The organism is Staphylococcus ureilyticus (genome assembly GCF_025558845.1).
In the GTDB taxonomy this organism is placed as follows: domain Bacteria; phylum Bacillota; class Bacilli; order Staphylococcales; family Staphylococcaceae; genus Staphylococcus; species Staphylococcus ureilyticus.
Map to the genome: position 1 here is coordinate 1,902,511 of NZ_CP094825.1, position 57,671 is coordinate 1,960,181.

Sequence of the window (57,671 nt, forward strand, 5' to 3'; positions counted from 1 at the left end):
GCCCTCTCAGACGTAATATAAAATGATGCTTTACTTTCCATAAATTTGGCCTCCTCATGATTTACTTTCATTGTTAGTATTGGCTTTATATAATGAATAAGCTTTTAAAATATTATATAACACTTTCTTCATTAAATCTATTATTTTAAAAGAAACAGATAAATAAATTTTACTATTGTAAAGTTTTTATATAGCTACAATTGATTATGGTAATCTTTTTCTATTGTTCATTATCTTTAATCGTTAAAAAATTACTTATGTATAATACATTTTCATATAAAAATATCTTTCCTCATTTTTGAAATCATTTCACATAAGATATGAGTTCAAATTATAAAAAAAAGAGTAGGAGATAATTCTATTGAAATTTGAATTATCTCCTACTCTTAATATATTTTAGAATAACTTCATAAATGAATATAATTTTCGTATTATTAGTTATTTGAACTTCTTAAAAATATAATAGCTATGAATGTTGTGATAAAAGTGCAATCTCCATAAACGATTGTATTTGATAAGTCAGCCACCAATATAGTTCATATTGATTTTTTTACGTTTTCTATTAGCTACTGTTTGTGCAGTACGTTCATCTGAATATCTATCATCTCTAATATTCCATAAAGCTTTAAATTGTTCAAACAGAGCTTCATCTGACACGCCTGATCGCATAAATGACTTTACATTAAATCCATCTACCGTACTAAATAGACAACCATAAAACTTACCATCTGATGATAATCTTGCACGTGTACATGTTGAACAGAATGATTCAGATACACTTGTGATAAGACCAAACTTAGCACCATTATCTTTATGTCGATAATATTTAGCTACTTCACCAAAATATTTAGGTTTTACAGGTTCTATATCAAATGATGACTCAATCATTTTTAACATTTCATCTTTTGTTACTACTTTACTGAAGTCCCAACCATTATCATTGCCTACATCCATAAATTCAATAAAGCGTATTTCAATATCTTTATCTTTGAAATATTGAATCATAGGTAAAATTTGATCATCGTTCACACCTTTTTGAACAACTACATTTACTTTGACATGAAAACCAATTGAGACCGCATAATCTATTTGCTGTAAAATTGTGGAAGCTTTGATATTCCGATTGTTTATAGCTTGGAACACTTTATCATCAATCGCATCTAAACTTACATTAATACGTCTTAAACCAGCATCATATAATCTTTGACCATGTTTTTTTAATAATAAACCGTTGGTAGTTAAACCAATATCCTCTATACCATCAAGTTGATTCAACTCGTATATTAATTTATATAAATCTCTTCGGAGTAGAGGCTCTCCACCGGTAATACGTATTTTTTTGACTCCTAATCGCGTATAAACTTTAGCAATACGGACCATTTCATCAAAAGTAAGTAATTCATCTTTGGGTAGGAAAACAAAGTCATCACCAAATATTTCTTTTGGCATACAATAGTCACAACGAAAATTGCAACGATCTGTAACTGACAATCTTAAATCTCGAATTGGACGCCCAAGTTTATCAGTTATTTGCTCTACCATTTGATCAGCCCCCTATCTATTCTTAATGTCGTGATGTAAATCTATTAAGTCTTGTTGATAGTTAATATTTTTGTACCAATAATCAGATGAACCAATTTCGTGCACATCTAACCAATCACTTTTGACTTTTGAATAGACATTCTTAAGGCTGTAATCACCTGATTCCAATGCTGCCTCTATAAAAGAAAGCGTATGTGGACTATAAAAAGCCATCGTTGGAATGGGCATGCCATCTTCTTGGAAACCGGCGATATCTAGTTGATCTTCTATTAAATGTTCAACCATAAATTGATACAATTTACTTATTGCTTTTTGTGTAATCATCGGTGTATCTACAGAAATCACAAAGAAAAGCGTTTCGTCAGTATGTTGTTTCATGACAGAGTAAATTCCAGCCAGCGGGCCTTTACCTTTGTTTTTAGCATGATCGATAACAATATTATCATAATCAAATTCATGTGCTAATATTTCATTTGTGCTAATAATTATTTCATTAAACATATTTGTAGCTTCTAAAACTTCAATGATACGTTTATAAAACATTTGTGAATGAATCTTTGCAAATGCTTTTGGTTTTCCAAATCTTTCTGATTGTCCACCAGCAAGTATGATTGCTTTCATATTTCCATTACCCTCCACTAACTGGTGGTATCAACGCTACTGTATCATTAGGCTTTACGATATCATCACCTTTGACAAATTCTTCATTAATCGCAATTTGAAACTTTTTGCTATTAATACTAGGATAACGCTCAAACAAATCTGATACAAATTCATCGACGGTAATATCATAACTTAAGTCAATATCTTCTGAACTTTTATCCAAAACTTCTTTTATTTCCGCAAAGTATAAAACTTTCATAACTTTTTCCCTCCAACTGCATCCTCATGGTTACCATGTTGATGACCTTGCCATTCAGCACCATCTTCCCAAATTTCTTTTTTCCAAATGGGCACTACCTCTTTAATACGCTCAATTGCATATTCATTAGCACGATAAGCATCTTTTCTATGTGGCGATGATACACTTATCAATACCGCTATATCAGAAATAGCTAACGGTCCAATTCTATGGACAATGGCCGTTTTTGTCCCTGGCCATTTGTTTGAAATCTCATCACCTATTTGTGCCAACTTTTTCTCTGCCATAGGTATATACGCTTCATACTCTAAATACTCTGTTTTAACTCCTTTTGTCCACTCACGAACATGACCAGTGAAAACAACAACAGCACCTTGATGTTCATTGAGCACATATTGGCGATATTGTTCGGTTTCTATTGGCTTATTTGTAATTTCAAATTGTTTCATTTAATCCATTCCCTTTTCGTTAACGAAAGATAATAACCATTGCTCAAATTTTTGAAATGCTAATGGTTGCCCAATATTAATATAATACTGAATATTTGTTAATTTATTTAACTGTTGGTAATCAGCATCATCACGATATATAAGCACTTTATCATAATTTGCCTCTTTAAAACCTTCAACTAAAATGATGTCACTGTCTATTGTAACAGATTTATCAATGATTTCATCCAACCTTTGTTTTTCAGTTCGTGTAACTGTTTGTTGTAGATGATGTCCTTGAACAATACTTTGATCTGCACCTGCATTAAAATGTTTCATGTGATCAACAGTATTTGCCTGCAGTTCAATATCTGACAAGTTTAAGTCATGTTGACCGTGGTGTTTAACCGTTGCTACACAAAAGCCATGTGATTTTAAAAATTTCACTGCGTGCGTCATCAAAGTGGTTTTTCCCGAGTTTTTATAACCTACGATTTGTAATATCATAGCGTCGTATCCATTTCATATGCTTGTGATTCAGTTAAAATGACATCAACTGTGTGGCCTTTTTGATATCCTCTTGTACCACTAGGTAACACAATCATTGCATTACTATGCGCAATCGCTACTACTGCACCGGACTTATTAAATCCTGATGGCACAACCGTCATCTCTTTACCATTAAAAGTCACTGTTGCTCGAATAAATCTAGTAAATGGATTTGGCTTTTTAAAATCTTCCATGAGTGTGGCCTGCACAATTTGTGGATATATCGCTTTAGCGCCCATCATATGCTGTATTGCAGGTTTGACATAGAGTTCAAACCCGGTGAAACAAGCAGAGGGGTTACCTGATAATCCAAATAAATATTTGTTATTTGCAACAGCTACCGTAGTGACACTTCCGGGACGCATGGCGATTTTATTAAACAAGACTTTAGCGTTGACCGCTTCATAAATTTGAGGTAAATAATCGAAATCGCCTACTGACACACCTCCAGTTGTAATGACAATATCATGCTCAATCATTGCTTCACGCATCACTTGAATACTACTATTTAAATCATCTTGTTGAATTTTATATGCATTGACATCTAACTGATATTTTTTTGCTAATGCAGTTATCATAGGACCATTTGAATTACGAATTTTTCCCGGTTCTAAATCTTCGCTAACATCCAACAATTCACTTCCTGTTGCAATCACAGCCACGCTAGGTTTTTCAAAAACTGGAACTTCTGTATAGCCATATGTTGCCAAAACAGCGATTGCACCTGGATTAACACATTGTCCTTTTTCTAATACAATATCGTCAACTTTGGTTTCTTCACCCTTTAACGAAACATTCTCATTTTCGCTAAAAGTTTTTCTTATTGTAAAATCATGTTCACCTTCGACAGTTTGTTCAAGCATAACTACAGCATCGGCGCCTTCAGGTATTTGTGCACCTGTCATAATTCTTACAGCTTCAAATGCTTCAACTTTTTTAGTTGAAACTGACCCCGCTCCAATGTGGTCAATGACTTTAAATTTAACGCGATTGTCACCGCTCGCCCCTTTTGTATCAATACTTCTTAATGCAAACCCATCATATGGTGATTTATCAAACCTTGGTATCTCATGAGTTGCTACAATGTCTTCAGCTAAAATATAGTTTAAACTTTCTGCTAAAGGTAAAGTGATTCTATTTGTAAAAATATTTTGCTTTACCACACGTTGAATTGCTTCACTCACCGGAATCGGATTTCTTTTCTCTACAGGCATCGTAAATCTACTCCTTATAATTAATAATTTCATGATATACTAGAACACGATTAGGAGGGATACTTTGACTGAATTCACCCATATAAACAAACAAGGAAATGCGAAAATGGTAGACGTCTCTGACAAAAACACAACAAAACGCTCAGCTACTGCGCATTCTAGTATTACGGTAAATCCAGCGATTTATAAACAAATCGTTGATCATACTAACCAAAAAGGGAATGTGCTTAATACTGCTCAAATTGCTGGTATTATGGCTGCAAAAAACACATCTGATATTATACCAATGTGTCATCCATTACCTTTAACTGGTATAGATATTACATTTGATTGGCAAGAAAAAACACAAGCATACACTTTAAATATACAAGCAACGGTCTCTACAACTGGAAAAACTGGTGTGGAGATGGAAGCACTCACTGCCGCTTCAGCTGTAGCACTTACGGTTTATGATATGACAAAAGCGTTAGATAAAGGTATGGTCATTGGAGAAACTTATCTACTCTCTAAAACAGGCGGTAAATCTGGTGATTATCAAAGATAGTTGTCTTAAATATTAATATGTAAGAAATAGAGTCCAACAAACTTACAACGTTGGGCTCTAATTTATTTTGTAATCTCTTGCACTAAATGATTCAATTCTGGTTTAATGAGCTTATTTAATGCTAATTTAACTGCACCAGTAGAGCCTGGTATACTGAAAATCAATTTATTATTTACCGTGCCAGCAATTGCTCGAGATAACAACGCACGAGTCCCAACATCTTCTGTATAACTTAGATATCTAAATAATTCTCCAAATCCTTCAATTTCCTTCGTAATCAAACTGGAAACAGCTTCTATCGTTACATCTCTTTGTGCTATACCAGTACCTCCTGTGGTGATAATGACATCAATATCCTCTGCTAGCCAATGCTTTAATTGCTCAGTAATTACAGTTTGTTCATCTTTAACAATTTTATAATGTGATTCTGTAATCATAACGTTTAATGCTGAAAGTAACTCTTTAACTAATTTACCACCTTTATCGGTTTCATAATCTCTTGTATCAGAAACAGTTAATACTGCACATCTAATATTTCTATCAAGCTTTACATTTGTATGCATATTAAACCTCCTTAGCCGAATAATTGGTTGATCAACGTTATCGCCTGTTGTGGGCGAGTCATCCCATGAATTAATAATCTCCCGCCTTTAAAGCTAACAATTCTATGTTTTTTGTATTCAAAATGTAACATGTAAGGATTACGTTGATATGGTATTTCTTGTTGTTGTAAAAATGTTTCTAACATTTCTTGGGAAATTTCTGGGTTTTCATATTGAACAGTATCTCTGCCACATAAACTTGCAAATTGTCTTTGTGTTGTATTGAGATAAGGATATGTCGGTTGTGTACCACAAGTTGTACAAGCACTATCATGCAATTTACTAAAGCCAAATGTAAAGTGTGTACCTTCCCAAATATCACCGTAAGTAACTTTAGTCGCTATTGTTGCGCCAGTTAATATTTTTAATGCATCTCTTAATTGTAAACTGGTCGTCATAGTGACTGCTGGCTGAATAACACCTACTGTATCACAGGTCATATTAATTGTAGGTAACTGTGGAATTAAACAGTTAAAACACGGTGTTTGTTTAGGTATAAATGTTGCTTCCACATAAGTACTCTGTACGACGCCACCGTAAATCCATGGTATGATATTTTTATAAGCAAAATCATTAATCAATTGTCTTGTTTCAAAATTATCTGTAGCATCTAGTATAAGTTCAACATCTTGCGCATATGTTTCTAAGAATAATCGATCAACATGTGCAATGTGTATGTGCAAGTTCAGATTTTGACGTATTGCCATTAGATTTCGTTCTGCTGCGACTACTTTAGGTAACTTATCTACTGCATCCATTTCTGTATACATCGTCTGGCGCTGCAAGTTACTAAATTCAATATAATCTCTATCGACAATCGTCAACTCACCTACACCAGCTCTCACAAGTCCTTCAGCAAGGTGTGTTCCTAAAGCACCCATACCTATAATTAGCACATGTGCATTCATAATTTTCTCTTGCCCAGATGTGCCTATATGCTTAAATAGCATTTGCCTTGAATAACGTTCTTCATTCACTATGAAATCCCTCACTTTGCGTCATTATTTTCATTATAAATCTTGGCGTTCTCTGTAACAACGGTTTGAATTCATTAATCAAAAATCATGTACACCACTTTTATTCATATTACCTAAAAGACAAAATAAAAGAGTAGGTACAAAATCAAAACTAGATATTGATTTCATAGTCCTACTCTTTATCGCAAAACAGTTTCAAAAGATATAATGATACATTTATGGTGATTACTGATACTTTGATTTTTGGTATTAAAATCACTAATCATTATTTAAATTTGAATTTTCAATCCATCAAATGCAATGGTTGATTTTAAACCATCTTCTTCTAATCGCTCTTCTAATTGTTTAATTTGTGCCTTCGTTAAACTTTCAGTAGCTTCAATATGAGTAAAATATGTATGCTTAGCATTAATAGTTTTAGCAATAGTCACACATTCATCAAATGTAACCTCTCCTAAAGCATTTAACATACCTTCTGGATGAATTCGTTCATTAGTTATAGGATTAACTTCATTGCTACCAAAAGGTAAAATAGCAACATCAACATTTTTCAACTTATCCGTTGGTCGAAAGCCTTTAATTTCATCCGGAATAATAAGTATACGTTGGGTATTTGTAGTTAAATAAAAACCAAACGCGAATTGCTCTGCTAATTGAATCCACTCTACCGTTGTGTCTTCAAAACTAATTTCTGCATCATTGTCAACAATTACTAGGTTAATTACGCCTAATGCTTCTAAATATTGAACATATTCCCAACGCGCAAAATATGCTTTAAAATCTTCCACTTCTTGAGTTGTAATATAAACCATTGACGTTTTGGACTTAGGTACTTTGTGAATAAAATCAAAATTGAGTGTTTCCCATATCCTCATCCCCATCGTGTGATCTGGATGCCAATGAGAATAAATGCCATATTTTATATCATAAATTTTTGATTGTCTTAGTTGTTGAAATATATCTTCTGAAGTGTCGATTAGTAATTGTAAATCATGAATGAAGATACCAGGCCCTGTTCGTTTTTGTGCATCTTTATGCTGTGAAACTGATTGATAAAGTGTTGGTACACCCCCAGAAGTTCCTAAACATTGGATTATCATTGAATCACCCCCTACTTATTTATAAATGTGATCATAATTCTTACGCAACCTCTCATAAATTATAGTTGCATATCATCCGATATTAATAATTTCATGTGCCAGTACTTCTGCTTCATATTGAGAATGAGTAACAAAAATAATAGGTATATTCCATAATTTAAAGATTCGTTTTACTAACAAAATACTTTCTGCTTTTGTTGTATCATCTAAACTAGAAAACGGCTCATCTAGTAACATCAAGTCTGGTTTAGTACTTAATGTTCTAGCTAATGCAACACGTTGGGATTCACCACCAGATAAGCGTATTGGAAATTTATCTTTTAAGTGAACAATGTTTAATTGATTCATCAAATTGTCTATATGCTGTGAATACTGTGTCATAAAAGTGATGTTTTGAAATACAGTCATATTTGGAAATAATTGATAATCTTGAAATAAATAACCGATATTGCGTTTTTGAATTTTTACATCAATATTTGAAGTAGTATCTGTCAATATATGGTCGTTAATCTGTATAAACGCTTGATCTGGTTGCTGTAGACCAGCAAGCATATTTAAAATTGTTGTTTTACCTATGCCTGAAGGTCCTTTAATGGCATAAATTTTAGGTGTAGTATCATCTATTTTTACATGTAATTGTGTACTATTTAAAAGATGATTCAAAGATATATTAAGCATTAACGAACCTCCCGATAACCATCTTTATTCAATAGATTGATTGTACCAATTACAGTGATAGCAAATGCAACTAATACAATCACCCATAACCATGCTTGATTCTCTTTTCCCTGCTCTACTAAAAAATATATTTCTAAAGGTAACGTGTTAGTTTTATTAGGAATATAACCTGCTACCATTAACGTAGCACCAAATTCTCCAATTGCCCGTGCAAAACTCATCATTACACCAGCAAGTATTGAGCGCTTAGATAACGGTAAAACTAATTTCATAAAAATTTTATTTTCACTTGCACCCATCGTTCTTGCAGTATTCAACATTTTAGGATCTATACTCCTAAATCCTTGTACAGTATGCTGATACATTAGCGGAAAGCTGACAATGATGGAGGCTATTATGGCACCAGTTAAAGTAAATACAACTGGCAAATGTAATACATCGCTAAAAAATCTTCCAACCACACTATGTGGTGAAAATACAATCAGTAAAATAAACCCCATCACTGTCGGTGGTAACACAATTGGTAAGACAATGAAACTTTCTAAAAGTCTCGTTATAAAGCCACGACGCTTATACAACCATCTTGATATAAAAACACCTAGTATCGTAACGATAATCGTACTGATAATTGCAACCCTTAATGATATCCAAAACGGCGTGACATCTGGCATTTCTGCTACCCCCTATACTTTAAATTTATATTTTTTTAAAATTTCTTGCGCTTCATCTGTTTTTAAAAATTCAATCCACGCTGTTGCTAATTTTTTATCTGAAACTGTCGCTGACTTATATGTGATTGGCTGTTTTAATTTAGCGGTTTGAATTTCTTTTACGTTACTATCACCATTTTTTTGACTTTGATATAAATCTGTTTTATAAACATAACCTAATTGAGCATTGCCTTTTTCAACATAATTTAATACTTGTCGCACGTCTTTTGCAAAAACTAAATGTGGTTTAACATCATCATATAATTGATGATCTTTTAAGTATTGCTCAGCATATTTCCCTGCAGGCACAGATTTAGTCTCGCCTATAGCCAATTTTTCACCTTGTTTTAAATCAGACATATTCTTATATGTACTATTATCTTCACCTATAAGCACTAAGTCATTTTGTGCGTATTCATATTTATTTTGAGCTTGCTTACCTAAAGCATCTACATCTTTTGTATTTGCAGACATAAATACATCTACAGGTGCGCCTTTTTCTATTTGTTGTCTCAATGCGCCTGAGCCACCATAATTAAAGGTGATTTTAGCATTTTTATGTTTTTTGTTAAATGCTCGTTCTAAATCTTTAGTGACATCTGTTAAACTTGCTGCAGCTGAAATATGTATTTCTTTCTTATGATTATCCTGAGTGCTAGCATCTTTTTCACTCTGATTGTTATCGCTATTAGAGCATCCAGTTATTAATATACATGCCATAATCGTTGCAATCATTAAAAATTTCCAAGTGTTTTTCATTTGATTGTCTCCTTTTTCATATAATTATATGCCTATTTATTTCAAAAAAAAAGAGCGTATACAAAAGTAAAATGTACTTCGTATAGCTCAATTTTCAAAATATTTATTGTAACGATGCTATAAATGTTTTAAATGCACTTTGACCTTGTGATGTGTTTTTAAATACACCTGCGTCTTCAAGTACACGTTTGAATTTGAAACCAAGTTCTTTTTCAATAATTTCATTTACGTTTTTCTCATGAATATCATATCGTTGTGTCATGTCTTCTGCCCATGGTTGATGTATGCTTGGCACTTGTCGTTGTTCACCTAATAAAAATGCTTTAACCTGTTGTAATTCTTGTTTTAATCTACCAGGCAAAATGGCAGTCCCCATTACTTCTATTAATCCAATGTTTTCTTTCTTGATATGTTGAACGTCTTGATGGGGATGAAATATACCATATGGATATTGTTCCGATGTTTGATTGTCTCTTAAAACAATATCAAGTTCATATTGTTGTTCCCTATAACGGGCAATCGGCGTTACAGTATGATGACGCTCACCATTTTTACTGTATGCTCTTATATCTACAGTTTCATCTGAATAACTATTCCATGCTTTTCTAATAAATTCTGCCGCTGCCACCAAATCATTTTTATCTTCGCTTTTCAAACGAATAACACTCATAGGCCAATACAATGTAGAAGCCGTTACTGTTGAAAATTGTTTTAAGTTAAAATTGTTCATTTCCTTAGCATTATCCATCGGAAATGTGTGTCTACCCGATTGATAATGATTGTGTGTCAATATTGAACCGCCAACAAGCGGAATATCTGCATTTGAACCAATAAAATAATGCGGAAATTTATCTACAAAATCCAACAGTTGTACAAATGTTTGCTTATCTATCTTCATAGGAACATGTGATTGAGATAACACAATACTATGTTCTTTGAAATAGGCATATGGAGAATATTGAAATCCCCATTGTTCTTGTCCTAAGTTCAATCTGATGATACGGTGATTTGTTCTCGCTGCTTGTATTACAGACCCTTTAAAACCTTCATTTTCCATGCATAGTGCACATTTAGGATAATCTGTTGCAGCCGCTTCTTTCGCTTTGGCAATTTGTTTAGCATCTTTTTCTGGTTTGGATAAATTGATTGTTATTTCCATATCACCATACTCACTTGCTGTGTTGAAATTTATATTATGCGCAATTGCATCTTCTTTCACATAATGATTGCGTTTGGTTATGTTATAAAAATAGTCTGTCGCTTTCTTTGGACTCTGTTGATATAATTCATAAAACTTATGGTTCAGTACAGATGGTCGTGGTGTGATTAAATCTAAGATTTGTGCTTCAATGATTTCTTTGCTATATAAAGCGTCATCTATACATTTCGCATTGATTGCTTCTTGAATCCAATATTGCGTTATCTCAAGCGCTGTAGTCTCAGAATTAAATTTGGAAGATGTTGTGTCCTCTATGCCTGAAGCATTTAAAATACTCAGCAATCTATTTTGAATATAAATGGCATCTTCCACTTCATAATCTCCATGTGCTATAGCGTGAGATACAAATAGTTGGACAGCGTAGTGATTCAATAACATCCATTATACCTCCTGATACCCGCTAGGGTGCTTTTCATGCCATTGCCAAGCAGAACCAATAATATCGTGTATATCATCATGTTTAGGTTTCCATCCTAATACTTCCTGTGCTTTATTACTTGATGCAATTAATTTACTAGGATCTCCAGCTCTTCTTTCACCCACAACTGCGTTTATTGTATTACCTGTGACTTTTCTTGCTGCTTCTAAAATTTCAAACACTGAATAACCTTGGCTACTACCTAAGTTAAACGCACCTGATTCTCCACCATTTTTTAAATGTTGAAACGCTAAAATATGCGCATCTATTAAATCAACGACATGTAAATAATCTCGTATGCAAGAGCCATCTTCCGTATCATAATCATCACCAAAAACAGTTAGTTCATCTCTTTGCCCTAACGCTACTTGTAATACAATTGGGATTAAATGTGTTTCAGGTCTATGATCTTCCCCTATTATGCCGTTTTCTTTAGCGCCTGCAACATTAAAGTATCGGAGTGCAGCAAAATTCACACCATATGCTTCATGACACCAATGCATCATTTTTTCCATCATTAATTTACTTTCACCATAAGGACTTGTTGGTGTTTTAGAATCATTTTCTGTAATTGGTACAGAGTCAGGTTCACCATATACAGCTGCTGTTGATGAGAAAACAATATGCATGACATCATGGTCATACATCACTTCTAACAATACTTGTAGACCATTAACATTATTATTAAAATATGTTAATGGTTTCTCTACAGATTCACCAACTAATGAGTATGCGCAAAAATGAAATACACCTTCAATATTTTCACTATTAAATACATTTTCTAAAAATGCTTTATCACGAATATCACCTTCGTAAAATTTCGCTTTATTGTGTATTGCTGCTTTATGTCCAGTGCCTAAATTATCTACAACTACAACATCATAGCCTCTATGAATTAATTGGTCTACGGCATGGCTTCCAATATAACCTGCGCCACCTAATACTAATACGCTCATGGAAAAATCCTTTCTTTTTCAAATTTATTTTAAATTGTTTTTACACCATCACTAATGCCCACATGATAAAACGATGGCTCATAGCCGATTTTTTCTATATATTTATTTGAGACTTCATCTTCTAGTGCTTGAATTTGATTTTTGTGCACTAAAGCAATTGCACATCCTGCAAAGCCAGCACCAGTCATTCTTGCACCGAGTACGCCTTCCACTTGTTGCGCAGTTTCCGCCAATGTATCAAGCTCAATACCTGTTACTTCATAATCATCTTTTAATGAGGCGTGCGAATCATTTAATAAATGGCCAAATTTTTCAAAATCATTAACAGATAATGCTTGATAAGCAAGTTTCGTACGTTCATTCTCTGAAACAGCGTGTTTTGCTCTTTTGCGTTTCACATCATCTTTAATAAGCATTTGATGTTTTTCAAATTGTTCCATTGTTAATTCACCTAAAGACTCAATATTTAATTTTTGTTGTAATGATGACAGTGCAGATTCACATTCACTTCTACGCTCATTATATTTACTTTCAGTTAATGAGCGACGTTTATTGGTATTCATGATGGATATGACATAGTCTCCAAACTTAGCAGGTACATATTCATAATCTAACGTTGCAGTATCTAGTAATATGGCATGTTCTGCTTTCCCCATACCTATAATGAATTGATCCATAATCCCTGAGTTGACACCCATAAATTGGTTTTCAGTACGTTGCCCTATCTTAATAAGTTCTAATCTCTCTAAATTCAAGTTAAATAACTGCTTTACCAACCAACCGGTTAATAATTCGATTGATGCAGAAGATGAAAGGCTAGCGCCGTTTGGAATATTACCTTCTACCAAAATATCAAAGCCTTGATTAATTTCTGAAAAAGCTTCTACTAAATATTTAATAACACCTTTCGGATAATTCGCCCAATCATGCTCTTTATGAAAATCTAAATGTTCTAAGTCGAAAGAAATCATACCAACCGTTTCAAAATTATTAGAATATAGGCGAACCAATTTATCTTCTCGTTTAACAGCTAAACCATACGTTCCTAATTCAATTGCTGCTGGAAACACATACCCCCCATTATAATCAGTATGTTCTCCTATTAAGTTAATTCTTCCTGGTGCAAATGCACTCACTTCAGGCTTTACGTCAAATAAACTTTCGAATTTCTCGCGCATAGCTTCTAACATAACATCCCGCTCCTTTAAAAATCGATATACACAATAATAAAAACCCTTAGTAAACTTAAATAAAGTTTACTTGTTTACTAAATGTTTTGTCAATACACTTCACTTATTAACTTTAAAAGTCATCCTTTCTTTCAGTTGTGCTTCTGCAATTACATGAATAGCAATTTTCCTTGTTTTATTTATTCTCTCTTCTGCCATTCTTACTGCTATTTTTCCGAAGTCGTCTATCGGTATATGTACGCTACTTATAGAAGGAACCGCATACTGAATCACTTCCAAATCGTTAAAACTTATCAATTTGATATCATCAGGTAAAGTGTATTTTTTTAGTTGTAGTTGTTGCAATATGCCTAAAGCGATCATATCGTTACCTGCGATAAAAACTTGAGGTAGATGCTGGTTTTGTAATACTTCGTTTACTGCATTTATACCATCTTCTTTATGCCAACCATTCATTAATACTTCACCTTTTCTTTGGTGCTTATTACACCAATCATTGAATGCGATATACCGTTTATCTTCAATATTTTGATTATTTAGTGTTGGCATGCCTGCAAGGTTTTTTATTGTATGAGTACCACCTACGTAAACAATATCGTTTAATTCTGAATGATCTATATCATCTAATAGTTGAGTCATTGCATCGTATAAATCCGAATATACTGCATCAACTGATTTAGGCGTGTTAGGGTTATTAATAACCACAATATTCTGATTGTAACTTTGCAATTCTAGAATAGCTTCTGCAGCAAAATTACCTACAACAATAATTGCGCCAGCTTTGGCTATTTTAGTAAAGTCAATCGCATCATGTTCTCCATCAATGCGAAGTGTTCTTTTTAATGATAGATTTAAACGTTTTACTTCTGCTTCAATAGCTAATCTAATCTCACGATAATACGGATCAGACATTTCTTTAGCTCTTGATGCATAAGTAATAATTTGTATGCTTTTATTTTTTCTTTCAGCTTTTTTATATTGAAAATTTTCTGCTATGTCGTATATTCTTTTTCTCGTTTCTTCCGAGACAGATAAGGTGGGATCATTATTTAATACGCGGGAAACCGTTCCTGGACTCACCCTTGCTTCTTTCGCAATATCTCTTATACTAGCCATTTGTCGAATCACCTCTCACTATTGTGTTTACTATAAGTTTACTTCTAAGTTTGGTATATATCAAACAAATATTGCAGTTAAGCTTTTGGATATAAATGCAATTTATTTTTTTGCAACAAAAAATACGCTAAAATAGATAGTGAATAGGAACTGGGGGATAAATACTATGAACGAAGATGTTTTAACAAACCAACAAATTGTTAGATATGAAGAAGGTAAACTTATTGAAACAACAGATCACTATGTCACAGAATTCCCACTGACGATTATGGTCAATGGTGAAGAATTTGCAACGGTCATTTGCAGTCCAAATCATATGAAAGAATTAGTCCTAGGTTTTTTAGCTTCAGAAGGTGCTATTTTAAAAAGTGATGATTTGAAATCAATTCAAATTGATGATAGTAAAGGCTTTGCACATGTCGAATTAACCAAATCACTTAATGACCGGTTTGAATATTCTACTAAACGGATGATTGCATCTTGCTGTGGTAAGAGTCGTGAATTTTATTTCCACAATGATGCTGCAATAGCTAAAACATCAATGTCTAAAATTAAACTCACCCCTCACCAAGTCCTTAACATGATGACACGTTTACAAAGTGCAAGTAAAATTTTCAAACAAACTGGTGGATTGCATAATGCTGCCATCAGTGATGGAGAGGCATTTTTTGAACATAGACAAGATATAGGTAGACATAATGCCTTAGATAAACTTTATGGTTATTGCATACAACATCATATACCTGTGCGAGATAAAGTATTAATATTTAGTGGGCGTATATCTTCCGAAATCCTTATTAAAGCTGCGAAAATTGGCGTTGGTGTGATTTTATCTAAATCCGCGCCAACCACATTAGCTGTAACACTTGCCAATGATTTAAATATTACAGCAATTGGTTTTATTCGGGATGGTAATTTTAATGTTTATAGCCATCCAGAGCGCATAATATCATAATGTGTTAAACGCCCTTTACATCATAAAAATACCAAATTAAAGACAAATCTTAAGTGATGATTCACCTGAGGTTTGTTTTTTTTATCTATTAAATGATGCACTTTGATAAAAGTATCTACACTCATTCAAAAATAATAATGTTTTTAATGTTGGATGTGGGTTAACGCTAATACTTACAAAAAACATCAGCCAAATATTACACCATAAAACAGTACCTTCAGAAAATATGCATAAAAAAATGTCGACAAAGTTAATGGCTTTGTCGACAGTATAGTACGCTCACGTTGCGAGCATATTTTTTAATTAAAGTAAAAATGAGGCTTTTTCAAATATCTTCTTTTACAATGTGATAACAAAAACTGATAAAAACATAACCTTGCTTCACGTACATATCTTTAGCACTATCTTCTCCATCGGCGATCAAAATCAATGGTTTGGGCATGGCTAATTCTGCAGCAAAACTTTGCATCACACTACCGACGCCTTGTCTTTGATAGCATGTTAAAACACCAAATCCATCAATTTCCACAGTTGTCTCATCTATGATCAAATCTAATATACCAGCTGGAACACCCTGCCTATATGCTATAAGACGTGTTTTAGCATCATTAATATATTGATTTTTAATCATATTTGTACTTTCTTTAACATACCCCTCACCATATGGTGCTGCAAATTGACTATGCACACTAATATAATCATCTATAGTATGCGCATCCACTACTTTAACTTCTACTTCAGAGTCTATATACTTTTTGAATTTTTGAGGTTCAATCGCATATAACTCCATGAGTCCTAATTCAAATTGCTCTTGGCTAATTAATCCTAACCATTGTTGGTCTAATGCTACGTTTTCCGGAAAAGTAAAAGTTAAATGATTAGAGTTTTGTTGCTTATGAAAATCAGTTTGTGTAGCTATATCCGCTTTCCATTGTTGAATTGAAGGCATTTGTTTATACACCCATTTATTTGCATCAAATATTAAAGGCATTTGAGGAGTTAAATAAATAGTTTTATATGCATCTTCAACGTAAACATTCCCAGGTTGGAAAATATTACTCAAAGTTATGTTCACCATCATTTCTCCTCCTCTTTGTCTCAATTGATTCTACTTAAGTAATTGCTTGAATCGACTATGGTTTAACATGATATTGCCTATTAAACTAGCAATTAGCGCTTTAATAACATCTCCTGGCATAAAGACAAAAGATAACATGATTGATTTAGAAATTGGCAAATTTGTAATAAGTCCCATTATAATCGTACCCACAATATCTAACAAAACGACACCTATCAATACAGTTGTTACTAATAATACAATAAAGTTGATCTTTTTCAAATATAAGTCTCTTACAAGACCAATAAGATATGTAATAACAGGGTACATAAATAAAAAACCTGCTGATGGTCCTGCAAAAACACCAATACCAGCACGGCCACCTGATAACAATGGTAATCCAGCAACAACTAAAAGTAATAAAACAACGACACTCAATGTGCCATATTTGCGTCCTAATAAAATGGCAGCTAGAAATATACCGATATTTTGTAACACAATTGGTACAGGCATTATGGGTAATGGTATTGCAGGTACAAAACCTAAAACTGCAATAATAGCAGTCATTAAAGCAGTATAAACTAAATATTTCGTTGACATCATCAAACCTCCTTCGATGAAAAAATTATACCACAAATGTAAACTGTTAAAAATAAAAAGTTTACAATTTAAATTTATAATCTTTTTCTAAACAAAAAAACATGAGCTTGAGACATCTTTGCTTTGTCACACGCTCATGTTTTATTTTGGTGATATTTATTTAAATCTCTAAAATACTACTGTAAATAATAGATTATGAATTCGTTTTTAAAAATTTCTCTTTCAAATCTTTTCTCATATACTCCAATGTATAAGGGTCGTTGTACCAATAAGTTTCTGCTTGCACTTCTATAACATGATTATTTTTAACTGCAGATAAGTTGTTCCATAGATCAGTTTTTTTATAACCTGGTTTTGATTTACCCTCACTCGTGGAAACGATATAATCGCCAGCATAATCCGCTAGTTTTTCTTGTTTAATTTCAGCCCAGCCTTCTTTTTTAACTAACTCATTGAGTTTGTTAGGCATCTTTAATCCAAATGCTTGGTACATAACTTCTCCTCCACGTCCCCAGTTAGGTCCGTAAGTGTAAAGTTTTTTATCAAATTCATCAAAAATTGACACTGTTGTATCTTCACCAATTTTCGCTTTGATTGCTTCACCATCTTTTTCAGTTTGTGATTTCCATTTTTCTTCCCATTTTTTTACTTTATCTTCTTTTCCAAGTAGTTTACCTAATTGTCTTTGTTGATCTAAATATTTATGTTTACCATAATCGTAAACAACAGTCGGTGCAATTTTCTTATACTTTTTAATGTTTTTATCTGTAGAGTAAGCTACAATCAAATCTGGTTTTGTTTTTGCAACTTTTTCAACATCATTTTCTCCAACTTTTTCAACATCTTTAAATTTATCTTTTAAAATATGACTGTTATCGACTTGCTCATTGACAGCTACAATTTTACCTCCTAAATATTTTATTCCGCCTGCGTATGTAGGTGCAACAACTGCAATACGTTCAGGATTTTTAGGTATATCAATTTTCTTTCCGCTATCTAATGTATAAGCTTTTGTGTCTTCTTTGTTACTATCTGAGCCGCTTTCAGATTTTTTGCCGCAAGCTGCTAATATTAGAACCATTATAATTATTGGAAATATTAATTTTTTCATAAGTCTCCTCCATTGAAAATGATTATCATTACCATTGAATTATATAATGATTATAAAATTTGTACAATAGAAAACCTAAAATTTTTATTATTTTAAAAAATAAAAAAAGGAATGAGTTAGAAAATCAACTTTAATCATTGATTTCATATACTCATTCCAATATAAATCGTTTATTCAAAGATTTCATTGACTATAAAGACAAGCCATGTTCTCGGCATTTATTTAAAGTGGCCTAATACACTATGCGCAATATTAGTATAGGCCATGTCTTCCATCGGCGGATTATGCAGACCAGCTCGCATATCTCTATAATAACGTTGCAATGGTCGTTCCATTTCTAAACTCTTAGCGCCCACAATACGCATGGCAATATCTATTACTTCTAAACCTTGATTCATCACCAACACTTTACTTGCTGAAGTTTCATTCCAAATCGGTATCTCTTGTTGTTGGTTGTATAACGCTGCAGTACTCCATAAAAAGTGGCGTGCAGACAATAGTAATGATTCCATTTTACCAACATTTTGCTGTACAGTTGAAATATCGCCAATCGCACCATCAATACTTGCAGGACTATAATTTTTTGCAAAATCTACGGCATAATCTCTCGCCGCTTGTGCAATACCTAGATATGTACTAGGGATATGTAGTATCCAGCCATTAGGTTGCTTGCCACCCGCACCTCTTATTTCTACAAAATTTTCTTCTGGAATGAAAACATCATTTAAAATCAAATCGTGACTTTCAGTTGCACGCATGCCTACCATATTCCAATTGTCTGCAATCTCCACACCAGGCGTATCTTCAGATATCAAGAAAAAAACAACAGTATCAATTTCTTCATAATAGGCACTTACAATAAAATGGCTTAATCTTCTACTCATTGAAGTAAAGGTTTTGACCCCATTAATCACAAAACCGTTATCTTTTTTTATTGCATGTGTAGCAGGTCTTGCGCCGCGTGTAGGACTACCTGTTTCGGCTTCACTGACAGCTCTGTTAACTAATGCACCTTTTTTCACTTCTACTGCAAAGCGCTCTAGCATATCTTGTTCCCAAGCATGTTGTTCATATAATTGCCCAACAACACTAAGGTGCCAGCCAACTGAAAGTGCAGTCGCACCATCTATTGCTCCTAAATATGTCTGTAGTACAACCATATCTTCAACAGTCGCACCCTCACCACCATATGCTTTAGGTAACGTTAATAACGTATAACCTTCTTTTACCAACCAATCAATATTTTCATATGGAAATCTTGAATGTTTATCATTATAATCAGCTTTTTCTTTAAACTGCGCTTTGATTGAATCAAATTTATCTATCCACTTTTTTTGTATCTCTGTATGTATTAATGCAGAATAATTCACAGTGTCCACCTCATTTTAGACTTTTCTCTATTAAACTTAGTGTAACACTCGCTTATAACGAATAAAAGCTATTAGATTACAAAATCTTACTTTACCGATAAGGATTAATATGATACTTTGTACGTATTGATATTCTGGGGGTTTAAAATGATTACAGTTGAACATTTAATACATAAATATAAAAATCATACTGTTCTTAATGGCGTTAGCTTTTCACAAAATAAGGGAACTGTGACTGCTATCATCGGTCCAAGTGGATCAGGTAAAACAACGCTACTTAGAACATTGAACGCGTTAGCGATACCAAAATCAGGTACAATTCAAATTGGTAATCAAAATTTTGTCGCCGATAAACATTCAAAAAAAGATATTTCACAGTTAAGAAAGAAATCTGCGATGGTGTTTCAAAACTATAATTTATTCAAAAACAAAACAATTCTTGAAAACATTACAGTTGGCTTGATACATGGTAAAAAAATGCCTGCTAAACAGGCAAATGAAATAGCCATTTCTTATTTAGAGCGTTTTAATTTATTAAACCAAAAAGATAAATATCCTTCACAACTATCTGGTGGTCAAAGTCAACGCATAGGAATCATACGTGCCTTAGCGCTTAATCCAGAAGTACTGCTATTAGATGAACCTACGTCTGCGTTAGATCCTGAATCAATTCAAGGCGTATTGTCACTTATCAAATCTATTGCACAAGAAGGCATGACCATGGTAATCGTCACTCATGAAATACAATTTGCTAAAGCAATTGCAGATCAAATTCTATTTATAGATGAAGGTAAAATATTGAAACAAGGTACACCACAATCAGTTTTAGAATCTTCTGATTCTAAAAGAATTAATCGTTTTTTAAACACCGTAGAAATGGAGCGTGACTTATTATGAAAAATAATAAGTTACGCATTTTAATCATTTCATTGTTGATTACGGTGTTATTTAGTGGATGTAGTCAAACACAAGAATCCACAAGTCATAATAATAAAAAAGAAATCAAAGTAGCAATTTCTGCAGAAGTTAATCCGCCTTATTTGTATACAAATAAACAAAATGAGTTTGCCGGTTTGGATATAGACTACCTAAAACTATTAGAAAAAAAGTTACCGCAATATCAGTTTAACTATGAAGTTGGCGAGGAAGAATCTAATCTTGTAGGTATTGGTGCTGGAAAGTTTGATATGGGAATTAACTGGTTTTTCAAAACGCCTGAACGCGAAAAACAATTTCTCTATCAAGACGTTCCTTATAGTTACGCATTGCCTTTAATTGTTGTTCATAAAAATAATTCTGATATACATTCACTCAATGACTTACCTGATAAAAAATTAACACCAATGGCACCGAGTGGCGGATTATACTCTATATTATCTCAGTATAATAATTCACATTCTCCAAAAATTGATATCGATACTATTCAAGAACCTTCTAACGGGGACAATTTAAAAATGGTTAGCAATAACAGACGTGATGCCATGATTTTAAACTGGAACACTTACAATGCGATTCAAAAACAAATCAATGCTGATGTTAAAATTGGCGGAATTATAAAAAAAGAATCATTGCATATTGTCTATAATAAAAAGCATCAAAAATTGCATGACGATATTGATCAAGCTACTCAAGAACTGATAGATGAAGGTGAATTACAAAAACTTTCTGAAAAATATTTTGATATCAATGTATTTGATGATTTGGATGAAATAAACAAGCAAAAAGATAAATTGGAGGTACAATCATGACAAATTCTGTTAACTGGGGTGATTTATTCGGCCAAGTTTTACAACAATTACCCCTAACACTATTCATCTTTATATTGTCACTCTTTTTTGCCTTAATACTTGGGTGCTTATTAGCAACCATCCGTATCAAAAAAGTAAAAGTATTATCACCTATCGTCCGTATTTATCTGTCTTTTATTCGAAGTACACCTTTAATTTTACAACTTTTTTTGGCATATTTTGCTTTGCCGCAATTATTATTATTCATCCAAATCGATATCAATCATTTTAGCAGACTGTTTTTTGTAATTTTAGCGTTCACATTGCATGCGGGTGCTTATCTTTCAGAGATTATACGGGCAGGATACCAATCAGTAGACTATAGCCAAATTGAAGCAGGACTATCTGTCGGTTTATCTTACCCACGGATTTTAGTAGATATTATAATTCCACAAGCGTTACGCAACAGTATTCCAAACTTGACGACACAAGTGATTGAACTAATTAAAGACACATCTTTAGCTTTTACAATTGGGATTATTGATATGATGGGACAAGTTAAATTAATTATTGGAAATAACTATGGACTAGGTATGTTAGAAGTTTATGTCGTCATATCTATTATTTACTGGATAATCGCTCTTATCATACAAACTATATTTGCACTCATCAATAAACGAGCCCAAAAACCATTTCGTGTCTAAGGAGGTAATACTTTGTCATTTATACTTTATACTGTTTCAGAAGTGCTTAAGGGTGTACCAAATACAATTATTATTTCAATTGTAGCAATGATCGTAGGTTTAATTATCGGCACACTATTTGCTTTTATTCAAACTAAAAATGTTCCAATTCTCTCTCAAATTATAGTGATATATAATTCTTTTTTTAGAAGCACACCACTTATTGTCCAATTATTTATTATGTATTATGGCATACCAAAATTAGTGATTTGGAGTAATGCACAATTTACATTGACAATTAATCCTGATATTTTCTCACCATTAGTTATTGCATTTATTGTATTTTCCTTACATGCTGTTGCATATTTGTCAGAATCTATTAAAGGAGGATTACTTTCAGTCGATACCGATCAAATTGAAGCTGCTCAAACTGTAGGACTTTCAACAATAAGAACTTACAAAGAAATTATATTACCGCAAGCATTCAGCTATGCGCTTCCCAATATTGAAAATCAATTTATAATGCTTATCAAAGGAACTTCTCTAGCATTCGCAGTACAAGTTACTGAGATTATGGCAGTTAGTCATGTTATTGCAAATGAAGGCTATCGTTTTATAACTGTATATAGTGTAGCAGCAATATTTTATTGGTTACTTGCCATAGTACTAGAATTGTTATTTTCTAAAGTTGAAAACCGTTCAGCACAATATATGACTTCAAAAACCACAGCATAAATCACAATAGAACAAAATCATTTTCATATAGACACTTATTTAAATTTTCTGTTTTATCGATTTCCAATACTCCATATGCTTATCTATAATTTTAACCTTGACACATGTATACAAAACGACTTATTTTTTACAGTTAATATAATAGTTAGTCGTATGTACTGAACATTTATGATGCGTTTTCTTTTCAATCTCACAGTGACAAAAAATCAGCACTCAATATAAAATATGAGTATCAAAAAGGCCCGTAACTACATTATTTCAAAATGTAGTTACGGGCCTTGATATTGATATGGACGTTCCAGTCTTTTTAAGTTTTCATTTATTCCTATAACATTGTCTTTAATAGCTACATTGCTAAACTTTCTGCATACTGTTTTTTTCTTTTATAATAATTCTTAACCTTTTTAGGCATTCTACCATTTTGTAATTCATCTTTAGTTATAATAGGATAATTTTTGAACACAATAGATCCTAAGTAACCACAAACAGCACTTCCTATTGCACATAATAATGCAACGATAATCACAGTCAATGCATTATTAAAGCCAAACATCACCATTAAACCTGCAATTGGCGTTGCAGTGCCTGTTGCTTCATTAACAAGTCCAAACATAGCAATAATAACGCCCGATACAGCACCGCCTACAAAATTTGTAGCATAAACAGGAATTGGATTGGCAGTAACGATATCTGCTTGTGATAACGGCTCAATAGCCACAGAAATCGTTGTTTTACGATCACCGAACTTCATTCGTTTAAACAAAACAAAATTCATAAACGATGATCCAAAAACTGCCAATGCACCAATTGCCATTGGTGTTCCTGTAAGTCCTAATAACGCAGTCAATGCCATTGAGCTTAAAGGTGCAGTTGCTACAACTGTTATAATCCCCCCTAGCACTATCCCCATTAGTACTGGGCTTGAAGTTGTCGAATCTTTAATGATATTACCTATTTGCAATAATGTCGCATCTACAACAGGTGCTACACCAATTGCAATAATTCGTGTGATAGGTGCAATGATAATAATTGAACCTATTAAATCCAAACCATCGGGAAATTTTTGTTCTATCCATTTCATACCAAAACTGGCTATGTAACCTGCGACAAAACCTGGTAGTAAATCCATGTTACCGCATGCAACGGCAATAACAAATGCATATACAGGAGAAACGCCCATTGCTAAAGCAACTAAACCAGCAGCAGCAACCCCGCCTAAGCCACCTGCCGCTTCACCTAACTGGCCTAAAAATGGGATTCCCATTAAATCTCCACCTACATATTTATGAAAGGCTTCGACTAAAAAAGAAGCAATTGCAGCATTTGCTAGCGCTCCCATTGCTTTTCCACCATTTGGTGCCTTACTTGTAAAAAGTGTAAACAAACATAAAACAATACCTAAAAATATAACCCCTAAAAGTAAATTCATAAAAACACCCTTCTAATATTTGTATGCGCTTTCATTTAACAAATATTAGTATATCACATTTAATGTTTTACTCAAATAATATTTTGGTTCAATATATAATTAATAAAATAAAATTACACTTTTCAGAATATTCGTTTTTTTATATATGTAACACGACTCATTTTCAAAAGTGAGTTACTTTAGGTAGTCTTGTAATGTTTTTATCATATGTTCAATTTTCTGACGTTGTGTTTCATTTATATATACAACAACTGTACGTTCGTCAATATCACTTCTCTTTTTACTCAAATAACCCATTTTAATTAATTTTTGCAATGCTTTCGTTAAGTAGTACGGTTTTAACTCTGAATATTGCGCAATTTCTTTTGCGGTAACCTCATAAGATTGACACTCATGTATATAATTCAAAATAAATATTTCTTCATAATTTAATTTGTGATATTTCTTAGTTTCTTTGAAAAACTGTTTCCCTTTTTGATACAAAGTTATTAATTCGTTGAGTTCACTTAATTCTTTTAATTTTTCCATAAAACCACTCCTTATGTTTTTTCATGTTGTTAATATATTTCAATGTGTGCCTGTCTTTATGTAATATAATTTTATCCTATTTATGCTATTGAATTCAATATGGCTTACTATGAAAAATATTAGGTTTTACTACTATTTTTTTAATATCACTTTTTATTATTAAAATTTAGTGCTACATATATCCTTTTTGTTACTAAAAATTCACTAATAGCTTATATAAATTTTTAAAATTATTAGCATTTGCTTTTAATTTAATAAATTGAAGATCACTAAAACCAACTAAAAATACTTCGGCATATCTAATAATAAGCATTGTTATATACGTCAACCAAACAACTATATTAACCAAACAAACTGCCTAATGTCATGGAGCTATGTTGTAGCACTCTCTCATTATAAACACATAAATATCAAATTATCATTTTCAAAGTGTAATGTCGTTTTCAAAACGAAATGTTTCAATTATCACTATTTACAAGTAATTTTCTCATAAAAAATCTGTATAAAAAAACAACTTGAGACATTTATTAAAGTCCCAAGTTGTGTTAATTTTCATTTATTGTTTTTCTTTATTTAAAAAGAAACACTTTATCATATTGATATCTAGACGATACCTTAATGAATAATTATTTCTTTTTACAATCTAACGTATCTAATAAGCTAAGCGCTGCTAATCCTGTTAAATCAAGTGCATGTTTTGCACCTGCTTTACCATGTCCAGCTTCAAAGTGTTTATACGCTGCTACACCTAGCACAGTAATCGTCATTAACGAAGCAATACGTGATAATCTTTTACTTGCAAAGCTTAGCACGAAAAATACTGCACTTAATGATTCTAAAGCACCAGCTAAAGGTACTGCATTTGCAGGTAAATTAAATACTTCAGTAAAAGTATCTTTCATAGATTTGTCACCTTTTAATTTTGGTTTCGCTGCACCATATAATTCTTTTGCTAATTTTAAATTTGTTAAATAACGTAATATCATTTTTACTCTCCTTCTATTTGTTTTCAAAATATTTATCTACAATAGGTTTTACCCGCTCACCCAATAATTTAATGGTGTTTATTGTATGCTCATGTGGCATCGAACCTACAGGTGTATGCAACATAAAGCGAGATAAACCTAGTGTTTCAACAGTTTCAATAATTTTATTAGCCACAGTTTCCGGACTTCCAACATATAATGCACCATTCGGGCCTGCTTCACGAATGAAACTATTTTCATCATATAGTGGCCAGCCACGTTCCTTAGCTAATACATCATGGCTTGCTTTTACTGAAGGGAAAAATTCACGAAAAGCTTGTTCATCCGTTTCAGCAATATACCCCCAAGAATGCGTAGCAATCGGTAATTCTTTCACATCATGACCATATGATTCGGCTATCGATTTATACATATCAATATTTCTGCGGAATCTTTTGGGGTCACCGCCAATTATAGCATAAGTGATGGGTAATCCTAATGCTCCTGCTTTCAATGAAGATTCAGGTGTTCCACCTGTAGCTATAGAAATAGGTAAAATACCATGCTCAACTCTAGGATAGACACCTAAATTTTGTATATTGGGTCTCAGTTGACCGGTCCAATTTACAATTTCATTTTGATTAATTTGCATTAATAATTCAATCTTTTCATTAAATAATTGTTCATAATCATTTAAGTTATACCCAAATAGTGGAAATGATTCTATAAATGAACCTCTTCCTACCATTATTTCGGCACGACCATTTGAAATTGCATTTAATGTTGAGAACCTTTCATAAACTCTTACAGGATCATCTGAGGATAGCACAGTTACAGCACTACTCAATTTAATTTGCTTTGTATTTCTAGACGCTGCAGCTAAGACTGTAACAGGATCAGAAACGGCATAATCAGGTCGATGATGCTCTCCTAACCCATAAACATCAAGACCATAGTCATCTGCAATTTCAATCTCTTCTATGATATTTCTTATTCTCTGAGCATTGCTAATTGCAGATGCTTTACCTTTATCGGTGAAAATTTCACTATTATCAGCAAATGATGTTAAGCCAATCTCAATTTTCATTAATTCACCTCGCTTACCAAGTATATTTTTTATACTCATTATCTTAAAACCTTTCAAATAAACTGTCAATAGCATTGCTCATGAACATTACAGCCATATTTGTATAAATTACTCTCAATTCTTTCAAAAAAATAAATAATCTCTAACTTTAGAAAATAATATATTATTTAAATAACTAAATTTTAGCATTTATTAGCATTTGTAATTTTCTGTTATTTTACAGATTTGTAATAAATTAGAGTGCAAGATTACACATGAAATCATTAAAATGTGATAACAATGGGCGCTGAGAACTATATAAAACTAATGTTATTTGTTACATCTAACGATTAATTATTAGAGTTAAATTACAAAATGATAACATTGCACACAAACCGACCATTATCTGATAAAGTATTGCTTGTCGTTAAAAAACAACGAAAAAAAATATTTTAAACTATTGTCATTTAGAGACTGAGATAATAAATTAAATGCTTTATAATTATTAGGAGGATATTTTACAATGAAAAAAATCGCTACAGCTACAATCGCTACTGCAGGAATCGCTACTTTCGCATTTGCACAAAACGAAGCAGATGCTGCTGAAAATAATAATGGTTATAACCCTAATGACCCAACTTCTTATAGCTATTCATATACAATAGATCAACAAGGTAATTACCACTACACTTGGCAAGGTAATTGGAATCCAAGCCAAGCAGACCAAGCTCATTCAAATAACAATGGCTATGCAAGTAATGGTCAAAGCAGTAATTATGGTTCTACATATGGTAACGCTACTCAATCATATACAGCTAATAATAATACAACTGGTGGCGGTGGAGCTGCTTCAAATTCAACTTCAGACCGTAACATCAAAGTAACTACAACAAGCGCGCCATCAAGTTCATCAAGTTCTATTTCTAGCACTTCAGGTTCTTCTAACAACCTATATACTTCTGGCCAATGTACTTATTATGTATTTGATAAAGTCGGTGGTAAAATCGGTTCAACGTGGGGTAACGCTAACAACTGGGCAAGCGCTGCAGCTGCTTCAGGTTACACAGTAAACAATTCACCTTCACAAGGTTCAATCTTACAATCTTCAACTGGTGCTATGGGACACGTAGCATATGTTGAAAGTGTAAACAGCGACGGTTCAATCCGTGTATCTGAAATGAACTATGGTCAAGGTCCTGGTGTTGTTACTTCACGTACAATTTCAGCTAGCCAAGCTTCAAGCTATAACTACATTCACTAAATGTTAGCACATAAAAATAGTTAGACATAATCAAGCAGCAATTTCTATTGAAACGATATAGAAATTGCTGCTTTTTTATTTCACTTTTAGATTTTAATTGGATAATATCACTTACAATTATTCTAGATATATTTAATTAGTATTGTTTTTTCTAATACATACCAATATTAGCGATTTTGCAAAGTGGTACGGACTTAGAAGTTATATGAAATTTATATAGTGTGAATAATTACTAAGTTGGAAACCTGTATTTTATCACAATCCAGCTACATCAACGATCATCAACACATACGCTTTAAAATATAAAAAAACATACTAAGATTAGTTTTGAAGCAATCTTAGTATGTTTCATATCATCACTAGATGACTGGAACTCAGGTCACCATTTGGTACTTTTATCAATTCTAGTCATCTTTTATGTACACTTTTAAAGTGATAAATCTTCAATGATGCATCAGCTTATATCTAAAAATAGCAATATAATACTTGCTTGTATCATTGTAAAAATAACATGACTACCATCATAGATTAATTTAATTTAGAGAATTAAAACCATTTAAATTATGGTTTATGCAAGTATAACTATACATATATCATTTGTGTATTGTTAACATAAATCGGCTTTATACTGTACCATCGCTACAATATAAAACCGACTATAAAATAGATAATAGAAGGATATTTAAAATCTTTACCTATATTGAAATATTGATGTATTCCTATAACATAAAGTAGTATTGCTACAATAATTACTAAATTCAATACGGAACCACCTCATCCATAGTTTTGTTTAGCCGAATTAGCTATCTCATAAACATATTATTAATAATTCCACTTAAATCTATCTAAAAAAGTAGTAATATAAACAAGTTTGCAACTTGAATACATTACTACTTTTTTCTTAATTTATTATCACAATGATACTATGTTACTTTTATCCTTCGCTAACTTTAGTTTTCTTGATGCCAATACCACTAAATCCATAAAATATTGCAAAGAAGACACATAAATAACAAGGCACAGCCCAAATAAAGAATTGATCGACAGAAACGCCTAATTGTTGGGTATAATAAATACCAGATGTTCCCCAAGGTATCAATGGTATAATCATTGTACCTGAATCTTCCAATGTTCTAGATAGATTTGAACGATCCAAGCCCATTTTATTATACATATCCATCATTAATACACCAACCATGATTATCACTACAGAAGCAACGCCTGCAGCTAACACCATCATTAATCCACCTACAACTGTAGCAAGAATTAAAGTCCCTACAGAATTAATATTACTAGATATTTTCTTCAAGATTACATCTAAACATCCTGCTTTTTCCACAATACCAGCAAAAGCATAGCCACAAAAGATTGTGACTACAATTTCTGTCATACTCATCATACCGCCCTGTTCTATTAAATTAATCGCTTTTTCGGATAATGAGCCATGTAAATTTGGTACCATACTTTTATTAAAACCATCAAATGTTGCTTTAAAGCCATCTGTCACTTTAAAACCATTATTAAATGCACCGATAACAATCGCACTGACACTAGATATTAACATCGATGGCACTGTTGAAATTTTAAACAACAAGCATACAATAATAATGATTAACGGTAACCATACGAAAAAGTTAATGTTATAAATCGTTGATAGTTCCTTAAGCATCGCATTCACTTGTGAAGTATTCGCATTACCTTTAAATTGTAAACCGGCAAAATACCACACAATTAATCCGATGATAGACGCTGGAACCGTTGTCCATATCATCGCTCTTATATGCGAGAAGATATTCACCTTAGTAACTAGTGCTGCTAAATTAGTCGTGTCTGATAGTGGTGACATCTTATCACCAAAAACTGCACCTGCAATAATCGCACCTGCTGCCATACCAGCTGGAATATTTAATTGTGCACTTATCGCCATCAGCGCTATGCCTGCTGTAGATGCAGACCCCCACGCAGTACCAGTAGCAACTGATGTAATTGCACAAATAATAAATGCTGATACTAAAAACAGATTAGGATTTAAAAATTCTAAGCCATAATAAATCAGTGCAGGCACTGTTCCCGAATACATCCAAGTACCCACAATAATACCTACAGATAATATAATATATATCGCTGGCATAGCAGTCGCTAAACGATTAGTAATCCCTTCTTCTAAATCTTTCCATTTTAAACCTACGCGTCTCGCAATAATTGCAGCATAAGCTGAAGAAAGAATAAGTAATGCTTGAATTGGAATATCAAACACGACAAAACCAGTTATTACAATAATAATCATCACTATGATTGTTGAAATAGATTCTAAAAAAGTTGGTTGTCTTTTCATACACATTTCCCCTTATTTATATGAATGAATATTATAATTAGTACAATCCTAACTTATCTTTTCCTAACTCATCTATCGTTAATCCTTCTTCAAAGAAGTCACGTTCTAAAATTGTTGATGCAATAATGATAATCGCATCAATGTTAGGTGTTGGCACATCAATTTCTCTTCCTAAACTTGACCAAAGCACTAAACCATATGCAATATCTTCTGTTAAATAACGATTTTTTACATGATTAGGTCCTTTAATTTGAGAAAATACAGGACTCGTATTAAACAAACGATTGAGTGGTTCATCTTCATCTTGTCTTTCTAGATAACCACGTTCAATTCGAGCTTCTTTTGCAGAAGATAACTCAAATCCTAATTTTCGCCCTAGTGTTAGTCTCTCTAACTCTACTGCATGTAATAAACGCACAGTATGTTTTGTGATTCCCTCTTCATACAACGCAAATTCATCAGCATAATCTATTCTTCCTACATTTAACAATGTTGGTCCTGGATGAACTTCAGGATTACCATTTTCTAAATTTGTTTTCCATAAGCTTTCTTCTTTTACAATATGAGGATATAACTGCTCAATTGTATCAAAGCTATCACTTAACTCTTCTTTATCATATGTTGAAAAATGTACTTTTCTAACATTTAAAGATAAATCGACACGTGCTGTTTCAAAATCGACACGCGTACCATAAGTTAATGTATTTACTTCTGCAAACTTAGGCATTACATCAATATGCATATCTTCTAACACATTCATAAAACGTATTGATCCCATTGCAGCAGCAATATTAAAGAAAATTAACTGATTCGCTTTGATAAATGGCGCCATTGTGTGCGCATAATGTTCAATAAATGATGATGGTATCACAACTTGTATAACATCAGCACCTTCAAGCACGTATTCCATATCATCACTTATGTCAGTAAATTTTACGAAGGTTTCTTCACCTTCATTATTAAATGTAAATCCACCTTGTTCAATGGCTTTGTCAAATTTATCTATAGACTGATTTCTACAATATAACTTGACTTCATGTCCTTTATTAACCATATCAAGTGCTGCAGTAACAGCACCATTACCTGATCCTACAATAGCTATCTTCATAAACACCCTTCTTTCTTTAAACATTGAATTTTTTTCGTATTAAACATTACTCTCATGTATAACCTATTAAGAAAAATGATAAACACTGATATACAACCTATCTAATTTTCTCAATTTAAAGGTACTTAAGTGCATTTCTATATTTTAACAATATCGCCACTTTGTAAACAGGCTTTTTATAAAATTTTTCAAATAATGTACAACTCATTTTGGGTTTTGTTATAGTAATAGTAAATTAAAAGGAGGAATAATAATGACTGAAGATTACGCAAATCGTGAAGTATTAAATCAAGAACCTAATAGTGATGCAAGATTGATGGCTACATTAATTTATGTACTTAGTTTTTTCACTACATTTTTAGCGCCACTAGTCATTTGGCTTATTAAACGTGAAGATTCTGCATTTGTTGATAGAGCTGGTAAAAACTATTTTAATTTTCTAATTTCATATGTTATCTGGCTAACCGTTTCAACTATTTTGATGTTTATTCTCATAGGCTTTATTTTATTTCCTATTTTCGCAATTTTAAATTTTATTTTTACAATAGTAGCAGCCGTAAAAGCATATAATGGCGAAGATTATTTACCTCCGGTATCTATTAGATTTTTCAAATAATTTATATCAAAATTTTGTGATTCTTTACACCTTCTGTAATATACAAATTTAGTATATGTGTTGATAATCGTGTTAAACCTTATACTTGTGCAATTTATACTATATTACAACAATATTTGCTTTTGTAACCTCACGTGTTGTTTATTACAACAATATGTGAGGTCTTTTTAATTGTTTTACAAATACGTAACATTCCACACAAAGTGATAATCTTCTGTTATTGTATAAATTGTCGTTGAAACTAACGCAGTAATTATAAAAATAAATTTTATTAAAATAATAGATGAATTAAATTTTGGGAGGACTTTTTTATTATGAAAAAAATAGTAACAGCAACAACATTAACAGCAGGTATCGGCGCAGCAATTGTAGGTTTAGATCACGGAAATGAAGCAAACGCAGCTGAACAATCTACTCAAGCTAACCAAAACACTACTCAAGCTACATCAGGATCAAGTGCAAACTTGTACACTGCTGGACAATGTACATGGTATGTATTTGATAAAACAGGTGGTCAAATCGGCTCTACATGGGGAAATGCAAATAATTGGGCATCTGCAGCATCTTCAGCAGGATATACAGTTAATAATTCTCCAGAAGCAGGTTCTATCTTACAATCTAGTGAAGGTAGCATGGGCCATGTAGCATATGTTGAAAATGTAAACAGTGATGGTTCGGTTAATGTTTCTGAAATGAACTATAATGGTGGACCATTCTCAGTAAGTGAACGTACAATTTCGGCTGGTGAAGCTAGTTCATATAACTATATTCACTTAAACTAATATTGTCATTAAGTCATCACGATTGGGAGTCATACAAAACATAAGATCTTATACTTATTTCATGATTTTATGCGTATGATAAATACAGTTATTTATATTAAAAATGTCAATAACAATCTGTTTTTAATAACAAGTAGTAACTTATATAAGCGTCTGGGACATAAATCCCCATTCTTAAAATAAGAGGACCAATCCTTAATATGGATTGGTCCTCTTTATATTTAAAATTTTACGATTTTGACTGTGCGTAGTTGACTAGGGGATTGTGCGAGCCTCTCGTCTCTCACTCATACGGATTCCCACGGGCGTTAGTACATAACAAAATCGATACAACTTATATTTTGTCATTCAAAAAATAAGATTTATACGTATCATTTAATAGCCACTATTAAATTAACGTGCGATATATGTATAAGATTATAACTTGACTCTACAAACACTACCAATGGAAACTTCAGTTCATTTTCTCACAAATGATATGCCACGACATATTAATGAATGAAACCGATAAAACAATCCCTGAAAATGTATTCGATGCATTTAAACATCTTGTGGTGCAATATCATACTAACAAGAGGTTAAAAATCACTATATATATGTACACATAATATCATTCTCTAGTCGTAAAATAGAAAAATTGCTTAATGATCGTAGCTGAATGATGTGACTCTCACAAAATCAACCGCCTTTTTATAAACCAATAAATCATTTTAGAGTAAATCCTAAAACAATTGTCCTATTATAATCATTATTTCTTTATATTAATGGTATTTAATAAAAGAAAAGTAGCGACTCAATGAGCTAATTATAACTAAAACCATATTTAAAAAGGCAATTTCTATATGATTTCAATAAAAATTGACTTTTCACTTGTCAAAGTACTGTATATACCAGACCCTTTTATATTGAATTAACGCTTACATATTGCAGGCTAATTAAAAGTTTGAGAAAATAGTAGCGTTTCATGTAAAAAGGAGGTTAAAGCAAATGCAGTGGTTTAAAGTTATCTTGGCAGGGATTATAGAAATATTATGGGTTACTGGGTTAAACTCTGCTGACTCATTTTTGAGTTGGACCGGTACGATTATTATCTTAATTTTGAGTTTCTATTTAGTCATTTCAGCTTGTAAGTCATTACCTGTTGGTACTGTTTATGCTGTATTTGTAGGTATTGGTGCTATTGGAACAGTACTGGTTGATATGATAATTTTCGGTGATCATTTTAACATTATGAAAATAGCATTAGTTATCTTACTTGTCATAGGAATTATCGGTCTTAAATTAACTACAGAGGAGGCTGAACAATAATGGCATGGATGATACTATTTATGGCAGGTTTATTAGAAGTTGTTGGTGTCATTATTCTAAATGAAATTGCTCGTACTAAAAAGAAACTGTTCGTAGTGCTTTTAGCAGTTGCCTTTATTTGTAGTTTTAGCACACTTAAACTAGCAATGACAATGGGCATACCTATGGGAACGGCTTATGCAGTATGGAGCGGTATAGGTACAGGTGGAGGCACGCTAGCTGGCATGCTTATCTATAATGAATCTAAAAATATCAAGCGTATTTTCTTTATCGTTGTCATTGTTTTAGCAATTGTTGGTTTAAAAATCGTTGGTTAACGTAACTTTTAAATTTAGTACAGTATCTACTAAAATAAAATGCTTATATAACGCTACAATGATAATCACAAGTGATATTTACTTTGTTTGAATTGAGAGCAATGTAAAAGTTTGTTTACTTATATGAAATTTACTATACTTTAAGTAAAGGAAGTGATTATATATGGTAAAAGTATTTATTGCAGGCCCAATACCAGAAGTAGGGTATAACTTGCTAAAAGAACAAGGTTATGAAGTTGATATGTATGAAGGTAAAGGAATTATTGATAAAGAAACATTGATTCAAGGTGTTAAAGATGCCGACGCTTTAATCAGTCTTCTATCTACTAATGTTGATAAAGATGTGATTGATGCAGGCTCAAACTTAAAAATCATCACAAACTATGGTGCTGGTTTCAATAATGTAGATATTAAACATGCACGTCAAAAGCAAATTGATGTAACCAATACACCAAAAGCATCAACAAACTCTACTGCCGAATTAACTTTCGCACTTGTATTGGCAGTTGCAAGACGCATCCCTGAAGGCGATAAATTATGTCGTACAACTGGATTTGACGGATGGGCACCATTATTCTTCCGTGGTAGAGAAGTTTCTGGTAAAACAATAGGTATTATTGGTTTAGGAGAAATTGGAAGTGCAGTGGCAAAACGTGCCAAAGCATTTGATATGAATGTACTATACACAGGTCCTCATCAAAAAGTTGATAAAGAACGTGAAATTGGTGCTAAATATGTTGATTTTGACACACTCATACAGCACTCAGATTTCATTACAATTAATGCTGCATATAATCCAGATTTACACCATCTCTTTGACACAGAACAATTCAAGTCAATGAAACCAACAAGTTATCTTATTAATGCAGCTCGAGGCCCTATCGTAAATGAAGCCTCTCTAGTAGAAGCATTAAAAAATAAAGACATCGAAGGTGCAGCATTAGATGTGTTTGAATTTGAACCTGAAATTAATGATGAACTGAAATCATTAGAGAATGTTGTCATTACGCCACACATTGGTAATGCTACGTTTGAATCACGTGATATGATGTCAAAAATTGTAGCAAATGACACAATAAGTAAACTTAATGGTGATGAACCTAAATTTGTCGTTAATTAATCATTGATAATTTAACAAAATAACAATGCAGCGACATCACTTATTTTTAACTCATGTTTAAACATCAATTTTTATTAAATCAAATATAAATTGCCCTATATCAATGGGATTAAAATAAAAACACTTTCGTAGAATTCATTTAAAATGAACAGTACGAAAGTGTTTTTTCTATTAGCAAAGTTGATGATTCAATAAAAATTTAAAATATTTTTATGTTAGCGGATCGTTCTAGCTGACATAATTGAATCACTGAAAATAACAAAATAGATTATTACCTTAGAAAAGTTATCTAATAATAGTACATTTTGATATTAAAAAGCGTGTAAATATAATTTTTCCGAATTACATTTACACGTTTTGTGATGTTGAGGCTTTGGCCAATGTATATGTTTTACTTTGCTTTCGACTTATAAATAAATTTTGTCTGATTTGAAAGTAATCGATCAGGTAAAATTTTAGCAATTTTATTTCTCGCTTTCACGACGAATTTATTTGTTCTTTGAGCAGTTTTTCCTATTTTTCTAGAACGTTTCACTATTTTTTTTGTATGTTTTACACGCAATTTATTATAGCGTTCTAAGGCTAAATCAAAATCATATGATTGCATACAATTCGCTAAAACAATAGCATCTTCCATCGCTTGGCCAGCACCTTGCCCCATGTTTGGCGTCATTGCATGTGCAGCATCACCTAGAAGTACAACACGTTGATAAACAAACGATTTCAATGGGTTTAAATCATACATATCATGTAACAATATATCTGTTTCACTTTGCTTATCTAATATTTGTCTGACTTCATTAGGAAAATGATTAAATCTTGCCTGTAAATGTGGCTTCGCAAAAGCATGAACCTTAGAATCATGGGCTTTGGCAGAAATTGAAATAAACCAATAAGCTTGGTTATTTAATAATGGTACAATGCCCACTCTACCTTTTGTAGACCAAAACTCTTTAGCAACATTGTTATCTTTTAAATCAATATCATCAACTAAACCTCTGAATACTGCGTATCCTTGATAAATTGGCTTACTATTTGGCACTATTGCTTGCCTTATGTTTGAATGGATACCATCAGCGCTGATACATAAATCAAATGATTGTGAAGTTTGCTCGGAAAATTGTAAGGTTACTTTCAAATCCCCATTTTCAATTCCTGTCACATTATGATTGGTGAAAATTGCGCTATCCGATACATAAGATTTAATCACTTCTAATAAACTTTGACGTGACATCGTTAAATTAACTGTATTTTTTTTCAACTTAAGTTTTGATAATAGTTTGTCTTTATCATCTCGAACTTCCATCATATCGATGACTTGTCCAATGTTTTTAAGTCCTTTTGCCAAATCATGACCATTCAATTTCTCAATGACATTACCACCAATGCCAATACCAGCACCTAATTCAGATACTGTATCCTCTTTTTCAAATACACTTACATCATGACCTTGCTCTATTAATAAAGCTGCTGCAGTTAAACCACCTATACCTGCACCAACGATGGCTATTTTCATTTTTATTCACTCCAACTTTCCCTAATCTTTTAATATTATATTCACATTTGTATCATAACATAACAAAACTTAAATAAAGCTTGTAAAAATTGCGATTGCAATACTCTATAATCCAACTACAAGTAATAATCTTTGTTAATGTCATCTTTTTTAATCCCTAAATTTTTATAAAAATGTTTCATAAACCAAGCGATATTATCATCCCAATCCACATCGCTTGCATATTGATGTTCACCTGGTGTCTTAGGATTCCATCTCATTTGATAAAGTGAGATTTGTTTATTATCAAAGTAATTTTTTCTTACAAATTGGGCACCACCCATAATTGCTTTTTCAGGTGATGTCCACGATTGTTTCTTTGCAAAACTACTACCAGTATGTACAGCATTTTCATCAAATGCACCTATACCAAAAAAATTATAATACCTTTCACCTTTATCTTTAATGCCTTTAGCTAATTCCGATTTACCATTACCTGTTTCAACTAAGGCATGACTCACTAAATATAAAACATTAACCTCATACTTATCTTGTGCTTCTAGAAAAGTTTTACCTTTCCCTTTTAATACACCTTTATTTTTTAAAATTTTATTTATTTCAGCTTCAGACATAGATACCTTTTCAGAAATATCCATATGGTTTAAATCATCTTGATCACTATTAACCTCCATTGCTTTTTTCACATCTGTAGTAGTAGCTTTAATGAATTTACCTTCCTGTTCTTTCATATTTAATGCGTCTGAACTTACTTGCTTATCTACCGCTTCATTAAAGGTATGTGTTCTTTGTTTTTCAAATAAAGATGTTTCATTTATTATTAATAAAATAGCAAATATAACAATAATTAATATTAATAATATCAACGGTATACGTTGCTTAACACGCTCGTTCATATTTTAAAATCTACCTGCATTGCATTTTATTGAGTCAATGTGAAATAGGCAAAAATAATCGCAATAAGTACAATTATAAAGGAAACATTAATTGCAATACGCATGCCTTTTCGATTTCTAAACAATGTGTTGAAAATCACTAAGCTAATTGCCAATGAAACAACAAACATTGTAATCGCCATCGCAATATTTAAAGTGATTAAAAATATAATACCAATGACTAAAAATACATTTGAAATAATAGCCATGATTTTAATTAATTTCGGATTGATAAGACTCCACTCCTTGTAATCATATTCTAAGTAAATCATTCTGTTTATTGAAATTGTATCATATTTACTTAATTTTCAATATGTCATTTATCATAGCAAAAAAGCCCTCATGTGAATAAAAATTCACAATAAGGGCTTTTTTCATCAATATATACACTTCATTTTATGATCTAGACATGCCTCTGAGCATATTTAACATATAAGTTAAACTACGATTCATTCCGTCATCTCTCAGTACACTCATTAAGCCAGTGATAGATGTTTTTTGGTTTGGACTAGCTTGATTTGCAACACTTAATCCTTTATTTACTTTATTTAACATAATGCTCAAGTCATTGACATTCAAATCACCTAAAAGGAAAACAAGTGATGCCATATTTGTAATCAATCCTGTGTATTGTTCTTTGTTTAATTCAACTGCGAATTTATTAGCGATAACACCTCGACTATTGACCATACCTGATACTGCATCTAGTATCTTAGCATCGTCCAACGTGCTAATAATGTTAATAGCTTTCATGATACTATCTTTATTTGCTGCAATTGCATCTGTTACTTCTGCTAAACTTTCTTGTTTGATTTGTTCTTCAGACTTTTGCATGCGCTTAATTTTCGTTATTCTCTCAGCCATTATTTATTCACCTGACTTCCTGGGAATGTGTAATCATCACGTTTCCATTTGTCTTCAACACGTACGCTATATTGTGGTTGTCTTTGTTTATCTACTCTGAAGTTTGTAGGGTTTAATGGTGATTTTCCTCTACGTGTTTTAACCTCCATACGACAACTTGTACGCTTATAAGAAGGTGTGTCTGTATCTTTATCCACATCACTGTTCGTCAATAAGTTAATCGCACCTTGATCACCATTTATCATTGCATTGTTATTAAGTGGAATATAAATTTCTTTGCCTTTTACTCTATCAGTGACATGTGCAATTAGTTCAGCTTCACCACTATCTGAAATCAACTTAACTTCTGCCCCTTCATGAATATCTCTTTCTTGTGCTAGTTCTGGAGATACTTCTACGAATGGTTGAGGGACTTTATATGCAAGACCTGGTACTTTATAAGTCATGTTTCCTTCATGGAAATGCTCTAATAAACGACCGTTATTTACATGTAAATCATATTTTTCATTCACTTTAAAGAAATTATCGAAAGTTAAAGGATAGAAATTCGCTTTACCATCTTCAAAGTTAAATCCATCTAAATACAATGTTGGTTGATCCGTGCCATCTTCAGCCACAGGCCATTGTAAACTATTGTAACCATCTAATCTGTCATAGTTCACGCCCGAATATGATGGTGTCAGTTTAGCAATTTCGTCCATAATTTGACTTGGGTGCGTGTAATTCCAATCATAACCTAGTGTTCTAGCTACATCTTGAATAATGACCCAATCTGGTTTAGATTCGCCTTTAGGTTCAAGGGCTTGATATAAACGTTGGATACGGCGTTCAGTATTCGTAAATGTACCTGTTTTCTCTAGTGAAGGACATGCTGGTAAAACTACATCTGCATATGAAGCAGTGAAAGTGAAAAACTCATCTTGTACGACTAAAAAACCAACTTTTTCTAGTGCAGCTTGTACATAGTTGATATTTGAATCAACAATACCTGTATCTTCACCATATAAATACAATGCGTCAATTTCACCTGCGTGAATACCTTCCATCATTTGGTGATTATCTTTACCAGGAACACTCGGTAATGTTTCACCATATTCTCTTTCAAATTTTGCACGAATTTCATCGTCTGCTACTTTTTGGTAACCAGGGAATTGATCAGGCATGCTACCCATGTCACTACATCCTTGTACGTTGTTGTGACCACGAAGCGGATATGCACCAGTACCTGGTTTTCTATAATTGCCTGTTGCTAATAATAAGTTAGAAATTGCTGTAGACGTGTCACTACCAATATCTTGTTGTGTGACACCCATAGCCCACGCAATTGACACTGTTTCAGCATTAACCATTTGATGTGCAAAATCTATGAGTGCTTCTTTTGAAATACCTGTTGTATCTTCGGCAAATTCCATTGTAAATGGTGCTAAAGACTTATGATATTCATCGAAGCCATTTACCCATTCATCTACAAATGCTTTATCATGCAAGTCATTATCTATAATATATTTTGTCACCGCTGATAACCAAACTAAGTCAGTACCAGGTTTAGGTTGATAGAAGTTGTCAGCTCTTTCTGCCATTTCATGTTTACGAATATCAAAAACATTTAATGTGTTGTTATATAATTTATGTCCACGCTTAATGCGAGAAGCAATGACTGGATGTGCTTCAGCAGTATTTGTGCCTATTAAAACAACCATATCAGCAATTTCAAGATCGTTGATTGAACCAGAATCACCACCATGACCTACAGTTCTAAATAATCCCTTTGTCGCAGGTGCTTGACAGTAACGAGAACAGTTATCGACATTATTCGTACCAATTACTTGTCTCGCAAGCTTTTGCATTAAATATGATTCTTCATTAGTTGCTTTTGAAGAAGAAATAAATGCTAGACCATCAGATCCGTGAGAAGCTTTTACTTTGTTAAAGTTTTCAGAAATTACTTGTAATGCTTCATCCCACTCTACTTCTTCGAATTGATTATTTTTACGTACTAATGGTTTAGTTAATCTTTCCTCTGAATCAATGTAATCCCAACCAAACTTACCTTTCACACAAGTTGCAATTTTGTTGGCTGGAGATTCGTGTTGAGGTTGAACTTTCAAAACTTCTCTTCCTTTTGTCCATACGTCAAAGGAACAACCAACACCGCAATATGTACATACAGTCTTAGTTTTTTCGATGCGTTCTTCACGCATCGCCGCTTCAGAATCAGATACTGCAAATAGTGGGCCATAGCCTGGTTCTGCTTTTTTAGTTAAGTCAATCATCGCAGCAAGTGAACCTGGCTCTAAATCTGTCATATAGCCTGCGTTTCCTTCCATGTTTACTTCTAACATAGCGTTACAAGGACATACAGTTGCACATTGACCACAACCAACACATGATGAATCGTTAATTGTTGTATCATTATCCCAAATCACGCGTGGTTGTTGACGTTCCCAATCAATCGTTAAAGTTTCATTGACTTGGACGTCTTGACACACTTCCACACATCTTCCACAAAGAATACATTGGTCTGGGTCGTAACGATAGAAAGGTCCATAGTCTTTTTCATATGGTTTTTCCTTATATTCATATGTTTGATGTTCGAGACCCCACTGATCCATTGTATTATGAATCTCACAATCACCATTGTTATAATCACATACTGTACAATAAAGCATGTGTTTTTCTAAAATACGATCTAATGCTTCTTTTTGACTTGTTTGTACATTATCATTTTGTGTATTTACAATCATTGGTCTATCTATCGTCGTACTACAAGCACGTTGCATCACACCGTCTATTTCTACTGTACACGTATCACAAGTTTCAATTGGACCAAGCGATTCGTTATAACATATAGAAGGTACAAACGTATCTTGTGATTTAATAAATTGTAGTAAATTTGTGCCGGGTTCCACAAGATAATCTTTGCCATCTAATATAATAATTAAATGTTCTTGCATATTATTCACCCCTATTAATTTTATAAAGCCCGTGTTTATGAATCAAAGATGTCTGACAACATTCCATCTTAAAAGCCCCACACTTTTTGGTAATGTTATTTATATTGTATATGTAAATCAATAAAATGTTAAGGCTTTCCACTGATTTTTAACTGTTTAATATAAGTTTTAATTTATAGTGTTAAATATTCTCTCTGAAAATTATTATTTTAGTGACAAAAATAAAATACACGCAACCAATACAGTGGTTGCGTGTATTTATTAAATTAGATACCTAAATTATCTTTTATATCGCTTTCTATTTCAGATAATGAACTTTGGCTAGGTACAAAATAATATAGACCATCATCTTGTATGCCACCTTGACCTTCTAATTGATGGCGGTGAACATTATCATTTGCATCTTTATAATTACCTCTAACTTTGTTCAACTCACCTAAAGTCAAATCAGTTTTTACATTATCTTCAACGTGATTCATCAACGAGTTAAAATGCGTAACTGAACTGATACTTGTCAATTTGTTGGCAAGACCTTGTATAACTAATTGTTGACGTTCTTGTCTTCCAAAGTCGCCACCAGCACCTTCTTCTTTACGACTTCTTATAAACGCCATTGCTTCTTTTCCATCCATTCGAGACTTTTGTCCTTCATTAAATTGGAATCCATCATATGAGAAGGTAGCGTTACTAGTGACATCAATACCTCCAACAGTATCTATCATATCTTTCATTCCATCCATGTCTATCGTTGCATAGTGATCTATCGGCACATTCAATAGTTTTTCTACTGATTTCACTGCCATGTCAGGACCACCATACGCGTATGCATGATTTATTTTTTCAGTTGTACCTTTACCTACGATATCTGCTTGAGTATCTCTAGGTATACTCACAATTTCAGTAGATTTCTTCTCTGGGTTGATAGACAACACCATAATCGTATCACTACGCTGTCCTCCGCCATTAGCAGCTCTTTTGGCATCTGAATCTACACCAAATAAAGCAATCGTAAATGGATCTCCATTATTAAGGTTGGCTTCTTTTTCCCTCAAAGATGACTTATCCCTATCTAATGGATTATGTATTGCACCACCGACAGAAAATATTTTAAAACCTAAATACACAACGGCTAAAATTGCTAAAATTAACAATAAACCCAAAAACCACAAAAATACTTTTGCGGGCAACCCCATTTTCTTTTTATTATATTCGTTAGAACGATTCACCTTTTTCATTCTCCATTCTATATTCGATTTTCTATTTCAATTAATTATAGATTATATAGTAAAATTATTTAATGAACATGGTGCTTAAGACCTATTGTTAAATAATTAATATTTTAAAATAATTATTTTTGATACCCAGATCCTGAATTTAGAATCGTCAACATTTCTTTATGACAAGCTTTGTTACTTATAATAAATGGTCCCGCTTTCGCAAAATCTAAAGTTGAATTATTTAACGTCGTCATTGTCAATCCCAATTCTTCAGCGAATAAAAACTGTGCAGCGATATCCCATGGTTTAGGATTTGTATTTACATGTGCGCCAAATTGTCCTAAAATTACGCGCACAGAATCTAAGCCACATGAACCAATGAAACGATATCCAAATGAAGCATCATTTAAATCATGAATCGTATCATCATTCATTACCAAAGTATTAAATGAAATAATCGCGTCTTCTAATTTTAAATCTTCAGGCTGTTGCAATAAATTATCATTCATATATGCGCCTTGGCCCTTGATAGCTTTATAAAGCTTGCCGTGTGGATAATCATAAATGTATGATAACGTAGGTTCACCCTCCACAAAGTAGCCTAATATAATGCAATAATCTTCCTGTTGCTTAACTAAATTTGTAGTACCATCAATCGGATCCATGACCCATACATGACCCTTTTTTGCTTGAATACCTTCATTCGATTTTTCTTCCGCGAAAAGTTGGTGATTTGGAAAATGTTGCTGTAAAAATTGCTCAAAATTTTGTTGAATAGATTTATCTACATTAGTCACTAAATCAAATCGATTTTTTTTCGTTGAAGTAACCATTTGTTTTATTAATTGTGGGATAATATCATCTAATGTTGTTAACCAATCTCTAACTAAATTATCTATATCTAATAATGTTTCTTTATTCATTTGCGACCTCCTCTTTAAGCGAATCACTAAATTTTTTCATTTTAATTATTTCATATGTATAATTTGTTTTATTTTATCATATAAATATAATTACGGTAACAAACTATTCGATTCACTATCGTCCGATAAATGATTTCATTATTCTATACCGATAAGTATGATATTCAATAAAATGATAAGAGGCTGAGACAATTTAATTGCCCCAGCCTCTTATAGAAAGGAAAGTAAGTAATAAATATTGAAGATGTTTGCTTAGTAACTCGTACGAAAAAGATGTTAACAAAACTATATGTAATAGCCTACCCCTTTGTCATCTTTTCGCTACCCCCTTGTTACTAATTATTATACTAACATAAACAACTGAAAAATGTAAGCGTTTTCTATAACTTTTTTTAAAACTTTATAAATGTCGTCATTGTCACTTTTATGCTATAATGAATGTAATATGTAATCATTTGGAAGGTGACTTTCTAATGAATAAACGCGAAAGGCAAAATAAATTGGTACAAGCCATACAACAAAATAAGCAAATTACCGCTTCAGAACTCGCGACAGACTTAAATGTATCGAAACGTACAATTTTAAGAGATATTCAAGATTTAGAAGATCAGGGAGTAAAAATTCTAGCAAAACATGGAAAATTAGGTGGTTATCAACTCCAAGAGACGCCAAATAGTTATGAGCTCGAATTAACTGATAAGCAACTCACCGCTTTATTCTTAGTATTGAATGAAAGTCAATCATATACTACACTTCCATATAAAGAAGAGATAAACACAATTATTAAAAAATGTTTAAATTTACCTTATACGAAAATGAGACGGGCGCTTAAAAAGCTAGACCGATATATTAAATTCAATCAACAAACACATGTTGACTTGCCGCCCATTTTTTCAGAAGTCTTAATCTATTGTACCGAAAGAAATGTGATGGCTATGGAGTATAATAAAAATAATGAGATTATGACTGAAAATGTAATTTTTATAGGCTTATTATGTACAGACGGATTATGGAAAGCAGTTATTTTTGAAATTGGTCTCGGTAAAACTAATGAAATACCTATTGTTGATATCCATGATATTTCATATTCATTTGAGAAAAAAATAAAAACACAAGATATTACTATCAATAACTATCAACAATTTTTAAATCCCACTGAGTCCTAAAAAAGCTCAGTGGGATTTTTTCAACCTTGTCCATTATGTATATAACGTAATTAGCGTAAAAACAAATGAGATTAAATTATTGAGCATATGAATACTTACACTTGCAATGAGTTTAAAACCTGATTTGATGTATGCATAGACCATAGCAATCGCTAAAATTAAATAACTTCCTATTTCTAATGGAGATTCCGCTCCCATCACATGCATTAGTGAAAATAGAATGGCTGAAATAACACCCATTACAATAGCATTAAATTTTTTCCCTAATTCACCTATCAGTAAATGTCTAAAAAATATTTCCTCCACTAATGGTGCACCAATTACAATTAACAAAAATGTAAACGGTAAAAATGACGGCTGATCAAATAAATTCATTAGTTCTAATTCATTTTGAGTTTCATTAAACCCAATACCATTGGGTAGCATTTGCATCACCATGTTATAAATTCCACTACAAACCATCATAACAATCGTCACGATGATAAGAAATAAATAATGCTGCTTTATAAATGCTATATTTCTCTTCAAATTCATTTTAAAGTCCTTGGTATGTAAAAAATAAAAGCTAAACACAGTAACTACGTATGATAGCAGTTGTACAACCACACTTATTTTAATCACTATCTTTTCTGTTAAATGATCTACAAAAACAAAACTAAATAAAATACCAATCACTGTAAAAACAATCATACTTACAATTAAAATCGCAATAAGGAAAAAATCTTTCCATACAATATCTTTAAAACGATATTTTGTTTTTTCCATTTTTTAAAAGCCCCTTTAAATTCATTTTTAATTTTATAGTGTATATCCTACCATGCTTAACAAAATCAGAAAATCATATTCATCATTTTAAATTTTTTATACGAAAGGATGCATTTTATGTATAATCTAGAATTTCATCAACTCGCTCAACGCATTAACCAACTATTAAACTTAATTGAAACTTATAAATTTGCTATCGTTACTCAAAATAAAAAGAAAGCACAGTACAAACAAGATATCCAACAGTTTATTAAAGACGAACTTATCGTGTTTTCAGACATCAGCTTACAACGATTTTCTTTACCCCATTATAATTATTACCAATTCCTTTTAATCCATGACACCAACCCCATTGAAGAACTCACTATTGGAAATACAATTAAGTACCTCGATACCTTACAAAATCAATTATTGGAAACACAAAGGTTATTACAAGGGTTTTTGTAATAATATTTCAAAATGAGATTTTTTAAAAATTAAAATTGTAATACTTTTTCATGTGTTGTAAAATGAAATCGATTACAGCAATATAGGAGTGATAACAATGCATGGCTTTTCTATTTATTTAGGACAACCCATTGATAAATCATATATTAGACGAATGATTGCTTTGGGATATACGACCATTTTCACATCTGTACAAATTCCAGAGGAAGACGAAACATCTAAATATCGCTATTTGGGAGAACTTTTAAATTATTTATCAGACGAACAACTTACGTATATGATTGATATCAATCCTTCATTGCTGGATCAATCTTTTTATGAATTCTTGCAATCATATCATCATGCGCAATTTATGATTCGTATTGATCACAGTACTTCTATAGAAATTATTAATGACATTATCCAACATGGTTTTCACTGTTGCTTAAATGCCAGTATACTTTCTGAATCACTACTTCAACAGCTTTATGAAAAACTAGATGATTTTACACACTTATGCTATTGCCATAACTATTATCCACGGCCAGATACAGGTCTAACAACTGAATTTGTTCATATTCAAAACTCACTAATTTTAAAGTATAATCCAAACGCAACGATCTTCGGTTTTATTCCAGGCACTACAAAACGCGGCCCCCTTTTTAAAGGTTTACCAACCATAGAATCAACGAGAGCACAACACCCTATCGAAAGTGCACAGCTATTATTAGATCATCTGACAACACAAATTTTGATTGGTGATACTAAAATTAGCGCACCACTAGACGAACAATTAATGAACGTATTATGTCATAGAACTTTCACACTCACAATTGATTTATTAGATATTCAAGCAACTAAGATATTACAGCAACCTCACACTGTACGACCAGACAACCCACAAGATGTAATTCGCTCACAAGAAGCTAGACACTATTGTACAAGTGAAATTAATACTTATAATACAACAGTTCGAAACACTGGTACAGTTACCATCGATAATAAACTGAACGGACGTTATCAAGGAGAATTACAACTTTTGAAAACTGACTTACCAGCGCATCCTCACATTAATGTTATAGGTGAAATTTGTGAAGCTGAGCGCAGTTTGATTCGTTGTATGAAGCCCAATGATACATTTAAATTTATTATAAAAACAAGGGAGTAGAAATTTATGAGTGATTTAACTACTGAATCTAGAAATAAAGCGACAATGCATTTAGATGAGATGTCTATAACAGAAATTCTTAAAACAATGAATGATGAAGATCAAAAAGTCCCACAACAAATTAGAAAAGTCATACCAGACTTGACTAAAGTCATAGAAATCACTACAAAACAATTTAGAGCTGGTGGTCGAATTATTTATATCGGTGCTGGAACAAGTGGAAGGTTGGGGGTGCTTGATGCTGCTGAATGTGTGCCCACATTCAATACGTCTCCAGATGAAGTCATTGGATTAATTGCAGGTGGACAAAGAGCCATGACTGTTGCTGTTGAAGGTGCTGAAGATAGTACCTCCTTGGCTGAAGAAGATTTACATCATATTCACCTTAATGAAAAAGACGTTTTAATCGGTATTGCTGCTAGTGGTAATACACCTTATGTTATCGGCGGATTAAAGTATGCGAATCACATTGGTGCACATACTGTTTCAATTTCATGCAATTCAAACACTAAAATAAGTAGCATAGCTAAAAATGCAATTGAAGTTAATGTAGGTCCTGAAGTCTTAACAGGTTCTACAAGATTAAAATCTGGAACAGCTCAGAAATTAATACTTAATATGATTTCAACAATCACAATGGTTGGCGCCGGTAAAGTTTATGATAACCTCATGGTTGATGTAAAAGCTACAAATCAAAAATTAATTGACCGTTCCATACGCATTATACAAGATATCTGCGACATTTCTTATCAACAATCTGAAAAACTATATCATGCTGCAGATCATAACCTTAAAGTTGCTATCGTTATGCATATGTGTGATACATCAAAAGCAGATGCACAACAGCGTTTAGAAAAAAATAATCACATCGTTAAGCTAGCAATCAGAAATTAAACCAAATACTTAAAATAATTTATGTATATAGGAGGGTTTTATGATGTCTAAAGAACAAAAACTTGCAGAAAGTATTGTAAATGCAGTTGGTGGTTTAGAGAACATGGAAAATGTTATAAATTGCATGACGCGTGTAAGAATTAAGGTGCACGATGAAAATAAAGTTAACTATGATAAATTAAAATCGACGGAAGGTGTAATGGGCGTGGTCAAAGACGACCGTGTACAAGTAGTCGTTGGACCTGGCACAGTTAATAAGGTAGCTGCTCATATATCTGAAATGAGTGGTGTGCGTTTAGGTGAAACCATCCCTCACCAAACTAAAGATTATAAAGCAGAAACTGAAGCAAGAGCCAAAGAAAACAAAGCCGCTTTTCAAAGTAAACAAAAACGTGGCAAATTCAATAAATTATTAAAAACAATCGCTAATATATTCATCCCATTGATTCCAGCATTTATTGGTGCAGGTTTAATCGGTGGTATTGCTGCAGTTTTAAGCAACTTACTAGCTGCAGAGGTCATATCTGGCTCATGGATTACGCAACTTGTTACTGTTTTTAACGTAATTAAAGATGGTATGTTAGCATATTTAGCCATTTTCACTGGTATCAATGCTGCTAAAGAATTTGGTGCAACACCAGGTTTAGGTGGTGTTATTGGAGGAACGACATTACTAACAGGATTAACAGAAGAAAATATGATCACTAATATTTTTACAGGCGAACCTTTACAAGCAGGGCAAGGTGGTATTATCGGTGTTATCTTTGCTGTTTGGTTATTGAGTCTCGTAGAAAAGAGATTACATAAGATTGTACCAAATGCCATTGATATTATCGTAACACCTACGATTACTTTGTTTGTTATCGGATTATCAACAATCTTTATCATTATGCCTTTAGCTGGTTTTGTTTCTGACGGTTTAGTATCCGTAGTGAATGGTGTTATTAATATTGGTGGCGTCTTTAGTGGCTTTATTATTGGTGCTTTCTTCCTACCATTAGTTATGTTAGGATTACATCATATATTTACGCCTATTCATATTGAGATGATCAATCAATCTGGTGCTACTTACTTACTACCAATTGCTGCTATGGCAGGTGCAGGACAAGTTGGTGCCGCATTAGCGCTTTGGGTAAGATGTAAGAAAAATACTACTTTGAGAAATGCAATTAAAGGTGCACTGCCTGTCGGTTTCCTTGGTATTGGCGAGCCCTTGATTTATGGGGTCACGTTACCTCTTGGTAGACCATTCTTTACCGCATGTATTGGTGGCGGTATTGGCGGTGCAGTGGTTGGTGGTATTGGACACATCGGTGCTACCGCTATTGGACCGAGTGGTATTTCATTGTTACCTTTGATTTCAGATCATATGTACTTAGGATACATTGCAGGATTAATCGCTGCTTACACCGGTGGTTTCCTCTTCACCTTCTTTTTAGGTACAACAAAATCAATGAGAGAATCTGATAACTTAGGTGGTTAAACTATGACCAACGTACTTTATAAAATTGATAATATATATGAAACTTTTACAAAAAGTGAAAAAAAAATTGCTGATTTTATTTTAAACGAACCTCATCGTATCATTAATATGTCTGTCCAAGACCTTTCAAATGAAATTAATACAAGTACAGCATCCATTGTACGTTTTAGCAAGAAAATAACAGAAAAAGGGTTTCAAGAACTTAAAATTACAATTTCACGTTATTTGCCTATAGATGCAATCAACAATAATCATATGGAATTAATTGATAATGAATCCGTCGATATTATCAAGTCTAAAATGTTAGCCCGAGCAACAGATACAATGAGTTGTGTTGCTTCACAAATTGAACAACATCACATCGATGACATCTGTGACACATTAAAACATGCGCGTACCATATTTTTATTTGGTTACGGGGCATCACTCGTTATTGTTACAGATTTATATCAAAAATTATCTCGGATTGGTTTAAATGTGCGCTTAATACAAGAAACGCATTTATTAATGACTACCATGGCTACTCATGATGAACAAGATTGTATTATTTTTGTAACCAACCAAGGTAGTCATAGTGAAATGCAATCTATGGCAAAAGTTGCAACTGACTATAATATACCTATCATCACGATTTCAAGCTCGAACAATAATCCTGTAGCTAAAATTTCTGATTATACTTTAATTTATGGTCAAACTGATGAGAATGAACTACGCATGGCCGCAACAACATCATTATTTGCACAACTTTTTACGGTAGATATTCTTTATTATCGATTTATTGCTTTAAATTATCAACGTTCGTTAGACTCAATCACACAGTCTAAAATGGCACTTGATAATTATCGTAAACATTTGTCTAAAATCCAGTTTAAACACTAAATCATTGCTGACATCACTTTTTAAATAACATCATAAACGAGAACGACATAGAAATCGCATTTTGATAAAGGATTTCTATGTCGTTCTCGTTTTTAATCTATCGCTAACACTATTTATTTGTTAGTTGTTTACTTTACATCATTTTGAAAAAAGTCGAAAATATTTTTGGCATTATCAGTATTATCAATATTTCCTTTGAATTTATCACTACCAGGGCCATATGCATAAGTATTTACATCTTCTCCTGTATGACCATTAGTAGTCCAACCAGTATTTGATTTGTCATTAATTGGTTTTTGTACAGCATCTTGAACCTTTTGTAATTGACTTTCATATGCTTTTTCATCTTTTTTAAGATCTTTAAGTTTTTTAGCTTCATCTTTTATTTTATTCATTTGATCTTCTGAAACTTCAAAACCGTAACCATCTTTAATGACTTTCTCCACATTTTTGCCTTTGCTAATTTCTTCAGTCATATATTTACCTGAATGTTTCATTTGGTGAATGGCGTCTGGGTTCCAAACGTAATCTTTACCTTTCGCAATAGACATACCACCTGTAGAATGATCTGCAGTAGCTACCACAAGTGTATCTGGATTTTCTTTTGCATAATTCATAGCATATTCAAATGATTTTTCAAATCCAGACATTTCTGACATTACCCCAGTTACATCATTTGGATGCCCTGATTTATCTATAGAAGCGCCCTCAACCATTAAAAAGAATCCTTTGTCGTTTTGTTTTAATTTATTTACGGCACTATCAGTCATATCCACTAATTTTGGATTTTTGTCTGGTGCGTCTATCTGTAATGGCATATCATTATCTGCAAATAATCCTAATACTTGTTTACTTTTGGAATTTTGTAGTTCATTTTTATTTGTAACCACATCGTAACCATCTTTTTTAAATTTGTTTTTTAAATTGCCATTGTCTTTGCCAAAATACTCAGCACCACCACCTAGTAGTACATCAACTTTATGCTTGCCATTAATTTTATCATTGTAAAATTGTTTAGCAATTTCATCCTTTTTATCACGATCATCAACGTGTGATGCGTATGCAGCAGGCGTAGCATCTGTAATTTCAGCCGTAGATACGAGACCAGTTGATTTACCATTTTCTTTAGCTTGTTCTAATACTGTTTTAACATTATTTTTATTAGCATCGACGCCTATAGCTCCATTATACGTTTTTTGTCCTGAACTAAATGCGGTTGCACCAGCTGCTGAATCAGTAACATTTTCTTTTGGATCATTAGGGTTTGTACGTTGACTCCCTATTAGATATTTATCAAAAGCGGTCTGATCCATTTCTTTAGTATCTGGATTATCTGCAAAATAACGATAAGCAGAATTATACGAAGGTCCCATACCGTCACCGACTAAAAAGATAACGTTTTTAGGATTTTTTGTATTACCCATATAAGCTACATTAGCATTCTGATTTGAATCTTTAGACTCATCTTTTTTCCCTGCAGCATAAGTCCCTTGTACACTCCCTAATGATGAACCGGCAATGATTGTCCCTGCAATCGTAGCAGTAGCTAGTTTATTAAGTATTTTCATATAATAACTCCTTTAGATATGTATTATGACCTCAACTTTATTCTAAAGCACGAGTTTTGAGTGAGTATTTTTCTATTGTTAAATTTTTGTAAAAGCATTTATGTAAGTGTACCAACGTAATGACGGATATACAAAAAAGTCATAAATGATACAAAAAAATGTATCATTTATGACTACTTAATATTGCTGACAAATTGATGTGTTATTATATTTTTTAAAGTTGCTGATCATCACTTAATTTATGATAGCCTTTTAGATAATAGAACAATGTCATAAAACCTAAGAACACGATACCAATAACAACTGAAACAACTGTTTCTTTATTAAATAGCATGCCGATTAACACCATGATAAAGAACGCCATTGTAATATAATTTGTTATTGCGCCGCCTGGCATTTTAAAAGGATGATTTTTGAGTTCTTCGCTGTGATTTTTTCTGAATCTTAAATGACTAATTAATATCATAAACCACGGTACCATACCTGGTAAAATCGAGGCACTGTATACGTAAACAAAAATACTATCTGCTCCTTTAATAAATAAAGGCAAAATAACATTTAATAACGCGCCAACTAAAATACCAATTGCTATTGCAGTAACCGTCCAAATAGGAACACCATTTTTCATAACTTTACGGAAAAATTTAGGTAACATGCCCTTTTGAGATAAGTTCAACGTCATTCGACTAGCGCTAAATATACCAGAATTACATCCTGACATCGCTGCAGTCAAAACTACAAAGTTAATGAGTCCAGCAGCAAATGTAATACCCACTTTTGCAAATGTTGCAACAAATGGACTGCCAATGTTTCCTAATTCATCCCAAGGATAAACAGTTACAATAACGAAAATGGCTCCGATATAGAAAATTAATATACGCCATATAACACCATTAACCGCACTTTTAATATTTTTTTGTGGATCTTTCGTTTCACCAGCAGTAATACCGATTAATTCAACACCTTGATAAGAACCAATTACAATAGAAAGTGCGAAGAAGAAACCAATCCAACCATTAGGCATAAAGCCACCATGTGACCATAAATTAGAAAGACCTATAGCCTCTCCACCATTACCAAGTCCAAAGAAAATCAAACCGAACCCTGCAATAATCATCAAGATAATAGTTACTACTTTTATCATTGCAAACCAAAATTCAAATTCACCAAAAGCTTTAACTGATACTAAGTTAGCACCAGCCAACAATAATACAACTATAATACCTGGTATCCATTGTGGTAAATCAGGAAACCAATAATTCATATATTCTCCAACGGCGATAACCTCACTCATACCTACAACAACCCATTGGAAAATATTACTCCATGCTGTCAGATAACCAGCAACTGGATTTATGTAATCACTTGCAAAGTTTGCAAAAGAACCTGAAGTCGGGTGTAAATATACCATTTCCCCCATAGCTCTCATCACTAAAAATAAAAACAGCCCAGCTATTAAATAGGCAAATATTACTGAAGGCCCTGTCCATTTAATCGTACTTGTCGCCCCCATAAAGAGTCCGACACCAATCGTTCCACCAAGTGCTATCATCCGCATTTGACGTGCACCTAGTCCCCTTTGTAATTCGTTATTCTCATTCATCATTCAAACCCCATCTCATTCAAATATAAGTGAAAATAATTCACTTATTATGACGCTATTATACTATAAATTCTAAAAATTAAAACAATTATTTTTCATTTATGTAAGCCCTTACATATGTTTTTATTTTAGATTACTTTTAGAGAAAACGCAATGTATATTTTCATTTCAATATGATAGAGAACAATTAAATACTATCTTTAGTTAATTGAGTGTCACTATTTAATTATGATTATTTTGTGAATTCTTTCACAAAAACACTGTAACATAGTATACTATTTTTAATTAATAGAAAGTGAGGATAAAGTTTTGAACGAAAAAAATATTAAATGGGATAAAGTTTTTTATGGTAAAGCGTGGGTTCATCATGTCGTAGAGACAATTCGTGCCAAAGATATTTTACAAAGTTTTTATTTAAAACGTTATCTATTACGTGCCATAATGGCTGGTTTTATTTTAGGTGTGATTACAGTTTTTGTATTGCTCATTAAAGCTTCATTAGCCTCTGATATTCCAATGGGCGTTGCAAATATAGTCGGTGCGGTTGCATTTAGTTTTGCTTTAGTGTTAATACTTTTTACAAATTCCGAATTATTAACGAGTAACTTTATGTATTTTACAGTTGGACTGTATTATCGCGTCATTTCGCCAATCCGCGTTTTTAAAATATTTGTACTCTGTTTTATTGGTAATGCTTTAGGTGGATTGGTGTTCTTCTTATTGATTCGTTCCTCAGACATTATGACACCTGAGATGATGCAACAATTAGAAGCTACAATTGATCATAAAACACTAACGGCAGGTTTTGTTGCCATTCTTATAAAAGGTATTTTTGCTAATTTCTTTATAAATATATCGCTTGTCATAGCTATGCAAATTGATGATGTTTTGGCAAAAATGTTTGTCATGATGTTTGGTGTATCCATTTTCTCATTTATGGGTTACGAACACGTTGTTTATAATACCGTATTATTCGCAGGTGGAGTCGTTTACCATAGTGATGTACTTTCAGCCATGCCTGCTTTAATCAATTTGCTAGGGGCAGGTATCGGCAATTATATCGGAGGCGGTTTAGTAATAGGCTTGTTCTATGCTTATTTAAACGACCATAAGCAATATCAAAAAAGTAAAGTACAATGACTACAACTTGCATTATTGTAATGATGAGCTAGAGTCTAACGTTCATGAAGTTATAGTTCCTAATTTTATATGATATAATGCTCAATAGATTTTATTATAAAGGAGTTCAATATGAATAAACATCTATTGAAACGTACAATCACAGTTTCAATTATATTTGGTATATTATTTTTCCTAATTAATTATTTTAGCGATAGTGATGTTTCTGCCGGAAATTTAATGCTAAAAAGTTTACTAACGATTGTTGTATTTGGGATACTATATTACTTAATTTTTACTATTGTAAATTCACCAGAGCGAAAATATAAATTTGGTATTACATTACCTATTTCACTACTAATTGCAATCATAATCAGCGCTATATTTTCTGCTTTAAAAATCGGTATCATAACCGGATTGATTATTGGTATCATTGCAGGGTATATCTGGGAATATATCGATACTCATAAAAATGGTGGTGATAAATCATGAGTATTTTCATTGGTATTGTTGTTATCATTTTACTAAGTGTAAGTTTAATCCCTAATTTAAAAGCTGTAAAAAAATCTAAAGCTGCTGGAGAAAAAAATCCACGTTTTGCAATTATGGTAGGTATTGATTCTATATTACTCGTATTAGTTATTGTGACACTAATACTTCAATTTTTAAAATAGACTATCATTTTTCATTTCGATATTATAAAACCCCTTATTGAAGCATTTTCCAATGTCAAAATAAGGGGTTTTAAATTAAAATTGATTTTGTAAAATAAGATAATATAAGGCCAAAGCTCCGAATAAGTAAATAAGACTTCCAACCATAAATGACCGGAATTGTATTTTTAAGGGGACTTTTTTATTAAAAATAGGTCCTAAAACTAAATTTCCTATTGCTAAAACAATTGGTCCTCCTAAAAAAAATAAAATTAAATAACCATTCATAACTTAGCCTCTACTTTTTTCAAAATATTTTTCAATGATAGCTGTACCTGATATGTCTTTATCTAAATATACTATGTTACTAAAATCTTGTTTTTCCGTCATATCATTCGTATTTACAATAACATCTAAACCAGCATTCACCGCTGCAGTTGCCCCATTGACTGAGTCTTCTATAGCTAAACAATTAACAGGATTATAGTTTAATCTTTGAACTGCTGTTAAATATAGTTCGGGACTTGGCTTTATTTCTTCTACATCCTCTCGTCCAACAACAACATCAATATACGCATCTAATCCTAATTGATCAAACGTTGGTTGAATATCGTTTCTAAAACTACTTGTCGCAATAGCCATGGGTATATGGCGCACTTTACAATAATCCATAAGTTGTTTCATATGTGTAACTATCGGTAAATGTATACTCGTTTCATTATGCTCTTGATATATTTTTTCTTTACGTTCTTGTCCTAGTTGGCCTTCTAGATACTGATGCAAATCTGAAGCCAATCCCCCAATAGATTGACGATAAAAATCTAAACTAACTTCTTCCAAACCATAATGATTTAAATGTTTATTTATTATTTCAAACAAGTGTTTTTCTGTATCTATAATTGTACCATCAAAATCAAATATCACAGCGCGATACATACATTTCCCCTCCTATAATTTAACAGAATTGAATCAAATTATTGTCAGTGTATCATATTTTATACTTCTCTAGCCTATCAAAGACAGAGATAACATAAACTAAGAGAAAAACACGAAAAAATTAATGTTTTCCTCTTAGTTTAGAACTTCATACTAATTTTATCTTAAAATCAATGATACTTACCTTTTATTCCAGTATTTTGCAAGTATTGGACCTGTAATATTATGTATTAAGCTGAACACGGCTCCTGGAACTGCAGATAATGGGTTGAAATGTACTGTAGCTAAAGAAACTGCTAGCCCTGAATTTTGCATACCTACCTCTATCGATACTGCCTTTTTGTCCGGTCGGTCTAATTTTAGGATTTTGGCAAATGTATAACCAAGTATATAGCCAATCAAATTATGAAGAATGACAACCGCAAAAATAAGCAATCCAGTGGCTAAAATTTGTGCTTTACTACTACCAACTACAGATGCAAGTATTAATGAAATAGCTATAACGGAAACGATTGGTAATGCAGTGGCAGTCTTGTCAGCAAATGTCTTGAACAGTTTTTGCAGTACAAACCCAATGATTATTGGTATTAAAATCACTTGAACGACTGACCAAAACATACTGATAAATGAAACTTGTAACCATTCATGCGCAAATAAATATATTAAAG

62 protein-coding genes (2 of these 62 only partly in view) are annotated in these 57,671 nt (G+C 32.5%); 21 read left to right on the forward strand and 41 right to left on the reverse strand.

Annotation, left to right across the window (positions count from 1 at the left end):
* From MUA21_RS09535 to MUA21_RS09565, 7 genes are all read right to left on the reverse strand, one after another.
* Positions 1 to 41 carry the 5' portion of a SarA family transcriptional regulator gene (locus MUA21_RS09535; protein ID WP_107525440.1) on the reverse strand. The gene continues 307 nt to the left of window position 1, outside the view, so the window shows 41 of its 348 coding nt (coding positions 1–41); its start codon is at positions 39 to 41; its stop codon lies beyond the left edge, outside the window.
* A 478-nt stretch (positions 42 to 519) separates the two neighbouring features.
* Positions 520 to 1,542 carry a GTP 3',8-cyclase MoaA gene (moaA, locus tag MUA21_RS09540; protein ID WP_070037653.1) on the reverse strand — a complete coding sequence of 341 codons (1,023 nt, stop codon included), beginning with the start codon at positions 1,540 to 1,542 and terminating at the stop codon, positions 520 to 522.
* A 12-nt stretch (positions 1,543 to 1,554) separates the two neighbouring features.
* Complete coding sequence (gene mobA / locus MUA21_RS09545) at positions 1,555 to 2,163, reverse strand: molybdenum cofactor guanylyltransferase MobA (RefSeq protein ID WP_046208441.1); 609 nt, start codon at positions 2,161 to 2,163, stop codon at positions 1,555 to 1,557.
* Between the two features lie 7 nt (positions 2,164 to 2,170).
* Positions 2,171 to 2,404, reverse strand: a complete 234-nt coding sequence (gene moaD, locus MUA21_RS09550) for a molybdopterin converting factor subunit 1 (RefSeq protein ID WP_046208442.1) — start codon at positions 2,402 to 2,404, stop codon at positions 2,171 to 2,173.
* Complete coding sequence (locus MUA21_RS09555; protein ID WP_064209375.1) at positions 2,401 to 2,853, reverse strand: molybdenum cofactor biosynthesis protein MoaE; 453 nt, start codon at positions 2,851 to 2,853, stop codon at positions 2,401 to 2,403. Before MUA21_RS09555 ends, moaD begins: the two co-directional genes overlap by 4 nt.
* Positions 2,854 to 3,339 carry a molybdopterin-guanine dinucleotide biosynthesis protein B gene (mobB, locus tag MUA21_RS09560; protein ID WP_064209374.1) on the reverse strand — a complete coding sequence of 162 codons (486 nt, stop codon included), beginning with the start codon at positions 3,337 to 3,339 and terminating at the stop codon, positions 2,854 to 2,856.
* Positions 3,336 to 4,595 (reverse strand): molybdopterin molybdotransferase MoeA, encoded by a 1,260-nt coding sequence (locus MUA21_RS09565; RefSeq protein ID WP_262561139.1) that lies wholly within the window; start codon positions 4,593 to 4,595, stop codon positions 3,336 to 3,338. The genes mobB and MUA21_RS09565 overlap by 4 nt, the downstream gene beginning before the upstream one ends.
* Positions 4,596 to 4,659: 64 nt before the next feature.
* On the opposite strand from MUA21_RS09565, the gene moaC reads away from it, so the two are divergent.
* Complete coding sequence (gene moaC / locus MUA21_RS09570; RefSeq protein WP_046208446.1) at positions 4,660 to 5,139, forward strand: cyclic pyranopterin monophosphate synthase MoaC; 480 nt, start codon at positions 4,660 to 4,662, stop codon at positions 5,137 to 5,139.
* Positions 5,140 to 5,201: 62 nt separating this feature from the next.
* On the opposite strand, the gene MUA21_RS09575 is transcribed toward moaC, so the two are convergent.
* The 10 genes from MUA21_RS09575 to MUA21_RS09620 form a co-directional block, all read right to left on the reverse strand.
* A complete protein-coding gene (locus tag MUA21_RS09575; RefSeq protein ID WP_262561140.1) occupies positions 5,202 to 5,702 on the reverse strand; it encodes a MogA/MoaB family molybdenum cofactor biosynthesis protein in 501 nt (166 codons plus the stop codon).
* A gap of 11 nt (positions 5,703 to 5,713) precedes the next feature.
* Positions 5,714 to 6,718, reverse strand: a complete 1,005-nt coding sequence (locus MUA21_RS09580; RefSeq protein ID WP_262561142.1) for a ThiF family adenylyltransferase — start codon at positions 6,716 to 6,718, stop codon at positions 5,714 to 5,716.
* A gap of 269 nt (positions 6,719 to 6,987) precedes the next feature.
* Complete coding sequence (locus MUA21_RS09585) at positions 6,988 to 7,818, reverse strand: MBL fold metallo-hydrolase (protein ID WP_262561143.1); 831 nt, start codon at positions 7,816 to 7,818, stop codon at positions 6,988 to 6,990.
* Between the two features lie 72 nt (positions 7,819 to 7,890).
* The gene (locus tag MUA21_RS09590; protein WP_073343833.1) at positions 7,891 to 8,496 is read right to left on the reverse strand and encodes an ATP-binding cassette domain-containing protein; all 606 of its coding nucleotides are present in this window, start codon (positions 8,494 to 8,496) and stop codon (positions 7,891 to 7,893) included.
* Positions 8,496 to 9,167 carry a molybdate ABC transporter permease subunit gene (gene modB / locus MUA21_RS09595; protein ID WP_046208451.1) on the reverse strand — a complete coding sequence of 224 codons (672 nt, stop codon included), beginning with the start codon at positions 9,165 to 9,167 and terminating at the stop codon, positions 8,496 to 8,498. The genes MUA21_RS09590 and modB overlap by 1 nt, the downstream gene beginning before the upstream one ends.
* A gap of 12 nt (positions 9,168 to 9,179) precedes the next feature.
* The gene (gene modA, locus MUA21_RS09600; RefSeq protein WP_262561146.1) at positions 9,180 to 9,965 is read right to left on the reverse strand and encodes a molybdate ABC transporter substrate-binding protein; all 786 of its coding nucleotides are present in this window, start codon (positions 9,963 to 9,965) and stop codon (positions 9,180 to 9,182) included.
* 103 nt (positions 9,966 to 10,068) lie between these two features.
* Positions 10,069 to 11,562, reverse strand: coding sequence for a UDP-glucose--hexose-1-phosphate uridylyltransferase (galT, locus tag MUA21_RS09605; protein WP_107525434.1), 1,494 nt, complete (start codon positions 11,560 to 11,562; stop codon positions 10,069 to 10,071).
* Positions 11,563 to 11,565: 3 nt separating this feature from the next.
* Positions 11,566 to 12,558: a UDP-glucose 4-epimerase GalE gene (gene galE, locus MUA21_RS09610; protein WP_107525433.1), complete on the reverse strand. Its 993-nt coding sequence runs from the start codon at positions 12,556 to 12,558 to the stop codon at positions 11,566 to 11,568.
* A gap of 29 nt (positions 12,559 to 12,587) precedes the next feature.
* Positions 12,588 to 13,748 (reverse strand): galactokinase, encoded by a 1,161-nt coding sequence (locus MUA21_RS09615; RefSeq protein ID WP_064209368.1) that lies wholly within the window; start codon positions 13,746 to 13,748, stop codon positions 12,588 to 12,590.
* A gap of 99 nt (positions 13,749 to 13,847) precedes the next feature.
* Positions 13,848 to 14,864, reverse strand: a complete 1,017-nt coding sequence (locus tag MUA21_RS09620; protein ID WP_073343847.1) for a LacI family DNA-binding transcriptional regulator — start codon at positions 14,862 to 14,864, stop codon at positions 13,848 to 13,850.
* A gap of 166 nt (positions 14,865 to 15,030) precedes the next feature.
* On the opposite strand from MUA21_RS09620, the gene fdhD reads away from it, so the two are divergent.
* Entirely contained in the window at positions 15,031 to 15,819 is a 789-nt protein-coding gene (gene fdhD, locus MUA21_RS09625) for a formate dehydrogenase accessory sulfurtransferase FdhD (protein ID WP_073343850.1), read from the forward strand.
* 325 nt (positions 15,820 to 16,144) lie between these two features.
* Here fdhD and MUA21_RS09630 read toward each other — a convergent pair whose 3' ends face one another.
* The 4 genes from MUA21_RS09630 to MUA21_RS09645 all read right to left on the reverse strand — a co-directional run bounded on the left by MUA21_RS09630 (position 16,145) and on the right by MUA21_RS09645 (position 19,957).
* Complete coding sequence (locus tag MUA21_RS09630) at positions 16,145 to 16,897, reverse strand: GNAT family N-acetyltransferase (RefSeq protein WP_107525432.1); 753 nt, start codon at positions 16,895 to 16,897, stop codon at positions 16,145 to 16,147.
* A gap of 30 nt (positions 16,898 to 16,927) precedes the next feature.
* On the reverse strand, positions 16,928 to 17,476 hold the full coding sequence (locus MUA21_RS09635; RefSeq protein ID WP_262561147.1) for a biotin transporter BioY: 549 nt from the start codon (positions 17,474 to 17,476) through the stop codon (positions 16,928 to 16,930).
* A 193-nt stretch (positions 17,477 to 17,669) separates the two neighbouring features.
* Positions 17,670 to 18,587, reverse strand: coding sequence for an ABC transporter substrate-binding protein (locus tag MUA21_RS09640; RefSeq protein ID WP_046208460.1), 918 nt, complete (start codon positions 18,585 to 18,587; stop codon positions 17,670 to 17,672).
* A gap of 218 nt (positions 18,588 to 18,805) precedes the next feature.
* Positions 18,806 to 19,957 (reverse strand): acyl-CoA dehydrogenase family protein, encoded by a 1,152-nt coding sequence (locus MUA21_RS09645; protein ID WP_262561150.1) that lies wholly within the window; start codon positions 19,955 to 19,957, stop codon positions 18,806 to 18,808.
* A 147-nt stretch (positions 19,958 to 20,104) separates the two neighbouring features.
* Here MUA21_RS09645 and MUA21_RS09650 point away from each other — a divergent pair, with 147 nt between their 5' ends.
* The 4 genes from MUA21_RS09650 to MUA21_RS09665 are packed head-to-tail and all read left to right on the forward strand — an operon-like array spanning position 20,105 to position 23,102.
* Entirely contained in the window at positions 20,105 to 20,854 is a 750-nt protein-coding gene (locus MUA21_RS09650; protein WP_262561152.1) for an amino acid ABC transporter ATP-binding protein, read from the forward strand.
* Positions 20,851 to 21,705 carry an amino acid ABC transporter substrate-binding protein gene (locus tag MUA21_RS09655; RefSeq protein ID WP_107525429.1) on the forward strand — a complete coding sequence of 285 codons (855 nt, stop codon included), beginning with the start codon at positions 20,851 to 20,853 and terminating at the stop codon, positions 21,703 to 21,705. Before MUA21_RS09650 ends, MUA21_RS09655 begins: the two co-directional genes overlap by 4 nt.
* Positions 21,702 to 22,388, forward strand: a complete 687-nt coding sequence (locus tag MUA21_RS09660) for an amino acid ABC transporter permease (protein ID WP_262561153.1) — start codon at positions 21,702 to 21,704, stop codon at positions 22,386 to 22,388. The genes MUA21_RS09655 and MUA21_RS09660 overlap by 4 nt, the downstream gene beginning before the upstream one ends.
* 12 nt (positions 22,389 to 22,400) lie before the next feature.
* A complete protein-coding gene (locus tag MUA21_RS09665) occupies positions 22,401 to 23,102 on the forward strand; it encodes an amino acid ABC transporter permease (protein ID WP_046208465.1) in 702 nt (233 codons plus the stop codon).
* A 346-nt stretch (positions 23,103 to 23,448) separates the two neighbouring features.
* Here the strand turns inward: MUA21_RS09665 and MUA21_RS09670 are convergent, their stop codons facing one another.
* The 4 genes from MUA21_RS09670 to MUA21_RS09685 all read right to left on the reverse strand — a co-directional run bounded on the left by MUA21_RS09670 (position 23,449) and on the right by MUA21_RS09685 (position 27,111).
* Complete coding sequence (locus MUA21_RS09670; protein WP_070657897.1) at positions 23,449 to 24,531, reverse strand: PTS sugar transporter subunit IIC; 1,083 nt, start codon at positions 24,529 to 24,531, stop codon at positions 23,449 to 23,451.
* Positions 24,532 to 24,705: 174 nt separating this feature from the next.
* On the reverse strand, positions 24,706 to 25,059 hold the full coding sequence (locus MUA21_RS09675; RefSeq protein ID WP_046208467.1) for a transcriptional regulator, SarA/Rot family: 354 nt from the start codon (positions 25,057 to 25,059) through the stop codon (positions 24,706 to 24,708).
* Between the two features lie 626 nt (positions 25,060 to 25,685).
* Positions 25,686 to 26,045 carry a DoxX family protein gene (locus tag MUA21_RS09680; protein ID WP_046208468.1) on the reverse strand — a complete coding sequence of 120 codons (360 nt, stop codon included), beginning with the start codon at positions 26,043 to 26,045 and terminating at the stop codon, positions 25,686 to 25,688.
* A 13-nt stretch (positions 26,046 to 26,058) separates the two neighbouring features.
* Positions 26,059 to 27,111, reverse strand: coding sequence for an LLM class flavin-dependent oxidoreductase (locus tag MUA21_RS09685; protein ID WP_107525465.1), 1,053 nt, complete (start codon positions 27,109 to 27,111; stop codon positions 26,059 to 26,061).
* 502 nt (positions 27,112 to 27,613) lie between these two features.
* On the opposite strand from MUA21_RS09685, the gene MUA21_RS09690 reads away from it, so the two are divergent.
* A complete protein-coding gene (locus MUA21_RS09690; RefSeq protein WP_046208469.1) occupies positions 27,614 to 28,351 on the forward strand; it encodes a CHAP domain-containing protein in 738 nt (245 codons plus the stop codon).
* A gap of 639 nt (positions 28,352 to 28,990) precedes the next feature.
* Here the strand turns inward: MUA21_RS09690 and MUA21_RS09695 are convergent.
* The 3 genes from MUA21_RS09695 to MUA21_RS09705 form a co-directional block, all read right to left on the reverse strand.
* Positions 28,991 to 29,113, reverse strand: coding sequence for a hypothetical protein (locus tag MUA21_RS09695; protein WP_262561154.1), 123 nt, complete (start codon positions 29,111 to 29,113; stop codon positions 28,991 to 28,993).
* Between the two features lie 172 nt (positions 29,114 to 29,285).
* Complete coding sequence (nhaC, locus tag MUA21_RS09700) at positions 29,286 to 30,686, reverse strand: Na+/H+ antiporter NhaC (protein ID WP_262561155.1); 1,401 nt, start codon at positions 30,684 to 30,686, stop codon at positions 29,286 to 29,288.
* Positions 30,687 to 30,723: 37 nt separating this feature from the next.
* Entirely contained in the window at positions 30,724 to 31,794 is a 1,071-nt protein-coding gene (locus MUA21_RS09705; RefSeq protein ID WP_262561156.1) for an NAD/NADP-dependent octopine/nopaline dehydrogenase family protein, read from the reverse strand.
* A 253-nt stretch (positions 31,795 to 32,047) separates the two neighbouring features.
* Between MUA21_RS09705 and MUA21_RS09710 the strand changes: the two genes are divergently transcribed.
* The 5 genes from MUA21_RS09710 (at position 32,048) to MUA21_RS09730 (ending at position 35,937) form a co-directional block, all read left to right on the forward strand.
* A complete protein-coding gene (locus MUA21_RS09710; protein WP_262561157.1) occupies positions 32,048 to 32,410 on the forward strand; it encodes a DUF4870 domain-containing protein in 363 nt (120 codons plus the stop codon).
* A gap of 314 nt (positions 32,411 to 32,724) precedes the next feature.
* On the forward strand, positions 32,725 to 33,192 hold the full coding sequence (locus MUA21_RS09715) for a CHAP domain-containing protein (protein WP_046208473.1): 468 nt from the start codon (positions 32,725 to 32,727) through the stop codon (positions 33,190 to 33,192).
* A 987-nt stretch (positions 33,193 to 34,179) separates the two neighbouring features.
* Positions 34,180 to 34,500: a DMT family transporter gene (locus MUA21_RS09720; RefSeq protein WP_046208474.1), complete on the forward strand. Its 321-nt coding sequence runs from the start codon at positions 34,180 to 34,182 to the stop codon at positions 34,498 to 34,500.
* Positions 34,500 to 34,817, forward strand: coding sequence for a DMT family transporter (locus MUA21_RS09725; RefSeq protein WP_046208475.1), 318 nt, complete (start codon positions 34,500 to 34,502; stop codon positions 34,815 to 34,817). The genes MUA21_RS09720 and MUA21_RS09725 overlap by 1 nt, the downstream gene beginning before the upstream one ends.
* A 163-nt stretch (positions 34,818 to 34,980) precedes the next feature.
* Entirely contained in the window at positions 34,981 to 35,937 is a 957-nt protein-coding gene (locus MUA21_RS09730; RefSeq protein WP_046208476.1) for a 2-hydroxyacid dehydrogenase family protein, read from the forward strand.
* A gap of 391 nt (positions 35,938 to 36,328) precedes the next feature.
* On the opposite strand, the gene MUA21_RS09735 is transcribed toward MUA21_RS09730, so the two are convergent.
* From MUA21_RS09735 to MUA21_RS09765, 7 genes are all read right to left on the reverse strand, one after another.
* Entirely contained in the window at positions 36,329 to 37,453 is a 1,125-nt protein-coding gene (locus MUA21_RS09735; protein WP_262561158.1) for an FAD-dependent monooxygenase, read from the reverse strand.
* Between the two features lie 116 nt (positions 37,454 to 37,569).
* Positions 37,570 to 38,346, reverse strand: coding sequence for an N-acetylglucosaminidase (locus MUA21_RS09740; protein ID WP_210128018.1), 777 nt, complete (start codon positions 38,344 to 38,346; stop codon positions 37,570 to 37,572).
* 26 nt (positions 38,347 to 38,372) lie between these two features.
* Positions 38,373 to 38,657 (reverse strand): hypothetical protein, encoded by a 285-nt coding sequence (locus MUA21_RS09745; protein ID WP_071560236.1) that lies wholly within the window; start codon positions 38,655 to 38,657, stop codon positions 38,373 to 38,375.
* Positions 38,658 to 38,781: 124 nt separating this feature from the next.
* Positions 38,782 to 39,249 carry a helical membrane plugin domain-containing protein gene (locus MUA21_RS09750; protein ID WP_262561159.1) on the reverse strand — a complete coding sequence of 156 codons (468 nt, stop codon included), beginning with the start codon at positions 39,247 to 39,249 and terminating at the stop codon, positions 38,782 to 38,784.
* Complete coding sequence (gene fdhF / locus MUA21_RS09755; RefSeq protein WP_262561160.1) at positions 39,249 to 42,203, reverse strand: formate dehydrogenase subunit alpha; 2,955 nt, start codon at positions 42,201 to 42,203, stop codon at positions 39,249 to 39,251. Before fdhF ends, MUA21_RS09750 begins: the two co-directional genes overlap by 1 nt.
* A 266-nt stretch (positions 42,204 to 42,469) precedes the next feature.
* Positions 42,470 to 43,396, reverse strand: a complete 927-nt coding sequence (locus MUA21_RS09760; RefSeq protein WP_169926881.1) for an LCP family glycopolymer transferase — start codon at positions 43,394 to 43,396, stop codon at positions 42,470 to 42,472.
* 155 nt (positions 43,397 to 43,551) lie between these two features.
* Positions 43,552 to 44,343 carry an inositol monophosphatase family protein gene (locus MUA21_RS09765; RefSeq protein ID WP_107525422.1) on the reverse strand — a complete coding sequence of 264 codons (792 nt, stop codon included), beginning with the start codon at positions 44,341 to 44,343 and terminating at the stop codon, positions 43,552 to 43,554.
* 473 nt (positions 44,344 to 44,816) lie between these two features.
* On the opposite strand from MUA21_RS09765, the gene MUA21_RS09770 reads away from it, so the two are divergent.
* Complete coding sequence (locus MUA21_RS09770) at positions 44,817 to 45,509, forward strand: helix-turn-helix transcriptional regulator (RefSeq protein WP_107525421.1); 693 nt, start codon at positions 44,817 to 44,819, stop codon at positions 45,507 to 45,509.
* A gap of 33 nt (positions 45,510 to 45,542) precedes the next feature.
* On the opposite strand, the gene MUA21_RS09775 is transcribed toward MUA21_RS09770, so the two are convergent.
* Complete coding sequence (locus MUA21_RS09775; protein ID WP_046208483.1) at positions 45,543 to 46,274, reverse strand: CPBP family intramembrane glutamic endopeptidase; 732 nt, start codon at positions 46,272 to 46,274, stop codon at positions 45,543 to 45,545.
* Between the two features lie 117 nt (positions 46,275 to 46,391).
* Here MUA21_RS09775 and MUA21_RS09780 point away from each other — a divergent pair, with 117 nt between their 5' ends.
* The 5 genes from MUA21_RS09780 (at position 46,392) to MUA21_RS09800 (ending at position 51,124) form a co-directional block, all read left to right on the forward strand.
* Positions 46,392 to 46,721: a hypothetical protein gene (locus MUA21_RS09780; RefSeq protein WP_262561162.1), complete on the forward strand. Its 330-nt coding sequence runs from the start codon at positions 46,392 to 46,394 to the stop codon at positions 46,719 to 46,721.
* A 97-nt stretch (positions 46,722 to 46,818) separates the two neighbouring features.
* Positions 46,819 to 47,868, forward strand: a complete 1,050-nt coding sequence (locus tag MUA21_RS09785; protein WP_107525419.1) for a MupG family TIM beta-alpha barrel fold protein — start codon at positions 46,819 to 46,821, stop codon at positions 47,866 to 47,868.
* A gap of 6 nt (positions 47,869 to 47,874) precedes the next feature.
* Positions 47,875 to 48,762, forward strand: a complete 888-nt coding sequence (murQ, locus tag MUA21_RS09790) for an N-acetylmuramic acid 6-phosphate etherase (RefSeq protein WP_107525418.1) — start codon at positions 47,875 to 47,877, stop codon at positions 48,760 to 48,762.
* A 43-nt stretch (positions 48,763 to 48,805) separates the two neighbouring features.
* The gene (locus MUA21_RS09795) at positions 48,806 to 50,245 is read left to right on the forward strand and encodes a PTS transporter subunit EIIC (RefSeq protein ID WP_262561165.1); all 1,440 of its coding nucleotides are present in this window, start codon (positions 48,806 to 48,808) and stop codon (positions 50,243 to 50,245) included.
* Between the two features lie 3 nt (positions 50,246 to 50,248).
* Positions 50,249 to 51,124: a MurR/RpiR family transcriptional regulator gene (locus MUA21_RS09800; RefSeq protein ID WP_107525416.1), complete on the forward strand. Its 876-nt coding sequence runs from the start codon at positions 50,249 to 50,251 to the stop codon at positions 51,122 to 51,124.
* Between the two features lie 128 nt (positions 51,125 to 51,252).
* Here the strand turns inward: MUA21_RS09800 and MUA21_RS09805 are convergent, their stop codons facing one another.
* Entirely contained in the window at positions 51,253 to 52,692 is a 1,440-nt protein-coding gene (locus MUA21_RS09805) for an alkaline phosphatase (RefSeq protein WP_262561166.1), read from the reverse strand.
* Positions 52,693 to 52,906: 214 nt separating this feature from the next.
* Positions 52,907 to 54,295, reverse strand: a complete 1,389-nt coding sequence (locus MUA21_RS09810; protein ID WP_046208490.1) for an amino acid permease — start codon at positions 54,293 to 54,295, stop codon at positions 52,907 to 52,909.
* 309 nt (positions 54,296 to 54,604) lie between these two features.
* Between MUA21_RS09810 and MUA21_RS09815 the strand changes: the two genes are divergently transcribed.
* From MUA21_RS09815 to MUA21_RS09825, 3 genes are all read left to right on the forward strand, one after another.
* Positions 54,605 to 55,435: a formate/nitrite transporter family protein gene (locus MUA21_RS09815; protein ID WP_107525414.1), complete on the forward strand. Its 831-nt coding sequence runs from the start codon at positions 54,605 to 54,607 to the stop codon at positions 55,433 to 55,435.
* A 111-nt stretch (positions 55,436 to 55,546) separates the two neighbouring features.
* Entirely contained in the window at positions 55,547 to 55,906 is a 360-nt protein-coding gene (locus tag MUA21_RS09820) for an SND2/TMEM208 family protein (protein ID WP_073343895.1), read from the forward strand.
* Complete coding sequence (locus MUA21_RS09825; RefSeq protein WP_046208492.1) at positions 55,903 to 56,088, forward strand: hypothetical protein; 186 nt, start codon at positions 55,903 to 55,905, stop codon at positions 56,086 to 56,088. The genes MUA21_RS09820 and MUA21_RS09825 overlap by 4 nt, the downstream gene beginning before the upstream one ends.
* Before the next feature lie 75 nt (positions 56,089 to 56,163).
* On the opposite strand, the gene MUA21_RS09830 is transcribed toward MUA21_RS09825, so the two are convergent.
* The 3 genes from MUA21_RS09830 to MUA21_RS09840 all read right to left on the reverse strand — a co-directional run.
* Positions 56,164 to 56,355 carry a hypothetical protein gene (locus MUA21_RS09830; RefSeq protein WP_107525413.1) on the reverse strand — a complete coding sequence of 64 codons (192 nt, stop codon included), beginning with the start codon at positions 56,353 to 56,355 and terminating at the stop codon, positions 56,164 to 56,166.
* 3 nt (positions 56,356 to 56,358) lie between these two features.
* Positions 56,359 to 57,003, reverse strand: a complete 645-nt coding sequence (locus MUA21_RS09835) for an HAD family hydrolase (RefSeq protein ID WP_073343901.1) — start codon at positions 57,001 to 57,003, stop codon at positions 56,359 to 56,361.
* Positions 57,004 to 57,183: 180 nt separating this feature from the next.
* Positions 57,184 to 57,671 carry the 3' portion of a bile acid:sodium symporter family protein gene (locus MUA21_RS09840; protein WP_107525412.1) on the reverse strand. It continues 427 nt past the right edge of the window, so only the last 488 of its 915 coding nucleotides appear in the window; its start codon lies beyond the right edge, outside the window; its stop codon occupies positions 57,184 to 57,186.

Bases quoted from the DNA above. Each gene is read 5' to 3' on its own strand.
- MUA21_RS09650 (WP_262561152.1), top strand. From the start codon at position 20,105: ATGATTACAGTTGAACATTTAATACATAAATATAAAAATCATACTGTT.
- MUA21_RS09735 (WP_262561158.1), bottom strand. From the start codon at position 37,453: ATGAAAATAGCCATCGTTGGTGCAGGTATAGGTGGTTTAACTGCAGCA.
- MUA21_RS09780 (WP_262561162.1), top strand. From the start codon at position 46,392: ATGTATAATCTAGAATTTCATCAACTCGCTCAACGCATTAACCAACTA.
- MUA21_RS09590 (WP_073343833.1), bottom strand. From the start codon at position 8,496: ATGCTTAATATATCTTTGAATCATCTTTTAAATAGTACACAATTACAT.
- MUA21_RS09795 (WP_262561165.1), top strand. From the start codon at position 48,806: ATGTCTAAAGAACAAAAACTTGCAGAAAGTATTGTAAATGCAGTTGGT.
- MUA21_RS09835 (WP_073343901.1), bottom strand. From the start codon at position 57,003: ATGTATCGCGCTGTGATATTTGATTTTGATGGTACAATTATAGATACA.
- moaA (WP_070037653.1), bottom strand. From the start codon at position 1,542: ATGGTAGAGCAAATAACTGATAAACTTGGGCGTCCAATTCGAGATTTA.
- MUA21_RS09710 (WP_262561157.1), top strand. From the start codon at position 32,048: ATGACTGAAGATTACGCAAATCGTGAAGTATTAAATCAAGAACCTAAT.
- MUA21_RS09745 (WP_071560236.1), bottom strand. From the start codon at position 38,657: ATGATTTACTTAGAATATGATTACAAGGAGTGGAGTCTTATCAATCCG.
- MUA21_RS09615 (WP_064209368.1), bottom strand. From the start codon at position 13,748: ATGTTAGAAGCTATGCGCGAGAAATTCGAAAGTTTATTTGACGTAAAG.
- galE (WP_107525433.1), bottom strand. From the start codon at position 12,558: ATGAGCGTATTAGTATTAGGTGGCGCAGGTTATATTGGAAGCCATGCC.
- fdhD (WP_073343850.1), top strand. From the start codon at position 15,031: ATGAACGAAGATGTTTTAACAAACCAACAAATTGTTAGATATGAAGAA.
- MUA21_RS09680 (WP_046208468.1), bottom strand. From the start codon at position 26,045: ATGATATTACGTTATTTAACAAATTTAAAATTAGCAAAAGAATTATAT.
- MUA21_RS09810 (WP_046208490.1), bottom strand. From the start codon at position 54,295: ATGAATGAGAATAACGAATTACAAAGGGGACTAGGTGCACGTCAAATG.
- mobA (WP_046208441.1), bottom strand. From the start codon at position 2,163: ATGAAAGCAATCATACTTGCTGGTGGACAATCAGAAAGATTTGGAAAA.
- MUA21_RS09635 (WP_262561147.1), bottom strand. From the start codon at position 17,476: ATGTCAACGAAATATTTAGTTTATACTGCTTTAATGACTGCTATTATT.
- MUA21_RS09765 (WP_107525422.1), bottom strand. From the start codon at position 44,343: ATGAATAAAGAAACATTATTAGATATAGATAATTTAGTTAGAGATTGG.
- MUA21_RS09715 (WP_046208473.1), top strand. From the start codon at position 32,725: ATGAAAAAAATAGTAACAGCAACAACATTAACAGCAGGTATCGGCGCA.
- MUA21_RS09555 (WP_064209375.1), bottom strand. From the start codon at position 2,853: ATGAAACAATTTGAAATTACAAATAAGCCAATAGAAACCGAACAATAT.
- MUA21_RS09725 (WP_046208475.1), top strand. From the start codon at position 34,500: ATGGCATGGATGATACTATTTATGGCAGGTTTATTAGAAGTTGTTGGT.
- murQ (WP_107525418.1), top strand. From the start codon at position 47,875: ATGAGTGATTTAACTACTGAATCTAGAAATAAAGCGACAATGCATTTA.
- MUA21_RS09575 (WP_262561140.1), bottom strand. From the start codon at position 5,702: ATGCATACAAATGTAAAGCTTGATAGAAATATTAGATGTGCAGTATTA.
- galT (WP_107525434.1), bottom strand. From the start codon at position 11,562: ATGTTATTGAATCACTACGCTGTCCAACTATTTGTATCTCACGCTATA.
- MUA21_RS09770 (WP_107525421.1), top strand. From the start codon at position 44,817: ATGAATAAACGCGAAAGGCAAAATAAATTGGTACAAGCCATACAACAA.
- modA (WP_262561146.1), bottom strand. From the start codon at position 9,965: ATGAAAAACACTTGGAAATTTTTAATGATTGCAACGATTATGGCATGT.
- MUA21_RS09820 (WP_073343895.1), top strand. From the start codon at position 55,547: ATGAATAAACATCTATTGAAACGTACAATCACAGTTTCAATTATATTT.
- MUA21_RS09640 (WP_046208460.1), bottom strand. From the start codon at position 18,587: ATGAAAAAATTAATATTTCCAATAATTATAATGGTTCTAATATTAGCA.
- MUA21_RS09685 (WP_107525465.1), bottom strand. From the start codon at position 27,111: ATGAAAATTGAGATTGGCTTAACATCATTTGCTGATAATAGTGAAATT.
- MUA21_RS09825 (WP_046208492.1), top strand. From the start codon at position 55,903: ATGAGTATTTTCATTGGTATTGTTGTTATCATTTTACTAAGTGTAAGT.
- nhaC (WP_262561155.1), bottom strand. From the start codon at position 30,686: ATGAAAAGACAACCAACTTTTTTAGAATCTATTTCAACAATCATAGTG.
- MUA21_RS09585 (WP_262561143.1), bottom strand. From the start codon at position 7,818: ATGATAATCCAATGTTTAGGAACTTCTGGGGGTGTACCAACACTTTAT.
- MUA21_RS09775 (WP_046208483.1), bottom strand. From the start codon at position 46,274: ATGGAAAAAACAAAATATCGTTTTAAAGATATTGTATGGAAAGATTTT.
- MUA21_RS09655 (WP_107525429.1), top strand. From the start codon at position 20,851: ATGAAAAATAATAAGTTACGCATTTTAATCATTTCATTGTTGATTACG.
- MUA21_RS09830 (WP_107525413.1), bottom strand. From the start codon at position 56,355: ATGAATGGTTATTTAATTTTATTTTTTTTAGGAGGACCAATTGTTTTA.
- mobB (WP_064209374.1), bottom strand. From the start codon at position 3,339: ATGATATTACAAATCGTAGGTTATAAAAACTCGGGAAAAACCACTTTG.
- fdhF (WP_262561160.1), bottom strand. From the start codon at position 42,203: ATGCAAGAACATTTAATTATTATATTAGATGGCAAAGATTATCTTGTG.
- MUA21_RS09750 (WP_262561159.1), bottom strand. From the start codon at position 39,249: ATGGCTGAGAGAATAACGAAAATTAAGCGCATGCAAAAGTCTGAAGAA.
- MUA21_RS09690 (WP_046208469.1), top strand. From the start codon at position 27,614: ATGAAAAAAATCGCTACAGCTACAATCGCTACTGCAGGAATCGCTACT.
- MUA21_RS09800 (WP_107525416.1), top strand. From the start codon at position 50,249: ATGACCAACGTACTTTATAAAATTGATAATATATATGAAACTTTTACA.
- MUA21_RS09720 (WP_046208474.1), top strand. From the start codon at position 34,180: ATGCAGTGGTTTAAAGTTATCTTGGCAGGGATTATAGAAATATTATGG.
- MUA21_RS09565 (WP_262561139.1), bottom strand. From the start codon at position 4,595: ATGCCTGTAGAGAAAAGAAATCCGATTCCGGTGAGTGAAGCAATTCAA.
- MUA21_RS09630 (WP_107525432.1), bottom strand. From the start codon at position 16,897: ATGGTGAACATAACTTTGAGTAATATTTTCCAACCTGGGAATGTTTAC.
- MUA21_RS09620 (WP_073343847.1), bottom strand. From the start codon at position 14,864: ATGGCTAGTATAAGAGATATTGCGAAAGAAGCAAGGGTGAGTCCAGGA.
- MUA21_RS09675 (WP_046208467.1), bottom strand. From the start codon at position 25,059: ATGGAAAAATTAAAAGAATTAAGTGAACTCAACGAATTAATAACTTTG.
- MUA21_RS09660 (WP_262561153.1), top strand. From the start codon at position 21,702: ATGACAAATTCTGTTAACTGGGGTGATTTATTCGGCCAAGTTTTACAA.
- modB (WP_046208451.1), bottom strand. From the start codon at position 9,167: ATGCCAGATGTCACGCCGTTTTGGATATCATTAAGGGTTGCAATTATC.
- MUA21_RS09785 (WP_107525419.1), top strand. From the start codon at position 46,819: ATGCATGGCTTTTCTATTTATTTAGGACAACCCATTGATAAATCATAT.
- MUA21_RS09760 (WP_169926881.1), bottom strand. From the start codon at position 43,396: ATGGGGTTGCCCGCAAAAGTATTTTTGTGGTTTTTGGGTTTATTGTTA.
- MUA21_RS09705 (WP_262561156.1), bottom strand. From the start codon at position 31,794: ATGAAGATAGCTATTGTAGGATCAGGTAATGGTGCTGTTACTGCAGCA.
- MUA21_RS09670 (WP_070657897.1), bottom strand. From the start codon at position 24,531: ATGAATTTACTTTTAGGGGTTATATTTTTAGGTATTGTTTTATGTTTG.
- moaD (WP_046208442.1), bottom strand. From the start codon at position 2,404: ATGAAAGTTTTATACTTTGCGGAAATAAAAGAAGTTTTGGATAAAAGT.
- MUA21_RS09730 (WP_046208476.1), top strand. From the start codon at position 34,981: ATGGTAAAAGTATTTATTGCAGGCCCAATACCAGAAGTAGGGTATAAC.
- MUA21_RS09805 (WP_262561166.1), bottom strand. From the start codon at position 52,692: ATGAAAATACTTAATAAACTAGCTACTGCTACGATTGCAGGGACAATC.
- MUA21_RS09740 (WP_210128018.1), bottom strand. From the start codon at position 38,346: ATGAACGAGCGTGTTAAGCAACGTATACCGTTGATATTATTAATATTA.